At 71.2% G+C, this 54,485-nt stretch carries 50 protein-coding genes and 2 tRNA genes; 14 read left to right on the top strand and 38 right to left on the bottom strand.

Annotation, left to right across the window (positions count from 1 at the left end; all coding sequences use genetic code 11):
- Together VGJ24_RS07040 and VGJ24_RS07035 are read right to left on the bottom strand one after the other, a co-directional pair.
- Nucleotides 1-1,351, bottom strand: a 1,351-nt coding sequence (locus VGJ24_RS07040; protein WP_331499805.1) for a HAMP domain-containing sensor histidine kinase, incomplete at its 3' end; no start/stop codon positions are given.
- A complete protein-coding gene (locus tag VGJ24_RS07035) occupies nucleotides 1,348-2,007 on the bottom strand; it encodes a response regulator transcription factor (RefSeq protein WP_331499804.1) in 660 nt (219 codons plus the stop codon). The genes VGJ24_RS07035 and VGJ24_RS07040, both read right to left, overlap by 4 nt.
- Nucleotides 2,008-2,122: 115 nt before the next feature.
- On the opposite strand from VGJ24_RS07035, the gene VGJ24_RS07030 reads away from it, so the two are divergent.
- From VGJ24_RS07030 to VGJ24_RS07020, 3 genes are read left to right on the top strand one after another with little or no spacing between them, the layout of a single operon-like run.
- The gene (locus tag VGJ24_RS07030; protein WP_331499803.1) at nucleotides 2,123-3,235 is read left to right on the top strand and encodes a hypothetical protein; all 1,113 of its coding nucleotides are present in this window, start codon (nucleotides 2,123-2,125) and stop codon (nucleotides 3,233-3,235) included.
- Nucleotides 3,232-4,164, top strand: a complete 933-nt coding sequence (locus VGJ24_RS07025) for an ABC transporter ATP-binding protein (RefSeq protein WP_331499802.1) — start codon at nucleotides 3,232-3,234, stop codon at nucleotides 4,162-4,164. The genes VGJ24_RS07030 and VGJ24_RS07025 overlap by 4 nt, the downstream gene beginning before the upstream one ends.
- Nucleotides 4,151-5,017 carry an ABC transporter permease gene (locus VGJ24_RS07020; protein ID WP_331499801.1) on the top strand — a complete coding sequence of 289 codons (867 nt, stop codon included), beginning with the start codon at nucleotides 4,151-4,153 and terminating at the stop codon, nucleotides 5,015-5,017. Before VGJ24_RS07025 ends, VGJ24_RS07020 begins: the two co-directional genes overlap by 14 nt.
- A gap of 213 nt (nucleotides 5,018-5,230) precedes the next feature.
- On the opposite strand, the gene VGJ24_RS07015 is transcribed toward VGJ24_RS07020, so the two are convergent.
- The 6 genes from VGJ24_RS07015 to VGJ24_RS06990 all read right to left on the bottom strand — a co-directional run bounded on the left by VGJ24_RS07015 (nucleotide 5,231) and on the right by VGJ24_RS06990 (nucleotide 11,681).
- Nucleotides 5,231-5,599: a hypothetical protein gene (locus VGJ24_RS07015; protein WP_331499800.1), complete on the bottom strand. Its 369-nt coding sequence runs from the start codon at nucleotides 5,597-5,599 to the stop codon at nucleotides 5,231-5,233.
- A complete protein-coding gene (locus tag VGJ24_RS07010; protein WP_331499799.1) occupies nucleotides 5,586-6,815 on the bottom strand; it encodes an aromatic ring-hydroxylating dioxygenase subunit alpha in 1,230 nt (409 codons plus the stop codon). Before VGJ24_RS07010 ends, VGJ24_RS07015 begins: the two co-directional genes overlap by 14 nt.
- 44 nt (nucleotides 6,816-6,859) lie before the next feature.
- Nucleotides 6,860-7,639, bottom strand: a complete 780-nt coding sequence (locus VGJ24_RS07005; protein ID WP_331499798.1) for an SDR family oxidoreductase — start codon at nucleotides 7,637-7,639, stop codon at nucleotides 6,860-6,862.
- A gap of 218 nt (nucleotides 7,640-7,857) precedes the next feature.
- The gene (locus VGJ24_RS07000) at nucleotides 7,858-9,909 is read right to left on the bottom strand and encodes a VWA domain-containing protein (protein WP_331499797.1); all 2,052 of its coding nucleotides are present in this window, start codon (nucleotides 9,907-9,909) and stop codon (nucleotides 7,858-7,860) included.
- Nucleotides 9,902-10,300: an OsmC family protein gene (locus VGJ24_RS06995; protein WP_331499796.1), complete on the bottom strand. Its 399-nt coding sequence runs from the start codon at nucleotides 10,298-10,300 to the stop codon at nucleotides 9,902-9,904. The genes VGJ24_RS07000 and VGJ24_RS06995 overlap by 8 nt, the downstream gene beginning before the upstream one ends.
- A complete protein-coding gene (locus VGJ24_RS06990) occupies nucleotides 10,293-11,681 on the bottom strand; it encodes a magnesium chelatase (protein ID WP_331499795.1) in 1,389 nt (462 codons plus the stop codon). The genes VGJ24_RS06995 and VGJ24_RS06990 overlap by 8 nt, the downstream gene beginning before the upstream one ends.
- A 255-nt stretch (nucleotides 11,682-11,936) precedes the next feature.
- On the opposite strand from VGJ24_RS06990, the gene VGJ24_RS06985 reads away from it, so the two are divergent.
- Nucleotides 11,937-12,521, top strand: a complete 585-nt coding sequence (locus VGJ24_RS06985) for a nucleoside/nucleotide kinase family protein (RefSeq protein ID WP_331499794.1) — start codon at nucleotides 11,937-11,939, stop codon at nucleotides 12,519-12,521.
- A 201-nt stretch (nucleotides 12,522-12,722) separates the two neighbouring features.
- On the opposite strand, the gene VGJ24_RS06980 is transcribed toward VGJ24_RS06985, so the two are convergent.
- From VGJ24_RS06980 to VGJ24_RS06970, 3 genes are all read right to left on the bottom strand, one after another.
- Complete coding sequence (locus tag VGJ24_RS06980) at nucleotides 12,723-13,385, bottom strand: response regulator transcription factor (protein WP_331499793.1); 663 nt, start codon at nucleotides 13,383-13,385, stop codon at nucleotides 12,723-12,725.
- Nucleotides 13,386-13,448: 63 nt separating this feature from the next.
- Complete coding sequence (locus VGJ24_RS06975) at nucleotides 13,449-14,171, bottom strand: hypothetical protein (protein WP_331499792.1); 723 nt, start codon at nucleotides 14,169-14,171, stop codon at nucleotides 13,449-13,451.
- Between the two features lie 62 nt (nucleotides 14,172-14,233).
- A complete protein-coding gene (locus VGJ24_RS06970) occupies nucleotides 14,234-15,640 on the bottom strand; it encodes a cystathionine beta-synthase (protein ID WP_331499791.1) in 1,407 nt (468 codons plus the stop codon).
- A 283-nt stretch (nucleotides 15,641-15,923) separates the two neighbouring features.
- Here VGJ24_RS06970 and VGJ24_RS06965 point away from each other — a divergent pair, with 283 nt between their 5' ends.
- Nucleotides 15,924-16,937, top strand: coding sequence for an SGNH/GDSL hydrolase family protein (locus tag VGJ24_RS06965; protein ID WP_331499790.1), 1,014 nt, complete (start codon nucleotides 15,924-15,926; stop codon nucleotides 16,935-16,937).
- Here VGJ24_RS06965 and VGJ24_RS06960 read toward each other — a convergent pair.
- Nucleotides 16,924-17,790, bottom strand: coding sequence for a Bax inhibitor-1/YccA family protein (locus tag VGJ24_RS06960; protein ID WP_331499789.1), 867 nt, complete (start codon nucleotides 17,788-17,790; stop codon nucleotides 16,924-16,926). The two genes, VGJ24_RS06965 and VGJ24_RS06960, sit on opposite strands and share 14 nt — an antisense overlap.
- Nucleotides 17,791-17,949: 159 nt before the next feature.
- Here VGJ24_RS06960 and VGJ24_RS06955 point away from each other — a divergent pair, with 159 nt between their 5' ends.
- Nucleotides 17,950-18,729 (top strand): LLM class flavin-dependent oxidoreductase, encoded by a 780-nt coding sequence (locus tag VGJ24_RS06955; RefSeq protein ID WP_331499788.1) that lies wholly within the window; start codon nucleotides 17,950-17,952, stop codon nucleotides 18,727-18,729.
- A gap of 14 nt (nucleotides 18,730-18,743) precedes the next feature.
- Here the strand turns inward: VGJ24_RS06955 and VGJ24_RS06950 are convergent.
- From VGJ24_RS06950 to VGJ24_RS06890, 13 genes are all read right to left on the bottom strand, one after another.
- Nucleotides 18,744-18,817 (bottom strand) — tRNA-Leu (locus VGJ24_RS06950).
- 61 nt (nucleotides 18,818-18,878) lie between these two features.
- Nucleotides 18,879-19,751, bottom strand: a complete 873-nt coding sequence (locus VGJ24_RS06945) for a uracil-DNA glycosylase (RefSeq protein WP_331499787.1) — start codon at nucleotides 19,749-19,751, stop codon at nucleotides 18,879-18,881.
- Nucleotides 19,748-20,653, bottom strand: a complete 906-nt coding sequence (locus VGJ24_RS06940) for an exopolyphosphatase (RefSeq protein WP_331499786.1) — start codon at nucleotides 20,651-20,653, stop codon at nucleotides 19,748-19,750. The genes VGJ24_RS06945 and VGJ24_RS06940 overlap by 4 nt, the downstream gene beginning before the upstream one ends.
- Complete coding sequence (locus tag VGJ24_RS06935; RefSeq protein WP_331499785.1) at nucleotides 20,646-21,152, bottom strand: DUF501 domain-containing protein; 507 nt, start codon at nucleotides 21,150-21,152, stop codon at nucleotides 20,646-20,648. Before VGJ24_RS06935 ends, VGJ24_RS06940 begins: the two co-directional genes overlap by 8 nt.
- Nucleotides 21,149-21,721 carry a septum formation initiator family protein gene (locus VGJ24_RS06930; protein ID WP_331499784.1) on the bottom strand — a complete coding sequence of 191 codons (573 nt, stop codon included), beginning with the start codon at nucleotides 21,719-21,721 and terminating at the stop codon, nucleotides 21,149-21,151. The genes VGJ24_RS06935 and VGJ24_RS06930 overlap by 4 nt, the downstream gene beginning before the upstream one ends.
- Nucleotides 21,722-21,731: 10 nt before the next feature.
- Nucleotides 21,732-23,009, bottom strand: a complete 1,278-nt coding sequence (gene eno, locus VGJ24_RS06925) for a phosphopyruvate hydratase (protein WP_331499783.1) — start codon at nucleotides 23,007-23,009, stop codon at nucleotides 21,732-21,734.
- A gap of 151 nt (nucleotides 23,010-23,160) precedes the next feature.
- Nucleotides 23,161-23,757 carry a MazG family protein gene (locus VGJ24_RS06920; RefSeq protein WP_331499782.1) on the bottom strand — a complete coding sequence of 199 codons (597 nt, stop codon included), beginning with the start codon at nucleotides 23,755-23,757 and terminating at the stop codon, nucleotides 23,161-23,163.
- A gap of 2 nt (nucleotides 23,758-23,759) precedes the next feature.
- Nucleotides 23,760-24,479, bottom strand: coding sequence for a hypothetical protein (locus VGJ24_RS06915; protein ID WP_331499781.1), 720 nt, complete (start codon nucleotides 24,477-24,479; stop codon nucleotides 23,760-23,762).
- On the bottom strand, nucleotides 24,476-28,048 hold the full coding sequence (mfd, locus tag VGJ24_RS06910; RefSeq protein WP_331499780.1) for a transcription-repair coupling factor: 3,573 nt from the start codon (nucleotides 28,046-28,048) through the stop codon (nucleotides 24,476-24,478). Before mfd ends, VGJ24_RS06915 begins: the two co-directional genes overlap by 4 nt.
- Before the next feature lie 133 nt (nucleotides 28,049-28,181).
- A complete protein-coding gene (locus VGJ24_RS06905) occupies nucleotides 28,182-28,568 on the bottom strand; it encodes a YciI family protein (protein WP_331499779.1) in 387 nt (128 codons plus the stop codon).
- Nucleotides 28,569-28,706: 138 nt separating this feature from the next.
- Complete coding sequence (locus VGJ24_RS06900) at nucleotides 28,707-29,705, bottom strand: DUF1015 family protein (RefSeq protein WP_331499778.1); 999 nt, start codon at nucleotides 29,703-29,705, stop codon at nucleotides 28,707-28,709.
- Nucleotides 29,706-29,770: 65 nt separating this feature from the next.
- Nucleotides 29,771-31,000: a phosphoglycerate dehydrogenase gene (locus tag VGJ24_RS06895; RefSeq protein ID WP_331499777.1), complete on the bottom strand. Its 1,230-nt coding sequence runs from the start codon at nucleotides 30,998-31,000 to the stop codon at nucleotides 29,771-29,773.
- 100 nt (nucleotides 31,001-31,100) lie between these two features.
- Entirely contained in the window at nucleotides 31,101-31,748 is a 648-nt protein-coding gene (locus VGJ24_RS06890; RefSeq protein ID WP_331499776.1) for a TetR/AcrR family transcriptional regulator, read from the bottom strand.
- A gap of 126 nt (nucleotides 31,749-31,874) precedes the next feature.
- On the opposite strand from VGJ24_RS06890, the gene VGJ24_RS06885 reads away from it, so the two are divergent.
- Nucleotides 31,875-32,666, top strand: a complete 792-nt coding sequence (locus VGJ24_RS06885) for an alpha/beta hydrolase (protein ID WP_331499775.1) — start codon at nucleotides 31,875-31,877, stop codon at nucleotides 32,664-32,666.
- Nucleotides 32,667-32,686: 20 nt separating this feature from the next.
- Here VGJ24_RS06885 and VGJ24_RS06880 read toward each other — a convergent pair whose 3' ends face one another.
- From VGJ24_RS06880 to VGJ24_RS06845, 8 genes are all read right to left on the bottom strand, one after another.
- Entirely contained in the window at nucleotides 32,687-33,259 is a 573-nt protein-coding gene (locus VGJ24_RS06880) for a hypothetical protein (RefSeq protein WP_331499774.1), read from the bottom strand.
- Nucleotides 33,260-33,440: 181 nt separating this feature from the next.
- Complete coding sequence (locus tag VGJ24_RS06875; protein ID WP_331499773.1) at nucleotides 33,441-34,892, bottom strand: sugar transferase; 1,452 nt, start codon at nucleotides 34,890-34,892, stop codon at nucleotides 33,441-33,443.
- Between the two features lie 269 nt (nucleotides 34,893-35,161).
- Nucleotides 35,162-35,890, bottom strand: a complete 729-nt coding sequence (locus tag VGJ24_RS06870; RefSeq protein ID WP_331499772.1) for a response regulator transcription factor — start codon at nucleotides 35,888-35,890, stop codon at nucleotides 35,162-35,164.
- Nucleotides 35,887-36,621, bottom strand: coding sequence for a HAMP domain-containing sensor histidine kinase (locus VGJ24_RS06865; protein WP_331499771.1), 735 nt, complete (start codon nucleotides 36,619-36,621; stop codon nucleotides 35,887-35,889). The genes VGJ24_RS06870 and VGJ24_RS06865 overlap by 4 nt, the downstream gene beginning before the upstream one ends.
- Nucleotides 36,622-36,903: 282 nt before the next feature.
- Nucleotides 36,904-38,187, bottom strand: coding sequence for a serpin family protein (locus tag VGJ24_RS06860; protein ID WP_331499770.1), 1,284 nt, complete (start codon nucleotides 38,185-38,187; stop codon nucleotides 36,904-36,906).
- A gap of 263 nt (nucleotides 38,188-38,450) precedes the next feature.
- Nucleotides 38,451-39,218, bottom strand: coding sequence for a 3'(2'),5'-bisphosphate nucleotidase CysQ (locus tag VGJ24_RS06855; RefSeq protein WP_331499769.1), 768 nt, complete (start codon nucleotides 39,216-39,218; stop codon nucleotides 38,451-38,453).
- Between the two features lie 560 nt (nucleotides 39,219-39,778).
- Entirely contained in the window at nucleotides 39,779-40,378 is a 600-nt protein-coding gene (gene pth, locus VGJ24_RS06850; RefSeq protein ID WP_331499768.1) for an aminoacyl-tRNA hydrolase, read from the bottom strand.
- Between the two features lie 80 nt (nucleotides 40,379-40,458).
- Entirely contained in the window at nucleotides 40,459-41,154 is a 696-nt protein-coding gene (locus VGJ24_RS06845) for a 50S ribosomal protein L25/general stress protein Ctc (RefSeq protein WP_331499767.1), read from the bottom strand.
- Nucleotides 41,155-41,388: 234 nt separating this feature from the next.
- Here VGJ24_RS06845 and pepN point away from each other — a divergent pair, with 234 nt between their 5' ends.
- Complete coding sequence (gene pepN / locus VGJ24_RS06840) at nucleotides 41,389-43,824, top strand: aminopeptidase N (protein ID WP_331499766.1); 2,436 nt, start codon at nucleotides 41,389-41,391, stop codon at nucleotides 43,822-43,824.
- 56 nt (nucleotides 43,825-43,880) lie between these two features.
- On the opposite strand, the gene VGJ24_RS06835 is transcribed toward pepN, so the two are convergent.
- A complete protein-coding gene (locus tag VGJ24_RS06835; protein ID WP_331499765.1) occupies nucleotides 43,881-44,864 on the bottom strand; it encodes a ribose-phosphate diphosphokinase in 984 nt (327 codons plus the stop codon).
- Nucleotides 44,865-44,867: 3 nt separating this feature from the next.
- Entirely contained in the window at nucleotides 44,868-46,289 is a 1,422-nt protein-coding gene (glmU, locus tag VGJ24_RS06830) for a bifunctional UDP-N-acetylglucosamine diphosphorylase/glucosamine-1-phosphate N-acetyltransferase GlmU (RefSeq protein WP_331499764.1), read from the bottom strand.
- Between the two features lie 248 nt (nucleotides 46,290-46,537).
- Between glmU and VGJ24_RS06825 the strand changes: the two genes are divergently transcribed.
- Nucleotides 46,538-46,616: transfer RNA gene (locus VGJ24_RS06825), tRNA-Gln, on the top strand.
- A gap of 51 nt (nucleotides 46,617-46,667) precedes the next feature.
- On the opposite strand, the gene VGJ24_RS06820 is transcribed toward VGJ24_RS06825, so the two are convergent.
- Nucleotides 46,668-47,120, bottom strand: coding sequence for a hypothetical protein (locus tag VGJ24_RS06820; RefSeq protein ID WP_331499763.1), 453 nt, complete (start codon nucleotides 47,118-47,120; stop codon nucleotides 46,668-46,670).
- 169 nt (nucleotides 47,121-47,289) lie between these two features.
- On the opposite strand from VGJ24_RS06820, the gene VGJ24_RS06815 reads away from it, so the two are divergent.
- From VGJ24_RS06815 to VGJ24_RS06795, 5 genes are read left to right on the top strand one after another with little or no spacing between them, the layout of a single operon-like run.
- The gene (locus tag VGJ24_RS06815; protein ID WP_331499762.1) at nucleotides 47,290-49,332 is read left to right on the top strand and encodes a sensor histidine kinase; all 2,043 of its coding nucleotides are present in this window, start codon (nucleotides 47,290-47,292) and stop codon (nucleotides 49,330-49,332) included.
- Nucleotides 49,329-49,979 (top strand): response regulator transcription factor, encoded by a 651-nt coding sequence (locus VGJ24_RS06810; RefSeq protein ID WP_331499761.1) that lies wholly within the window; start codon nucleotides 49,329-49,331, stop codon nucleotides 49,977-49,979. Before VGJ24_RS06815 ends, VGJ24_RS06810 begins: the two co-directional genes overlap by 4 nt.
- A 23-nt stretch (nucleotides 49,980-50,002) precedes the next feature.
- The gene (locus tag VGJ24_RS06805) at nucleotides 50,003-51,127 is read left to right on the top strand and encodes an ATP-dependent DNA ligase (protein ID WP_331499760.1); all 1,125 of its coding nucleotides are present in this window, start codon (nucleotides 50,003-50,005) and stop codon (nucleotides 51,125-51,127) included.
- 46 nt (nucleotides 51,128-51,173) lie between these two features.
- Nucleotides 51,174-51,710 carry a hypothetical protein gene (locus VGJ24_RS06800; RefSeq protein WP_331499759.1) on the top strand — a complete coding sequence of 179 codons (537 nt, stop codon included), beginning with the start codon at nucleotides 51,174-51,176 and terminating at the stop codon, nucleotides 51,708-51,710.
- On the top strand, nucleotides 51,707-52,543 hold the full coding sequence (locus VGJ24_RS06795; protein WP_331499758.1) for a hypothetical protein: 837 nt from the start codon (nucleotides 51,707-51,709) through the stop codon (nucleotides 52,541-52,543). Before VGJ24_RS06800 ends, VGJ24_RS06795 begins: the two co-directional genes overlap by 4 nt.
- Here the strand turns inward: VGJ24_RS06795 and VGJ24_RS06790 are convergent.
- Both VGJ24_RS06790 and VGJ24_RS06785 read right to left on the bottom strand, forming a co-directional pair.
- Complete coding sequence (locus VGJ24_RS06790; RefSeq protein ID WP_331499757.1) at nucleotides 52,540-53,421, bottom strand: glycosyltransferase; 882 nt, start codon at nucleotides 53,419-53,421, stop codon at nucleotides 52,540-52,542. The two genes, VGJ24_RS06795 and VGJ24_RS06790, sit on opposite strands and share 4 nt — an antisense overlap.
- A gap of 57 nt (nucleotides 53,422-53,478) precedes the next feature.
- A partial coding sequence (locus VGJ24_RS06785) for a DNA polymerase domain-containing protein (protein ID WP_331499756.1) occupies nucleotides 53,479-54,485 on the bottom strand: 1,007 nt, incomplete at its 5' end.

The following is a 54,485-nucleotide window of genomic DNA, read 5'->3' as shown; positions in this document are numbered from 1 at the left end:
ACGACCCGGGTGAGGAAGGGAACCGAACCTCCGCAAGCATCCCACCTCGGGGCGAGTCGCCCAGGACGATGTCCCCGCCCCTTCGCCGCGCGAGCTGACGCGCGATCGCGAGGCCGAGCCCGGTGCCGCCGCTGTCGCGATCGCGGGCCTCGTCCAGCCGAGCGAAACGGTCGAAGACCCGTTCCCGGTCGCCCACGGGGATGCCGGAGCCGTCGTCGGACACCGAGACCACTCCCCCCTCCGACGTACGGCGGAAGGTCAGATCGACGCGGGACGAAGCGTGCCGGCGGGCGTTCTCGACCAGATTGCCGACGATCTGCTCGAGCTCGAGCGGGGCCAGCGGCAGGTCACCGGCGTCGACCGCCCCGACGTCCACCACCACCTCCCCCGACTGGTCGGCGAACCTCGGCAGCACCTCCGACGGCGTGACCGGCGGGTCCGGCGGGGACGGGTGCTCGTCCACGTCGAGCCTGGCCAGCACGAGCAGGTCCTCGACCAGCGAGGACAGCCGCTGGACGTCCCGACCGAGGTCGTCGAGCTCGGCCCGGCTCGCGCCGTGGCGTCGCGCGACGTCCACCTGCGTGCGCAGCGAGGCCAGGGGGCTGCGCAGCTCGTGGGCGACGTCCGCGCCGAAGCTGCGCTCCCGATCACGGGCCGCGCCGAGCCGGGCCAGCATGGAGTTGAGCGTGACGGCGAGCGCGTGGATCTCGTCGCTCGACGCGGGCTCGGGCAGTCGCTCGTCCTGACCCGCCCCCGAGACCCGCTCGGCGGCGGCACGCAGCGACTCCACCGGACGAAGCGCCAGCCCGATCACGCGGTAGGCGATCAGGCCGAGCACCAGCAGCAGCAACGGATAGGTGACGAGCAGGACGACCACGAGCAGGTGCTGGCTGCGGGCGAGGTCGGCGACCGGCTCCGCCACGATCACGAGCGGCGCGCCGTCCCCAGCGGACGCCCGGGTCGCATACACCCGCAGGCTCGAGCTCATGCCGAGTCGCGAGCCCGGGACGGTGACCGGGGACGAGAGGGCCCGGGCGCGTTCGCTCGGCGTGAGCAACGGGGTGAGGCGGTCGCCGTTCGCCGAGGCGCTGAGCACCCGGTTGTGTACGTCGACGACCTGCACCGACTCCGAGCCGGTGACCGGGATCGGGTTCGGCAGGCGTCCGGAGGTGACCAGGTCGGCGACCTGCTGCGCCGTCGCCTGGGCGCGGCCGTCGAGGTCGTGGCGGCCGGCCACCGAGAGCGCCGCGTAGAGCGCGACGCTGCCGACGGCCTGAGCGACGGCCAGGCCGAGCAGTCCGATGACCATCAGCCGGGCACGCAACGACCGGCGCGCCCACCAGCCGGTCATGGCGCCAGCCGGTACCCGGCGCCGCGCACCGTCTCGATCAGGCCGGGACCGAGCTTGCGGCGGAGATACCCGACGTACACCTCGACGACGTTGGGCTCGTAGCCCACGCCGCGGGCGTCCCAGACCCGGTCGAGCAGCTCGGTCTTGGTGATCACGCGACCGGGGTGGCGCAGCAGGAACTCCAGGAGCTCGTACTCGCGCCGACTCAGGGATACGTCGTTGCCGGCGATGGTGACCTCTCGGGTGGCGGGGTCGAGTCGTACGTCGCCGTGCGCGAGCACCGGAGGGCGCGGGTCGCTCTGCCGGCGGAGCAGGGCACGCAGCCGGGCGACGAGTACCACGTAGTCGAACGGCTTGACGAGGTAGTCGTCGGCGCCGTAGTCGAGACCGTCGGCCTGGTCGTAGGGACCGTCCTTGGCGGACACCATCATCACCGGCGTCCACACGTGAGCCGCGCGCAGCTGCTTGATCACCTCGTAGCCCGACAGCCCGGGCAGCATCACGTCCAGCAGGACCGCGTCGTACTGCCCGTCGCGTGCCCGCTCGAGCCCGGTGACGCCGTCGAGGGCCACGTCGACGGTGAACCCGTCTGCGGTCAGCCCACGCTGCAAGGCGCGCGCCAGCCTCGTCTCGTCCTCGACGACCAGCAGGCGCATGGGCTCACCCTGACATGGCGGGCGGGCCCACCGTCACGGCGCCGGCTGAGCGCCGGTTGAGTGCCGGCACAGGTTCTCAGCAGACTCACAGCGCCTGCGAGTCATGATGGCGGACATGACCTCCCTGCAGATCCTGCGTTCCCGCAAGGCCCGCTGGGCCGTCCCCGCCGTGGCCGCGGTCGCCGTGATCGGAGCCGGACCCCTGGTCGACGCCGTCACGGCCAGCGCCCACGGCTCTCTGCCGCCCCGGACGGCGGCGCAACTGCTTGCAGACGTCAGCAACGCCCGGGTCACGGCGCTGTCCGGCACCGTGGTCGAGACCACCGACCTGGGGCTGCCGGCCCTGCCCTCGATCGCCGGCCAGGGAGGCCCGGGCGGCGGCGCCGCGAGCTTCTCCTCCCTCGTCTCCGGCTCCCACACGATGCGGGTCTGGTACGACGGTCCCGACCGCGTTCGGCTGGCCCTCCTCGGCCAGCTCGGTGAGTCCGACCTCGTGCGCAACGGCACGGACCTCTGGTCCTGGTCCAGCCACGACAACACCGCTACCCACTGGACCGTCCCGGCCGGTGAGCACGGCACGCCGATGGAGCCCGGATCGGCCATCGGCACTGCGACCACCCCGCAACAGGCGGCACAGGCGGCGCTGAAGGCGATCGATCCGACCACCCAGGTGAGCACCGACCCGACCGCCACGGTCGCCGGGCGCCCGGCGTACGAGCTGTCGCTCGTCCCTCGTGACTCGCGCTCGCTGATCGGCTCGGTCCGGATCGCGATCGACGGCGTCACGCACATCCCGACCCGCGTCCAGGTCTTCGCGCGTGGCTCGTCGAGCCCGGCGTTCCAGGTGGGCTTCACGTCGTTCTCGACCGCGACGCCGGAGGCGTCCGTGTTCGGGTTCCAGCCGCCGCCCGGCGCGACCGTCAAGCAGGGTGAGGTCCCGCGCAGCAGCTCGCACGCGCATCCCCGGAGCGGCGCCACCAGGGCCGCACCCGACGTCGTCGGAAAGGGCTGGACCACGGTGCTCGTCGCGCAGCTGCCCGCGAGCTCCGAGGCGGGCCAGTCCGGCCTCGAGGGGATGCTCGGCAAGCTCCCCGCCGTGTCCGGGTCGTGGGGCTCGGGCCACCTGTTGCGCAGCGCACTGGTCTCGGCCGTGCTCACCGACGACGGGCGCGTGGCGATCGGCGCGGTGCCGCCGCAGATGCTGTACGCCGCGCTCTCCCACCGGTGACCGAGCTCGCGGTCCGCACCCGGGGCCTGAGCAAACGCTTCGGGTCGCAGACGGTCGTGGACCGGATCGACCTCGAGGTCCCGGTCGGCTCGGTCTACGGCTTCCTCGGCCCGAACGGCTCGGGCAAGACCACCACGATCCGGATGCTGCTCGCGCTCGTCGCGGCCACCCAGGGTGAGATCGAGGTGTTCGGCGAGCGGATGCCACACGCGGCCGCCCGCGTCCTGCCGGCGATCGGCGCCCTCATCGAGGGGCCGGCCTTCCACCCCTACCTCTCGGGCCGGCGCAACCTGCTCCGCCTCGACGCCGCCGACCTGACCGCCGACTCGTCGACCGCGGTACGCCGGGTCGACGCCGCGCTCGATCGCGTCGGCCTGCTGGCCGCCGCCGGCAAGCGCTACCGGGCCTACTCGCTCGGGATGCGGCAGCGGCTCGCGATCGCCGCCGCCATGCTGACGCCCAAGGACCTCCTCGTGCTCGACGAGCCGACCAACGGGCTCGACCCGCAGGGCACCCGCGAGGTGCGCCAGCTGGTGGGGTCGCTGGCCGGCGACGGGACCACGGTGCTGGTCTCGAGCCATCTGCTCTCCGAGGTCGAGCAGATGTGCACCCACCTCGGGGTGATGCACGTCGGGCGGCTGGTCGCCCAGGGCTCCAGTGCGCAGCTGCGGTCCGACGGCGACACCGAGGCGACCGTCGAGACCGATGCGCCGGGTGACGCGGCCCGGGTCATGCGCGAGCTCGGTCTCAGCGAGATCCGCACCGGCGGGACCAGTGTCACCGGCCACCTCGGGGACGTTGCCCCCGAGAAGGTCGTGGCCGCGTGCGTCCACGCGGGCGTCGCCGTGACCGGCTTCCGGGTCGGGCGGCCGACGCTGGAGGACGTGTTCGTCTCGTTGACCGGGGAGGGCTTCGATGTCAGTGGCTGACGTACCGAGCCGGACGCTCACGCGGACGCCGCGCGCGGCGTTGTCGACCCGGTTCTTCCGCTCCGAGGTCCGGCTGATGATGGGACGCCGGCGCAACCAGGCAGGCCTGCTGGTCCTGGCGCTGGTCCCGGTCCTGATCTCGATCTCGGTGAAGAGCACGCTCTCGCAACCCGGCCAGGACGCGCCGGACTTCTTCCGCTCGATCACCGGGAACGGGCTCTTCGTCGCGCTGGCCGCGCTCACCGTGGAGATCGGACTGTTCCTGCCGCTCGCGGTGTCGGTGGTCGCGGGTGACAGCGTCGCGGGCGAGGCCAACATCGGCACGCTGCGCTACCTGCTCGTCGTTCCGGTGACGCGGTGGCGCCTACTGGTGGTGAAGTACGCCGCCGTCGTCGTCGGCGCGTTCGTGGCCACCTTCGTGGTCGCGGTCGTCGGCATGGTGATGGGCGTCGCCCTGTTCGGCGGTGGGTCGATGACCCTGCTGTCGGGGACCCAGGTCTCCTTCGGCGCGGGACTCCTCCGCGTCGTGCTCGCTGCGGCGTACCTCGCGTGCGGGCTCGCCGCGCTGGGCGCCTTCGGGCTGTTCGCCTCGACCCTGACCGAGCAGCCGATCGCGGCGACCATCGCCACCGTGATGTTCAGCTCGGCGTCGTACCTGCTGGACTCGATCCCCCAAGTGGGATGGCTGCACCCCTACCTGCTGACCCACCACTGGCTGGACTTCGGCGACCTGTTCCGCGACCCGATCGCCTGGAACAACATCGTCGCCGGGCTCTGGCTCGCCGCGTCGTACGTCGTGGTGTTCCTCGCCGCAGCGTGGGCGCGGCTGTCCACCAAGGACGTCACCAGCTGACCGGCCCTGACGGTGGTCCGCCGCCGGTCCCGCCGATCGCTGTCGGGCCGCCTTCGAACTGAGTCGGATCGTCGAAACCGGATCTGGCGACCGGGCAGGAGATGCCCGTGCCGCGGTCCGGCTCTGCGGCAGCAGCGCCCGCGGCGTACTCGTACCCGTCGCGGTCCGGCACGCCATGCCGGAACGAGGACACGTGCCCGATCCTCGGGCGGACTACGTGCGGCTCGAGCGCGGGGGTGTCGCGCCGGCGCGAGCCAGCTGACGGCGCGCATCGAGGTCGGTGTCTTCCAGGTCGACCACGGCGCGAGCGAGCAAGAACTGATCGTCGAGAATCGAGGCGAGCAGCGTGCGCGCCTCGGCGTCGTTGCCGGCGTACTCGGCCACGATCGTGGTCGCCTCGCGCAGAAATGTCCGCCACTGCTCGGCGTCGCCCTCGAGGATCAACGTCTCGATGCGATTGCGTAGGTCGCGCTCGACGTCATCCGCCGAGCCGCCACCGGTGGCTGCGAGGCGAGCGAGGAGGGGCGGCACCAGCGCCTCGACCTCCGGAGGCAGGAAGAGCCAGGCGTCAGGATGAGGCAACGCTGCGCTCCCCCGTGGCCGTCGCCTCGAGCTCGGCGATCCGCGGAAGCAGCTCGCGCAGCCGCTGCTGGAAGCGGATCACCGAGAACTCCTGCTCGTCGTTGAGGATGCCCGAGTGGTACGACGGCGCCCGGACGCCGCGCTGCACCCGGGTGGTGATGTCGACGTCCTGGCCCATGATGTCGACGTTGAGCTCGCGCATCAGCTCACGCGCCCGCCGATCCTGCTGGCCCTCGTCCGGGTGCACCAGCGTCATCGTCGTCGCCCGCGTCCGCTGCACCCCTGCGGGCTCCAGCTGCCACATGTCGATGTGGTGCGGATAGATCTCGAAGAAGGTCGTCGGCCAGATGCAGACGTGGCCCATCGCGTTCTCGAACTCCTCGGGCATTCCCGGCATCCGGCGGATCAGGCTCTGGTACTCACGCTCGCGGGGATCGCGCGACGGCCGCGTGCGGTACGGCACCCGCGACCACTCGCACCAGTCGTTGTTGTCGCCGATGGTCTCCTTGACATCGATCAGCCGGACCAGGGTCGGGTGGGCCACCGGGACGTGGTAGTCCTCGTAGTAGTTGTCGGCGAGGATCTTCCAGTTCTCCTCGAAGTCCTCGGTCCACCGAGCTCCCCCGGGGCCGCGGTGCACCTGCAGGCCGGAGACGTTCAGCCATTCGAGATACGGCCCGACCGGGCCGAGCATCTCCTCCAGCGACATCTGCTCGGGATCGGTGCAGCAGAACACCAGGCCACCGACGACACCGAGCCGGAACTGCGGCAGCGCCACCTGATCGCGGTCGAGGCACGCGAACCCCTGGCCGGACGGCGCCGCCGCCAGCTGACCGTCGAGCTCGTAGGTCCACGCGTGATAGGGACAGCGCATCACCGACCGGGTCTGACCGGTGCCCTCGAGGATCGTCGACGCCCGATGCCGGCAGACGTTCGACATGGCGCGCAGCTCGCCGTCGTGGCCGCGGACGACGACGACCGGTTCGCGGCCGACGTTCGCGGTGACGTAGTGGCCGGGCTCGGACAGCTCGGAGATATGGCCGGCGAGGATCCAGGCTCGCTCGAAGACCTCGGTGACCTCGTGCTCGTACAGCACGGGATCGGTGTAGGCGATGCCGGGCAGGCTGCGCGTGGCGGTGGACGGCTTGTCGCTGGCTCTCGACTCCGGCGTGTTCGTCGGCGAAGCGATGTCGGTCGCCAGGTGGGTGGGATCCATCGCAGGGCTCCTGACTGATTGTTCGGTCAGCCTAGCCGACCCGATCAGCGGGACGCGATGTGGAACGTTTCGGTGTTGCCGTCCACCGCGATCACCTGGCCATTGACCATCGAGGCCCGCGATGAGGCCAGGAATGCACACATGTCGGCGATCTCCGAGGGCTTGACGAAGCGCGGGATCGACTGGCTCTGGACGTACTCCCGCTGCACGACGTCGGCCGCGACCCCGCGCTGGGCGGCCTCGGCTTCGATGACCCGGCCCATGCGTGGACCCTCGACGGCACCGGGAGCCACGACGTTCGCGCGGATCCCGAAAGGGCCGAGCTCGATCGCAAGCGACTTCGTGAAACCGATCACCGCCCACTTGGCTGCGGCGTACGGCGTGCGCATGCCGTAGCCGTAGAGCCCGGCCGTGGACGAGATGGTCACGATCGCGCCCGATCGCTGCGTCTTCATGTGTGGGACGACGAGTCGGGCCAGCAGGAAGTGACTGTCGATGTTGACCGCAAGGCAGTCGCGCCACGCTCGGGGGTCGATGTCCTCCACCAGAGCCGTTGGGCCGGCGATGCCCGCGTTGTTGACGAGGACGTCGACACCTCCCCACAGGTCGACCACCCCCTCGACCCAGCGCGCCGCGTCACCGGCGTCGGCGACATCGCCGACCACGCCGTGCAGGCCCGGGTCGATCTGGGTCGCGATCCGAACGGCGGCCTGATCACGGTCGCAGATGCTCACCTCGGCGCCGTCGGCCCGGAAACGCTCGGCGATCGAGGCTCCGATTCCGGAGGCTCCGGCGCTCACGAGCACCCGCAACGGCTGGTCCATGGACACTCCCGAAATGACGGTCGGGCGCGTCAACCTACCGGCCGGCGGATCCGCTGTCAGCAGGCGACGCCTGCAAGGACGCCAACCGTGGTGAGCGCCTCGACTCCCGCATAAAGCCGATCCGGGCCCGCCGGGCCGGTGTCAGGCCGCCTTGCGAGCAAGCTCGCTGCGGCCTCGCGCCGGCCGTTTCGCCGCGACTTCGTCGCGGCTGAACGTCCTCACTCGACCCAGTGCCCGCGGTCGCCGAACCAGTCGCCGTAGTGGTCACCCAGCCCGGCCGGGCCACGGGAGCCGAGGTACGAACCCAGCACGGCCGCGCCCAGGTCGTCGAGCTCGGGGGCGACGACGCGCCCATCGACCCGCCGCGCCATGGAGTCGACGAACCTGGCGAGCCCGGGGTCCGAGCCGAGCCGGAAGAACGTCGTCTGGGCGCCGAGTCGGCCGGAGTTGTCGAGCTCGCGGACCGAGTAGGCAACGGTCAACGGGTGGGGCGGGTACTCGAAGTAGACCTCGCCGTTCGGCTCGAGGTGTGAGGTCGGCTCGCCGTCGGTGACGATCAGCAGCACCGGCTGCGCACTCGGATGCTTGCGGAAGAACCGGTTGGCCAGCAGCAATGCGTGGTGGAGGTTGGTGCCCTTGTCCCACATCGCGTCGAGGCCGGTGAGCTCCTCGATGTCCATCACCTGCGCATGCCGGCCGAAGCCGATCAGCTGGAGGGCGTCGCCGCGGAACCGCGAGCGGATCAACGTGTGCAGCGCGAGAGCGGTGCGCTTCATCGGCACCCAGCGGCCGTCCATGGCCATCGAGAACGACGTGTCCACGAGCAGCGCGACCGCGGCCTGCGTGCGCGCCTCGGTCTCGGAGACCTCGACGTCGTCCACCCGCAGACGCAGGCCTTCACGGACCGAACCGCCCTCGCCCACCGTCCTTCGCACGGCGTTGGTGATCGTGCGTGTGACGTCCCACGGCTCGGTGTCGCCGAACTGCCACTCCCGCGTCGCGCCGGACAGCTCGCCCGCCGCGCCGGCCTGACGCAGGTCGCGCTGGCCCTGGCGGCCGCTCATCCGGGTGGCGACGTCCTTGAGCAGCGCCTTGCCGAGCTGGCGCATCGCCTTCGGGCTGAGCTTGAGCTGGCCGTCACTGCTGCGCTTGAGGTAGCCGGAGTCACGCAGCGCCTGCTCGAGCCGCTGGAGCGTCCGCGCGTCGACCGCCGCGTCGTTGCCCAGCTGCTGGGCGAGCTTGTCGAGATCGATGTCGTCGAGCCGGGCGCCGTCGTAGGACTGCGCGAGCTGCTCGCCGAGGTCGTCGAGATCGGCGATGTCCTGGAGCACACCGGTGCCGTCGCCGAGGCCGAGGCCCTGCTCGCCGTCGAAGCGCTCCGAGCCGTTCCAGTCCTCCCCCGGCCGGAGCGCCTGGAGACTCGCGTCGAGCTGGGCGAGCTGCTGCATGAGCGCGGGCGAGCCGAACGCCTGCGCGGCGAGCGCCATCAGCTCCGCCCGCTGCGCGGCGGTCATGGAGTTCATCATCCGCTGGGCGGCCGCAGCACGCTGGGCCATCGCGTCGATCAGCTCCTCGACGTTCTGCGGGTTCTCCGGGAAGAACTCGCCGTGCTTGTCCATGAAGTCGGCGAAGGCTCTGTCGACAGCGGCGGTGTCCTCACTGGTTCTTGCCTGCTGGTGCTTGGACAGCAGGTCGTTGAGGTCGGTGAGCATCTCGTTGATCGCCGCGCGGTCCTCGTCCGTGGCGTTCTCGAGGGCCTGCTTCATGCCGGCGAACCGCTGGTCGAGCATCTCCCGACCGAGGAGGTCCTTGATCTTCTCGTAGTCCTCGCGCGCCTCGCGGCTCTGCCAGTCGTACGTCGACAGCTCGCTCACCGCGGCCGCGGTCGAGGGCGGCAGGTTGTCCAGGGTGAGCTCGCGCAGCGCCCGGTCTCCGTCGTCCATCGAGATGTCGCGTGCCAGCTGTCCGCGCTCGCTGAGGACGGCATGGTCGAGCAGCTCGCGAACCTCCTGGAGCGTGCCGTCGAGGTTGTGCCGCTGGGTCAGCTCGCGCCGCTTCTCCGCGATCCGGCGGGCCAGGTCGTCCAGGCCGCGCTGGCTCTGGCCGCCACGTCGCAGGAACTCCCGCATCGCCCGCTCGGGCGAGTAGCCGGCCATCACGTCCTCGCCGATCGAGTCGAGCGCCTCGGCGATGTCGACCGGAGGAGCCAGCGGGTCGGGACCTCCGTCGTACGGCGTGTAGCGCGAGCGCGCCTCGTGTCGCCTAGGCACGGGCCCGCTCCACGGTCATCCCGGCCCGCAGCGCACGCGGGACCTCGGCCACCCGGTCGACGTGCTCCAGCAGTTCCGCGACGTCGTCGGCCGACGCCGGCGAGTCCACCTCCACCTCGTAGGCGATCCCGGTCGACTGCCAGGTCTCCTCGTCGAACTCGCCTCGGGCCGAGACCTTGACCCCCGCCACCGGCACCTCGCGCTCGATCGCCTCGCGGAAGGTGTCGTTGAGCACGCACAGGGCGACCGCCACGTGCAGCACGCCCGCGCCGTTCGGCACGGTCTGGATCACCACTCCGGTGTCCGTCCACGCGTGCGGCAGCAGGCATCCCGCCGACGGATCCGCGCGCAGCGAACCGGCCGTCAGAACCACTGGGAAGTCGTCAGCCATAGACGGTCTCCCCGCCGCCGGACTCCTTGCTGATCTTGCGGGCCAGGTAGAGACCCTCGAGGGCCAGCTCGATGGCGCCGGCGCGTTCGCCGTCGTTGCCGGCGTCGAGCCGCTCGCAGACCTGGTCGTAGAGGTCGGACTCACCCAGCACGGGAAGGCCGATCAGGAAGTCGCGGGCCGTCACCTGCTCACCGGTCGTCACCATCTGTCCGGCCTCGATCCGGTCGACCAGCAGAGCGAAGTCGATGCCGCGGAAGTGGCTGCGGACGGCCTCGGCGGTCGCCGTCCGAAGCAAGTGGATGAGGATCTCGCTCTCGCGACCCTCCTCGCCGGTCTCGAACTCGATCTTGCCGCCGAGCACATCGACCGCGGGCTCGAGGTCGACGATGCGCGCGACCGGGTGCTCCTCGCCCTGGCGGGTGGCGCGGTGCAGTGCGGACGCCGCCACCGTCTCCGCCCCGGCGATCGCGAAACGGGCACTGACGCCCGACCGTTGGTCGACGGAGTTCGACTCGCGCAGGTTGCGCGTGAAGCGGGCCAGGATCTCGATCAGGTGATCCGGCACCTCCGCGACCAGCTCCGCCTCCTGCCGGACGACCGCGATCTCGTCCTCGAGCTCCGTCGGGTAGTGGGTGCGGATCTCCGCCCCGAACCGGTCCTTGAGCGGCGTGATGATCCGCCCCCGGTTGGTGTAGTCCTCGGGGTTGGCGCTGGCGACGACGAGCGTGTCGAGGGGCAGCCGCAGCACGTACCCGCGGATCTGGATGTCGCGCTCCTCCATCACGTTGAGCATCGCGACCTGGATCCGCTCGGCGAGGTCGGGCAGCTCGTTGATCGCGACGATGCCGCGGTGGCTGCGCGGGATCAGCCCGAAGTGGATGGTCTCGGGGTCACCGAGGCGGCGGCCCTCGGCGACCTTCATCGGGTCGACGTCGCCGATCAGGTCGGCGACCGACGTGTCCGGGGTGGCCAGCTTCTCGGCGTACCGCTCGTCGCGGTGGCGCCACTCCACGGGCAGCTCGTCACCGAGCTCCTCGGCGCGGCGTCGGGACTCCGGCGTGATCGGGGCACAGGGGTGCTCGCCGAGCTCGGCTCCGGCGATCACCGGCGTCCACTCGTCGAGGAGGCCGACCAGCGAGCGCAGCAGCCGGGTCTTGCCCTGGCCGCGCTCACCGAGGAGTACGACGTCGTGTCCGGCGAGGAGGGCCCGCTCGAGCTGGGGGATCACCGTCTCGTCGAAGCCGTGCAGGCCCGGCCACGGGTCGTCGCCGGCGGCGAGCTTGGCCAACAGGTTGTCACGCAGCTCGGTACGCAGGGACTTCTGGACGTGACCGGACTCGCGGAGCTGTCCGAGGGTGCGAAGGGTGGGTGCGTCTGTCATGCGGTGTCCCCGCGGCGTCGTTCGGCGGAGAAGCGAAGCGGGGGAGGCGAAGAAGGTCGTGGGGTGCTCACGTCGCCCACGCTAGTCCGGCAGGCAATCCGCGATCCGGGAACGTCGGGGGGTCAGTCCCCTGCCGAGCCGGTTCGCGACCTCCAGGTGCCGGTCGTGCTCGCGGCGCAGATGATCCAGCACCGGGTGCCGGCATGAGCGTCACCAGGTCGGTGCGACGGCAAGCGGTGAGCCAGACTTGGCCCCATGCGTCGACGGATCATCGGCATCGCCGGAGCGCCCGGTGCCGGCAAGACGACGTACGCGGAACGGCTGGTCGCCGAGTCCGAGCGGGGCGGGGTGCGGACGGCGTACGTGCCGATGGACGGCTTCCACCTGGCCGACGTCGCGCTGATCTCGCTCGGCCTCCTCGATCGCAAGGGTGCACCGGAGACGTTCGACGCGTGGGGGTACGCCGCGTTCCTCCACCGAGTGCGCGAGAGCCGCCACGTCGTCTGGGCACCGGGCTTCGAGCGCGGCCTCGAGCAGCCGCTCGCCGCGACGATCGCCGTTGCGCCGGAGGCCGAGCTGGTCGTGACGGAGGGCAACTACCTCCTGCTGGACGGCCCGGAGTGGCGTGCGGTGCGCGCGGCGCTGGACGAGGTGTGGTTCCTGGACTGTGCCGACGAGGTACGCCGAGCGCGGCTGGTCGCACGCCACGTGGAGTTCGGCAAGTCACCAGCGCAGGCGGATGCATGGGTGGCTCGCGTGGACGATGCGAACGCCGCACTCGTGGCGCAGACCCGGGGCCGGGCCGACCGGGTCCTCGATGCCACCGCGCGCGAAAGGTAAAGACCCGGGGCCGGCCTTCCCCGTCTGGCCGGGACCCCGGGTCTCCGGGGGGATGGGCGGCCCATGGGGGGTGGTCACCGTCCGGATCAAGACTCCGTTAAGGTTATATCATGCATCAGGGTGCATGGTCATGCTTTCGCGGGTCGAACGTCCCATCCAGGGAGGACGTTCAGGAGGGGTCTCGGCCGGGTGCCGCGGGCGTCAGCCCCGGTCCACGGTGCCCAGGAGCTTGGAGGCGAGCACGGCCGCCTGGGTACGGCGCTCCAGTCCGAGCTTGGACAGGATGCTGGAGACGTAGTTCTTCACCGTCTTCTCGGCCAGGAACATCCGCTCGCCGATCTGGCGGTTGGTGAGGCCCTCGGCGATCAGGCCGAGCAGCTTCAGCTCCTGCTCGGTGAGCTCGGAGAGCTCGGGCACGGTGGCCGGACCGTTGCGCACCCGGTCGAGCACCCGGGCGGTCAGCGCGGGGTCGATCAGCGAGTTGCCGGCCGCCACCTGGCGCACGGCGCCGACCAGGTCATGACCGGCGATCTCCTTGAGCACGTAGCCGGAGGCACCGGCCATGATCGCGGCGAACAGCGCCTCGTCGTCGTCGTACGACGTGAGGATCAGCGCCCGGACGTTCGGGTCGACGGCGCGGACCGCCCGGCAGACCTCGACGCCGGAGCCGTCCGGAAGCCGCGCGTCGAGCACCGCGACGTCGGCGTGCAGCGCCGGGATGCGGGCGGTCGCTTCCGCGGCCAGGCCGGACTCGCCGACCACGACGATGTCGCCGGCCGACTCCAACAACGCGCGCAGTCCGTGCCGGACGACCTCATGGTCGTCGAGCAGGAAGACGCGGATCCCCGAGGAGCGCTCGCCCATGCACTAGTTCTAGCAAGGTGCACCGCCGCGCGTGGGGAGAACCGGGCTCGTGCGGGCGATCACTCACTCCGGCAGCAGGGACTTCGGAACCCCGTCAGCGTCCAGGATCTCCGCCAGCGGCTCACCGTCGGCCGGTACGACGAACCGCAGCCGGTCCCGTCCTCGGGCGTCCCGCAGAAGCAGCCGGACAGAGCCGTCGTCCTCGCGAGCCAGGCGCAGGCGGGACCGGCCGAGGCCGTCCACCCCTCCGAAGTAGCGCTCCTGCACCTCGCGGGCCGCGTCGTCGTCGAGTCCCTCCATCTCCTCGATCATGTCCGCGATCGACCAGTCCGGGATGTCGGAGAACTCCAGATATCGCTCGATGATCGAGCCCTCCTGGACCATTCCGAACCGGAAGCCCTCGTTCTGCTCGAAGTCGTCGAAGGTCAGCGATGCGAGCTGCTCCTTGCCCGCTTCGCGTCGGCGACCGCCGAACGTCAGGCCCCCACACTCGGTGCCTTCGTCGTTGACGAACAGCAGGCCCGCCATCGCGGTGCGAGTGGTGTGCGGCACGAGCCGCCCGCGGACCGGCATCGTCTCTCCGACCGTGGAGTTGCCGAGGATGACCCGCAGGGTGCCGTCGTCCTCGACGACGTTGATCCGCTTCACGGTCAGCTCGTCCACGATCGTCGGCGGCACCTCGACCCCGACGTCACGCGCGGCCGCCTCCGCCAGTCGAAGTGCCTCGGTCGCCTGCGCGTACGCCGCCCGAGCCGCGTCCAGTGCCTCGATCACCGTCTCGCTCATGAAGAGATCGTCGCAGGATGCGACCCGTTCTCCTCGTCAGGCCGGTGAGAGCGCCCGGAGACTCAGGAGTTGGCGAGGAAGGTCAGCAGGTCCTGGCGGGTCAGCACCCCGACCGGCTTGCCGTCCTCGTGGACCAGCACGGCGTCGGCGTCCTCGAGCATCGCGACGGCGGCACGGGCGGACTCCGAGGACCCGATCGTCGGCAGCGCGGGGGACATGTGGTCCTCGACCCGGTCGGTGAGGTGAGCGGCGCCGGTGAACAAGGCGTCGAGCAGGGTGCGGTCGGACACCGATCCGGCGACCTCGGCCGCGACGATCGGGGGCTCGGCCCGGACCACCGGCATCTGGGAGACGCTGTACTCCTGGAGGATCGCCACGGCCTCGGCGATGGTCTCGTTCGGGTGGGTGTGCACCAGGTCGGGTAGCCGCCCGTCCTTGCCGCGCAGCACCTCGCCGACGGTCTGATCGGTGGTCGCCGAGTCGGTGGCGAAGCCGTACTGCGCGAGCCACTCGTCGTTGAAGACCTTGGTCAGGTAGCCGCGCCCGGAGTCCGGAAGCAGGACGACGATCACGGCGCCGGGGCCCTCGGGCGTACCGGCCAACTCGCGCGCGACCTGCCGAGCGGCGTACGCCGCCATCCCGGACGATCCGCCCACCAGCATCGCCTCCTCGCGGGCGAGCCGGCGGGTGAAGGCGAACGAGTCGGCGTCCGACACCTCGATCACGCGGTCGGTGACCGACCGGTCGTAGGTCTCGGGCCAGAAGTCCTCACCGACGCCCTCGACCAGGTACGGCCGGCCGGTGCCGCCGGAGTAGACCGAGCCGGCCGGGTCCGCCCCGATGATCTGGACCTGGGGCCCTCCTCGTTCGGCACTGCGTTCCTTGAGGTAGCGACCGACGCCGGTGATCGTGCCGCCGGTGCCCATTCCGCACACGAAGTGTGTGATGCGCCCCTCGGTCTGCTCCCAGATCTCGGGACCGGTGGTCTCGTAGTGAGAGCGCGGGTTGTTCGGGTTGGAGTACTGGTCGGGCTTCCAGGCACCCGGTTCCTGCGAGAGCCGATCGCTGACGTTGTAGTAGGAGTCCGGGTGCTCCGGGGCGACCGCGGTCGGGCAGACCACAACCTCAGCGCCATACGCCTTGAGCACGTTGCGCTTGTCCTCGCTGACCTTGTCCGGGCAGACGAAGATGCACCGGTAGCCCTTGGCCTGGGCGACCATCGCCAGCCCGACTCCGGTGTTGCCGGAGGTCGGCTCGACGATGGTGCCGCCCGGCTGGAGCTCGCCCGAGACCTCGGCGGCCTCGACCATCCGCGCGGCGATCCGGTCCTTCACGGAGCCGCCGGGGTTGAGGTACTCGACCTTCGCCAGCACCAGCGGCTCGGCAGACCCGTCCAGGTCGAGGGTCCTGTTGAGCCGCACGAGCGGGGTGTTGCCGACCAGGTCGAGCAGCGACTCCACGTACTCCATGCGGGTCAACATAGCCGCGCACCATCGGCCCAGCCGGGCGGGTGAGGGTCAGGCGACCCGGTCGTAGCGGCTGGTGAGCTCGGGCTGGGGGTTGAAGGCCCACAGGGTGTAGGCGTTGACGCGCCGCAGGATGCTTCGGATGAACGTACGCATGTCGGGTCTCTCCCATTCTTGGCGTGCGGTCGTGCTCGGTCTCTGGTTCAATGCCGGCGAGTCTTGGATCGTTCCAAGAACGCCGGTGACCCGAGTCACGCGGCGGTGGCGGCCCCGATAGGTTGGCGATATGGGGAAGGCCGCTGCGGCGCGCAAGCTGGCCTCCGCCGCCGCATTCGGGGGCGGAGGTCTGTCCGTGCTGGGCGCCGGTCTGTACGGCGTACTGCGGGGCGAGGCGGCGCTCGCCCGGCGGATGATCGGCAACGCCGACGACCCGAGGTTCCCCGACTCGACCGGGTGGTACGGCCGCGGACGACCCGGCCCGGCGATCAAGGTCGCCCTGCTCGGCGACTCCAGCGCGGCCGGGTACGGCGTCGAGCGGATCGTGGAGACTCCCGGCGCGTTCCTCGCCAGCGGCCTGGCCGCCGAGGCGGACCGGCGGGTCCATCTGCGCACCTACGCCAAGGTCGGGGCCCAGTCCTCCGACCTCGCCGGCCAGATCGACCTCGCGCTCCCGAATGATCCCGACCTCGCGGTGATCCTGATCGGGACCAACGACGTCACGCACCGGGTACGCCCGTCGCAGTCGGTGCGCTACCTCGCCGAGTCGGTCCGCCGGCTCCTGGACGCCGGCGTGCTCGTGCTGGTGGGCACCTGTCCCGATCTCGGCACGGTCAAGCCGATCCCGCCTCCGCTCAAGCAGGTCGCCCGCTCCTGGTCGCGCCGCCTCGCCGCGGCCCAGGCGATCTCCGTCGTCGAGCAAGGTGGCGTCGCGGTCTCGCTCGGCTCGATCCTCGGGCCGGACTTCGCGGCGGCGCCCGCTGTGCTGTTCGGACCAGATCAGTTCCACCCCTCGGCCGAGGGCTACCGCGCGCTCGCGGAGGTGCTGGTGCCCAGCGCCTTGAACGCGCTCGGCTTCGGCGCCGACGAGCCGCGCCGGCGTACCCGCGGCGAGGGCACGATGCCGGTCGCCACGGCCGCCGTCCGCGCCGCCCGCACGCCCGGCACCGAGCTCGGAGACAAGAAGGGCCTCTGGGTGGAGCTCCGCCGGCGTGCCCGGCTTCGCTCCGTCCCGGAGGCCCCTGCCGACGTCGACGAGGATGCCGAAGCTGTCGAGGAGGAGGACGCGGTCAGCGACGGATGATCGCCAGGATGCGCAGCAGGTTGGTGTAGATCCAGACCAGGCTGACGGTCAGGCCGAACGCCGCGCGCCACGACTCGCGCTCCGGGAGACCGGCGCGGATGCCGTTCTCGACGAAGTCGAAGTCGAGGATCAGCATGAAGATGCCGAGCACCAGGCCGACCAGCGAGAAGACGAACCCCAGCGGGGTGAGCCCGTAGAAACCGAGGTCGCCGCCGAAGACACCGACGACGAGCTGCAGGAGCGACAGGCCGATCATCCCGAAGACGGCCGCCATCACGCCCATCCGGAACTTGTTGCTCACCTGGATCTCGAAGAACTTGTACGCCGCCAGGGTGCCGGCGAAGGCCGCGAACGTGCCGATCACGGCCTGGATGACGATGCCGCCGCCGTACTGGTAGTCGAAGAACTTGCTGAACGCGCCGAGCGCGACTCCCTCGAGGGCACAGAACGCGAGCACCAGCGCGGGGCTGATCACGCGCTTGAAGGAGTTCGCCATCGAGAGCGCGAAGGCGCCCAGCCCGCCGACGGCCATCGCGGCGGAGAGCTGCGAGACCGCGGCCGGCGACAGCGTGCTGCCCGAGGCGCCCAGCGCCGGGGTCAGCACCCAGGTGGCGAACGCGAAGACCAGCACCACGAGGAGGGACAGGCCGGTCTTCTGCACGACGCTGTCGATGGTCATCGGGCCGGTGCCGGCCCGGGTGTCGCCCGGGGTGCCGACGCTCCACGTCGAGGGATCCGAGCCGTATCCCTGGTGCGTCGCTCCGCTGCCGCCGTAGACCTGATTGCCGTAGGCGTTGGTCGCCCGTCCGTTGAACTCGTTGGAGTTCCGGAAGACCGGGTTGTTGCTCTGCATTGGTCTCTCCTCAGAGGCCGGGTCGGCGACCGTCGACATGACGGTCCCCTCGCGACGATGGTAGCCAGTGGAGGCGTCGTACCGGAGGGTGAGGAGCGGAAGCACAGCCTCCGTTCAGGGTCACAGAGCGGTGTCGGCGGCGGCTGTTAGCGTCGCCGGATGCGCTTCGCGTTGAGTGTGCCGCCGTTCACCGACCCGGCCACGATCGTCTCCCTTGCGCGCCAAGCCGAAGCCAACGGCTGGGACGGGTTCTTCCTCTGGGACCACCTCCGATTCGAGCTCGACCTCGACGTCCACGACGCCTGGGTGCTGCTGGGGGCCATCGCGTCGCAGACCTCGCGGATCCGGATCGGGACGATGATCACGCCACTCTCTCGCCGTCGGCCCTGGGTCATCGCCAAGCACCTGACGACCCTCGACCATCTCAGCGGCGGCCGGGTCACGCTCGGTGTCGGCCTGGGCGAGCCACCGCAGCGCGACTTCGCCGACCTCGGCGACGAGGCCTCGCCGACCGTGCGCGCGGCGATGCTCGACGAGGGGCTGGAGGTGCTGGCCGGCCTCCTCGCGGGCGACCGGGTGGACTTCCACGGTGCCCACCTCGACGTAGCGGCGGGCCTCCGTCCGCCGCCGATCCAGCGGCCGCGCATCCCGATCTGGGTGGGAGGTGTCGCCCCACATCGCCGCCCGTTGGAGCGCGCGCGGCGGTGGGACGGGTTCATCCCGATCGCCGACTCCCCCTTCCTGCGTCCCGACGACCTCGCGTCGTACGTCGGTCCGCACCCGCGGGACGGCTGGGACCTGGTGGCGCAGTGGCCCGACGGCATCTCCCCGGACGACTTCGCCGCCGCGGGTGCGACCTGGCTGGTGAAGTCGGTCTGGCCGGGAGACGAGGGCTGGCTCGGCGAGCTCCAGGCACTCGCATCCACGCCGCCCGCATGACCTGCCGATGACCGTGCCCCCGCTGGGGGTCGAACCCAGACTGAACCGCTTTTAAGGCGGCTTCCTCTACCGGTTGGGATACAGGGGCGCTGCCGGGACGTCATACGTTCTGGCTGCTAGAACGACCACACCGTATGACGTCCCGGGGCTCAGGTGATCCCCGCGAGGTCGCGGGCGGTGGCGAAGACATCGTCGAGCATGGCCGGGGTGAGCCGGCCGGTGAAGGTGTTGTGCTGGGACGGGTGGTAGCAGCCCAGCAGCCGGACCTCGTGGCCGTCGCGGGCCACGACCACCTCGGCGGCGTGGCCGAACCGCGGCTTGGGTCTGGGTACGTCGTAGCCGGCGCCGGCCAGTGCGCGCAGCGCGCCGTCCCAGCCGTAGGCGCCGAGTGCCACCACGACCCGGAGCGTCCGCGCGAGAAGCTCCAGCTCGCGGTTGATCCAGGGCGCGCAGGTGTCGCGCTCGACCACGGTCGGCTTGTTGGCGGGAGGGGCGCAGCGCACGGTCGCCACCATCCGTGCGCCGACGAGCCGCTGTCCGTCTCCGGCGTGCTCGCTGCGCTCGCGGACGGCCAGGCCGACGCGGTGCAGGCTCGCGAAGAGCCAGTCGCCCGACGAGTCGCCGGTGAAGACCCGGCCGGTCCGGTTGCCTCCGTTCGCGGCCGGCGCGAGCCCGACGATCACCAGCCGTGGCTCCTCGCCGAGCCCGCCGGCGCCGGTCGTCGGCGCGCCCCAGCCGGCGATCGGGCGCCCCCAGTACGGCTGGTCGGCGAACGACGACCGCTTGTCGCGCGCGACTTCCTCCCGCCAGCGCACCAGCCGCGGACAGGCCGAGCACACGCTGACGCGGGCATCGAGCTCGGCGAGGTCGTCGATCGCGGCCAGCCGTCGTACGGCTGCGGAGGTGCGCGCGACCGGGGTCTCCGCGGTCGCGGGATCGTCCGGCCAGCCCGTGCCCGCCGGCACCGGACTGGGGTACGGCGTGCCCGTCAGCGGGTGGGGCAGCAGGACGGGCTCGGTCACGGTGCGACCAGCGACGTCGCGATGCCGTAGAGGATGTCCGCCTCGGAGACCCGGTAGCGCTCCACCCCGGACCGCCCCAGCACCCGCGCCCAGATCAGCGCGCCGGCTCCGATCACGTCGGCACGGCCGGGGTGCATGGAGGGGATCGAGAGGCGCTCGGCAACCGTCATCGCCATCAGGCTCTCGACGTACGCAGCGGTCTCGGCCGACCCCAGGTCCGCCCCGTCGATGGCATCGCGGTCGTAGACCGGGAGGTCGAGCATCGCGGCCGCCAGGGTCTTGATGGTCCCCGAGGTGCCGATCACCGACCGCGCGTCGCCCAGCGGGACCGGGCTCTCCTCGAGGTGCCGGTCGACGTCGGCGAGGCAGGCGGCGACCTGCGCGGCGGTCGGCGGATCGTCGTGGAGGTGGCGTTCGTGGAGGCGCACCGAGCCGATGTCCATCGACACCGCCGTGTCAGGTCGGTCGCCGCCGAGCACGAGCTCGGTGGAGCCGCCACCGATGTCGACGACAAGGACCGGCTCCTCGACCGGCTCGCGCAGGTGCGACACCGCCCCGTCGAAGACCAGCGCGGCCTCCTCGTCACCGGACAGCACTTCCGGCGTGACGCCGAGCCGTTCGCGCACTCCGTCGGTGAACACCAGCGCGTTGTGGGCGTCGCGGGTCGCGGACGTCGCGCAGAAGCGCAGGCGGGTCACGTCGTACTCCCGCACCAACGCGGCGTACTCGTCGATGGCGGCGAACGTGCGCGCCAGCGCGTCGTCGCGGAGCAGCCGGGTGGTGTCCACGCCCTGCCCGAGCCTGACCATCCGGGACTCCCGCACCAGCACGTGCGGCAGCTCCCCGATCAGGATCTTGATGGAGTTCGTGCCGCAGTCGATCGCGGCGATCCGCTCAGCCATCGACGCCCGGCTCCACGCACGGTCCCCCGGCCCACCAGTCCCCCAGCCGGTCGAGCACCTCGTCGCCGAGCGGGTTGACGCCCGGGCCGGCGGCCAGCGCATGGGCGGCGAGCACGTGCAAGCACTTGACCCGGTCGGGCATGCCGCCGGCGGAGACACCGGCGATCTCCGGCACGTCGGCGAGCGCGGCGCGGTCCGCGAGATAGGAGTCGTGAGCGACCCGGTACGCCGCAGCGAGATCCGGCTCCTCGTCGAGCCGCTCCTCCATCTCCCTCATCAGCCCCGACCCCTCGAGCGTCCCGATCAGCGACGTCGCGCGCGGGCAGGTCAGGTAGTACGTCGTCGGGAACGGCGTGCCGTCGGGCAGCCGCGGCTCGGTGACGACGACGTCGGGAAGGGAGCACGTGCACCGGTGCGCGATCGCGGCGATGGCGCGTGGCGGGCGCCCGAGCTGGGCCTCGACGGCGGCCAGGTCGCCGGCCGAGACCGAGGCGGTCACTGGTGGTGGCCGCCGAGATACTTCAGCGGCTTCTTCTTCGGCTGGTCCGTGGGCGGGTCGCCGGCGAGCTGGACGGACCTCCACTCGGTGGTCCACCACGCGGTCGGGGTGGACGACGTGGAGGTGCGCGGGTCGGAGAGGGTCGACTGGGCGGCGAGCGGCTTGCCGTCGGCGCCGATCACGACGTACGACGTCTGGCCGGGCATCAGGTAGCCGAAGCGGGCGCGGGCCTGCTCGCGGACGTACGCCGGGTCGCTCCACTGCGCCTTCTCGTCCTGGAGCCGGTGGATGCTGCTCTGGTTCGTGGCGATCTCGGTGCGCAGCTGCTCGATCTGGCTGCGTTGCTGGAAGTAGGCCTTGAGCGACGAGGCGTAGGAGATCGTCAGCACCGAGAGGACGAGCACCAGCACCATGGCCCGCCCGGTGAAGCGCGACCGCCCCTGCGCGGCGGTCGGCGCGGCGGCCGCCGCGGGCGTCGTACGCGGCCGGGAACGCTGTCGCGGACCGCCGGGGCGAGAGCCCGGACGACCGGTGGGGGCGCGTCGCGGCTGCTTCATCGGTGGGGGCATCCGGGTCGCCTCAGGCGCCGAACCGTGGGAAGGCCCGGGCACCGGCGTACCTCGCGGCATCACCGAGCTCCTCCTCGATCCTAAGCAGCTGGTTGTACTTCGCGACCCGTTCCGACCGCGCCGGGGCGCCGGTCTTGATCTGGCCGCAGTTGGTGGCGACCGCGAGGTCGGCGATCGTGACGTCCTCGGTCTCGCCAGATCGGTGGCTGATCATGCAGCGGTAGGAGTTCCGGTGGGCGAGGTCGACCGAGTCGAGGGTCTCAGTGAGCGACCCGATCTGGTTGACCTTCACCAGCAGCGCGTTGGCCTGGCCCTCGTCGATCCCCCGCTGCAGGCGCTCGACGTTCGTCACGAACAGGTCGTCGCCGACCAGCTGTACGCGCTCACCCAGCTGGTCGGTGATCGCTTTCCAGCCGTCCCAGTCGTCCTCGTTGAGGGGATCCTCGATCGAGACGATCGGGTACGACGACGCGAGGTCGCCGTAGTAGTCGGTCATCTCCGCTGCGGACTTCTTGTTCCCCTCGAACTGGTAGGTCCCGCTGTCGAAGAACTCAGAGGCCGCCACGTCGAAGGCAAGCGCGATGTCCTTCCCGGCGCTGAAGCCCGCCGAGCCGATCGCCTCGACGATCAGCTCGAGCGCGTCCCGGTTGGACGGCAGGTCGGGGGCGAACCCACCCTCGTCGCCGACCCCGGTCGCGAGGCCGCGCTGCTTCAGCACGGCCTTGAGCGCGTGGTAGACCTCCGCACCGTGCTGGAGGGCCTCGCGGAAGGTGGCCGCGCCGATCGGCGCGATCATGAACTCCTGGATGTCGACGTTGGTGTCGGCATGGGCGCCACCGTTGAGGATGTTCATCATCGGCACCGGGAGCAGGTGCGCGTTCGGGCCGCCGACGTACCGGTAGAGCGGGAGCGCCGCGGAGTCGGCCGCGGCCTTGGCGATCGCGAGCGAGGCGCCGAGGATCGCGTTGGCTCCGAGGCTCGCCTTGTTGGGCGTCCCGTCGAGGTCGATCATCGTTTGGTCGACGAGTCGCTGGTCGTCGGCGTCGAGTCCCTCGAGGGCCGGTCCGATCTGCTGGATCACCGCGGACACGGCCTTCTGCACGCCCTTGCCGGCGTAGGCCTTCTCGCCGTCGCGCAGCTCGACCGCCTCGAAGGCTCCGGTCGAGGCGCCGCTCGGCACGGCGGCCCGGGCATAGGTGCCGTCGTCGAGCACCACCTCGACCTCCACCGTCGGGTTGCCCCGGGAGTCGAGGATCTCGCGCGCCCCCAGAGCATCGATGATCGCCATGCGGCTCAGACTATCCGCGGAGGTCGTCGTCCCCGCGCATCACCCGCGGGCCGAGAGCGTCGACGGAGCGAAGCTCCGGCGCAGATCGAGAGGAACGAGGTCACATCGGATTTCCGCGAGCAGCACCACGACTCGCTGTCACCGATCGGGCTCAGCGGGGCGGTACTGCGAGGCGTACGGCGTCGCGGAGGGCCTGCTCCGGGTCGACGCCTGCGGCCTTCGCCTCGGCGACGAGGGCGAGCAGGCGGTCACCGAGGTCGGTCGACCGTGTCGCATCGGGCACGGAGGCCTCGGGCACCCGCTCGAGCACCTTGGTGGCGAGCAGCAGCGCCGGCAGCCCCGGTGCGATGCCGTCGTACGGCGAGCGCCTGGCCTTCTCATCGGTCTTGATCCGCTGCCACTGCTGGTCGACCTCGGCGGCCGTCATCGTCGTCGGCTCGGTCGATCCGAAGACGTGCGGGTTGCGTCGGTGCATTTTCTCGCTGATCCCGCGGGCGACGTCGTCGATCGTGAAGGCGCCCGACTCCTCTGCGATGACCGCATGGAAGTACACCTGCAGGAGCAGGTCGCCGAGCTCCTCGCGCAGGTGATCGAGGTCACCGGTGTCGATCGCCTCCACCGTCTCGGCGCTCTCCTCCTGGAGGTAGCGCGCGAGCGAGCGGTGGGTCTGCTCCCGCTTCCAGGGGCAGTCGCGCCGCAGCCGGCGCATGTCATCGAGGAAGTCGAGCAGCGCCTGGCCCCCGGTCATCCTCAGCCGCAGACCTGGGCGACCGGCAACGAGCCGACGAAGCCGGCATCAGGCTGCGCCTGGGCACCCTGCGAGGCGAAGGAGCTCAGGGGGTACGACGTCTGGTCCTGCTGCGGGGTGAACGCACCGCCGTCGACAGAGATGCCGAACACCGGGTCGATGAACGCGTCGTGGTCGTTGAGCCAGTCCTGCGTGGCGACCTGGCCGCGCTCGAGGGCGGCCTTGAGGTCGGCGTTGGACTGGCCGGTGTTCCCGGTCAGCTGCTGCCCGATGGCGACCTCGACGTTCTGCAGGTAGGCGTCGGCGCCGGCCACTTCGATGGCGGCCTCCCGCTCGTCGGCCGGCGACGAGGCGAGCGCCTGTTCGTACTGGGTGACGGCCTGTTGGTAGCCCGGCGCCGGCTCGACGCCGTACTGATCGGCGAGCTGCTGACCGAGCAGCCGCTTGGAGAGGCTGGCCGCGGCGAAGCTGCGGAACGATCCCATCGGAAGGGGTCCGGACTGCTGCTGCTGGGAGGACTGGGACTGCGCGACGTACACCGTGCAGAAGAGGGTGCTCGTGTTGTCGATCGTGCTCATCGAGAGCGTCTCGTCGCCGATCACGGCCGCGGACCCGGGATGGATGCCGAGGGAGCTCCCGCACCCGCTGAGGACCAGGCCGACCGCGGCCAGGCCGACGATGGCCCCCGGCCGGCGGGACCGGGACTGACGGGTCAGGATCACGATGGCTCCCTGCTGATGGTGCTGCTCTCGCTGCTGCTGGGCGCACGCTCGGGGTCGAGGACCGTGTCGATGATCGTGCGAGCCCATTCAAGCAGGGCCACTCCGTCGATCGGACGCCCCCCGATCACCTCTGTCTGCGGGCGGGGCACGAGCAGGGTGCCGATCTGGGTCTTGACGATGCTGCGGGGGTACAGCCGGTTCAGCCGTACGACGCGCGACTCGGGCAGGTCGACCGGTGCGAACCGGACGTTGCGCCCGGCGATCGTCACCTCGGAGACGCCGGCCTGCCGCGCCCGGGCGCGGAACCGGGCGACCAGGAGCAGCGACGCGACCTCGACCGGAGGCTCGCCGTACCGGTCGTCCAGCTCGTCGCGGATCTGGTCGACATCGTCGTCGCTGCGCACCTCGGCCAGCCGGCGGTACATCTCCAGGCGCAGACGTTCGCTGGGGATGTAGGTGTGGGGCAGGTGGGCGTCGACAGGGAGCTCGATGCGGACCTCGCCCAGGTCGTCCGACGGCGCGCCGTCGGAGCGGAACTCCTGGACCGCCTCCCCGACGAGCCGGACGTAGAGGTCGAACCCGACGTCGGCGATGTGCCCGGACTGTTCGCCGCCGAGGAGGTTGCCGGCGCCGCGGATCTCGAGGTCCTTCATCGCGATCGCCATACCACCGCCGAGATCGGAGTGCTGGGCCAGGGTCGCGAGCCGCTCATGGGCGGTCTCGGTGAGCGGCTTCTCGACCGGGTAGAGGAAGTAGCCGTACGCACGCTCGCTGGACCGGCCCACCCGACCGCGGAGCTGATGGAGCTGCGAGAGCCCGAGCGCGTCGGCGCGCTCGATGATCATCGTGTTCGCGTTGGAGACGTCGAGGCCCGACTCGACGATGGTGGTGCAGACGAGGACGTCGAAGCGCTTCTCCCAGAAGTCGAGCATCACCTGCTCGAGCTGATGCTCCCCCATCTGGCCATGCGCCGTGGCGACGCGGGCCTCGGGGACCAGCTCGCGGATGCGGGCCGCGGCCTTCTCGATCGACTGCACGCGGTTGTGGATGAAGAAGACCTGGCCCTCGCGGAGCAGCTCGCGCCGGATCGCCGCGGTCACAGTGCGGTCCTCGTAGGCGCCGACGTAGGTCAGCACCGGATGGCGTTCCTCGGGCGGAGTCGTGATCGTCGACATCTCACGGATGCCGGTGATCGCCATCTCCAACGTGCGCGGGATCGGCGTCGCGCTCATCGACAGGACGTCGACGCTCGTGCGGAGCCGCTTCATCTGCTCCTTGTGCTCGACGCCGAAGCGCTGCTCCTCGTCGACGACGATCAGGCCGAGGTTCTTGAGCTTGATGTCGGGGTTGAGCAGCCGGTGGGTGCCGATCACGATGTCGACCGAGCCCTCACGCAGCCCGTCGGCGACCTCGCGTGCCTCCTTCTCGGTCTGGAACCGGCTCAGCGGCCGGATCGTCACCGGGAACGCCCCCATCCGCTCCGCGAACGTCGAGTAGTGCTGCTGCACGAGCAGCGTGGTGGGCACCAGGACGGCGACCTGCTTGCCGTCCTGCACGGCCTTGAACGCCGCCCGCACCGCGATCTCGGTCTTGCCGTAGCCGACGTCGCCGCAGACGAGCCGGTCCATCGGCACCGTCAGCCGCATGTCGGACTTGACCTCGTCGACGGTGGTGAGCTGGTCGGGCGTCTCGTGGAACGGGAACGCGTCCTCGAGCTCGCGCTGCCAGGGCGTGTCGGGGCCGAACGCGAAACCCTGCGTGGCCTGGCGCGCGGCGTACAGCTTGATCAGCTCGGCGGCGATCTCGCGGACGGCGCGGCGGGCGCGGTTCTTCCGCTTGCCCCAGTCGGAGCCGCCGAGCCGGTCGAGATGGGGTTGCTCGCCGCCGACGTAGCGGGTGACCTGGTCCAGAGCGTCGGCCGGGACGAAGAGCTTGTCGGGTGGACCGCCTCGCTTGGAGGCGCCGTACTCGAGGACGAGGTACTCGCGGGTGGCGCCCTGCACCTCGCGCTGGCGCATCTCGACGAAGCGGCCGACGCCGTGCTGCTCGTGGACGACGTGGTCGCCCTTCTCCAGCTCGAGGGGGTCGATCTGCCGCTTGCGACGCGTGGGCATCCGGCTCTGGTCGCGGGCCGCGCCGCGCTGGCCGGACAGGTCGTCGCCGGTGAGCAGCACCAGGCCGAGGTCGTCGGCGACGAACCCGTGCGCAAGGGTGCCGGTGGTGACGGTGACGACGCCGGTCTCCGGCATCGCGTCCTCGGGCGCGACCAGGCGGGCTGCGACGTCGTGCTCGCCGAGCACCTCGACCATCCGCTCGGCCGGGCCGTGCCCCGGGTGCAGCACGAGGACCCGGTGGCCGTCGGCCAGCCAGCCGCGTACGTCGGCGACGACACGCTCGACGTCGCCGCGGTAGCCGTCCAGCGGGGACGCCGCGACGCTGCCGCCCGGCCTGTCACCGGCCGCCAGGAGCTCCTCGTCGAGGCCGAACGGGCTGACCGTCCACCAGGGCCGGCCGAGCTCGCGGGTGTGGGCGAGCACGTCGTCCAGCTCGCGGTAGGACGCGGCGCCGAGGTCGATCGGGGCCTGGCCGCCTCCGGCGGCCGCGGCCCAGGACGCACCCAGGAACTCCTCGCTGGTGGCCACCAGGTCGTGAGCGCGGCTGCGCACCCGCTCCGGGTCGACGACGACCACATGGGTGTCGTCCGGCATCGCGTCGATCAGCAGCTCGAGCTCGTCGACGAGGACCGGCGCCAGCGACTCCATCCCCTCGACCGCGATGCCCGCCGCGACCTTGTCGGTCATCTCGGCCAGCTGGGGGTGAGCCTCGCCCAGCGCGGCCGCGCGGCGGCGCACGTCGTCGGTGAGCAGCAGCTCTCGGCACGGCGGTGCCCACAACCGGTCGACCTTCTCGATGGTGCGCTGGTCCGCGACGGCGAACGACCGGATCTCCTCGACCTCGTCGCCCCAGAACTCCACCCGGATCGGGTGCTGCTCGGTCGGCGGGAAGACGTCGACCAGCCCACCGCGGACCGCGAACTCGCCGCGCTTCTCCACCAGGTCGACCCGGGTGTACGCCGCGTCCGCGAGCCGGCGTACGACGTCGTCGAGCTCGGCGGTGTCGCCTAGCTCGAGCTCCACCGGCTCGAGGTCGCCGAGGCCGCTCACCTGCGGCTGCAGGATCGACCGGACCGGCGCGACCACGACCCGCAGGATCCCGGTGGCCGCGTCGGCGCCGGGGTGGCGCAGCCGGCGCAGCACGGCCAGGCGTCGGCCGACGGTGTCGCTGCGCGGGCTGAGCCGCTCGTGCGGCAGGGTCTCCCAGCTCGGGAAGTGGGCGACGGCGGAGGGGTCGACGAGCATCCCGAGCTCCTCGGTCAGCTCCTCGGCGTCGCGTCCGGTGGCCGTGACCAGCAGGACCGTGCGCCCCTCGCGCACCAGGCCGTCGACCAGGAACGGTCGCAGGCCGGCCGGAGCCGTCAGGTCGAGCCGGCCGAGCCGGGGCGCGTCGGCCAGCGCCGCGGCCAGGGCCGGCTCGGCCAGCACCGCGTCGGAGAGCACGGAGGGGAGCACATGGAGCCTTTCGCGAAGGTGCCGGACAGCACGGAAGCCCCCAACCGGTGGAGGGTGGGGGTGACGTGTCGAGGATAGTCCGCACCGTCGCGACGGTGACCAGCCCGCCGCCGCGTGGTCTCGACGCCCCCGTTCAGGACGAGGCCGCGGACCGCTCGTCGGCCTGGAGCTCGATGCGATGCGGGAAGCGGTGCACCTCCTGCGGCCAGCCGACCGCGACCGCGATCCGGCCGGCCCAGTACCGCGCCTGCGCGTCGTCGGCCACATCCACGACCGCGAAGCCGCCGAGGTGCTCCTTGGTCTCGACGAAGGGGCCGTCGGTGAAGATCGGCGAGCCGCTGCTCGGGTCGACGCTGCACACGACGGTCGACTCGTCGAGGCCACCGTCGCTGAAGACGAAGACCCCGGCGGCCGTCATCTCCTCGATCACGGCCCTGGCGGACTCGGCCTTCGCGCGCAGCTGCTCCAGCGTGTGCTCGGGCACCCACTCGTCGTTGAACGCGATCAGGTACTGCGCCATCTCCTGCTCCTCTGCTCACGAGCAGCCCGGGCGGCTGCCGCTCACCCTCTCCACGAACGCACTCGCGTCGATACGACACCCGGCCAGGATCGTTTTCAAACGACCCCTGATCGCCGGCGGCCCGCGGGGGATCCGAGCTCAGCCGCGCAGGAAGATCCCGGCAGCCGGCTTGGGCTCGAAGTACGTCGTCTTGGCCGGCATGACCTCGCCGGCATCGGCCACGTGGGTCAAAGCCTCCGGCGGTGGCGGAGCCAGCGTGAAGAGCGCGCCCCGGTCGACGTCGCAGCGCGCGACGAGCTCGTCGAGCGGTGCGGTGGCGGGCACGGTGACGACGGTCCGGACCCGGCCCGGTGGTGCCGGGTCGAGGCGGTCGAGCACGCGGGTCTGCAGGATCGTCAGGTCGAGGCCGGCGACACCGGAGGGTCGGGTGGGGAGTCCGACCCGGTACCAGTGGGACCCGACGTACAGGCCCAGCGAGCCGGTCGACGGCATGGGTGCGTCGGAGACCTCGCGGACGTCGAACTCCCGGTCGAGCAGCTCGAGCAGGCGCATGGGGTCGACCGGCCCGGAGACCCGCCGGTGGAACGCGGACAGGCTCAGGCCATCCATCGGGTGCAGCACGCACAGCAGGCCGGCCTCGGGCGGCTTGCCGGCGACCCGCCACTCCTCGAGTGCGGCGGCGGAGCGGTGGTGCCCGTCGGCGATGTAGAGCTGGGTGACGGCCAGCTCGTCGACCAGGCCCGCGGTCGCGGGACCGGCGTCGAGCCGCCACACGGTCTGCTGGAACCCCTGCGGTCCGGCGAAGTCCAGGACCGGCTCGGTCTGCTGCGCTTCCGCGACAACGCGGGTGAACTCCGGCCCGGCGCGGTGCAGCAGCATCACCAGTGCGGGCGCGGCGTGGGTCCGGGAGTGGTGCCAGACCAGCGCGTCGACGCGGACCTGGTGCACGGCCTCGTGCCCACGCACCCGGCCCTCGGCGATGGCCGGCACGGCCACGTCGCAGACCACGCCGGTGTACGACGCGTCGCCGCGGCTCTGGCGATAGACGTACAGCGCGACCGGCGAGTCGTCGTACGCCGCGGAGTCGACGGCGACCCGGTAGAGGTCGACGCCCGACTCGTCCTGCGAGTCCGACATGGCCGACACGGTGCGCCGGGCGGATTCCTGCCGGACGACGCGCGCGGAGAAGGGGCGGACGGTGGTCATGGCGTGGCCCCGGCGTCCTCGTCGAGCACCACCACCGAGACGCCGAGCACGTGCGGGATCGCACGCAGGGCATCCAGCAGCTCGGTGGAGGCGTCCCCCTCCACGTCGATGAACGCGACCGCGGCCTCGCCGCCGCGGAAGACCCGGTTGACCATGTGCTGGACGTTGAGGTGCGCCGTACTGAGCACGTCGAGCACCTGCGCCAGCACCCCCACGCGGTCGAGATGGCGTACGGCGAGGGCGCTCGCGCCGAGGCGATCGGGCATGAGGTTGACGCAGTGGCGCGCCTCGCCGGCCATGAATGCGTCGACGATCTCGGTCACGCCCTCGGCGATGGCCCGCTGCGCCTGTGCGGTGGACGCGCCGATGTGGTGGGTGGCCACGACCGCGGGGTGCCTGGCGAGGGGCGATTCCCACTCGGCCTGACCGGATCCGGGCTCGCCGTCGAACACGTCGAGCCCCGCCCGCACCCGGCCCTCGTCCAGCGCCGCCAGCAGCGCGGCCTCGTCGACCACGTCGCCGCGCGAGGTGTTGAGCAGGATCGCGCCCGGTCGCATCCGCGCCAGGAACGCCGCGTCGACCAGGTGCTTGGTCTCGGGGGACGAGGGCACGTGCAGCGACACGATGTCGCAGGAGCCCAGCAGCTCGTCGAGGGAGTCGCACAACGTGATCCCGAGCTCCTCGGCCCGCGCCGTCGCGGTCGGCGATCGTCCCTCTTTGGCGATCGACTGCACCCGGATGCCGAACGCGGCCGCCCGCTCCGCCACCAGGAACCCGATCGAGCCGAGCCCGAGGATCCCCATCGTGGAGCCCAGCAGTCCCTCGGCGTTGCCGTAGGTCTTCTTGTCCCACCTGCCCTCACGGACGTCCGCGACGTTGTCGGCGATCCGTCGGTCGACCGCCAGCAGCAGTCCCATCGTCAGCTCCGCGACCGCCGCTGCGTTGCGCCCCGGGACATTGCTGACGAACACCGCCCGTTCCGCAGCCGCGTCGGTGTCGATGGTGTTGGTGCCCGCGCCGGCGCGGATCACCAGCGCCAGCCGGTCCGCCGCCTCGATCACCGCGCGCCGGACCTGCGTGCCACGCACCACGAGCACGTCGTACCCGCTGATCCGTTCCGCCAGGTCGTCCGCGCCCAGTCCGGGCTCCATGACGCACTCGTGGCCGTGCGCCTCGAGATCGTGGATCGTCCGATCAGGCAGTCGGTCCGCGAGCAGAATGCGCATGTCACGTCCTCCGGATCGGATACGCCGCCTGGGCGGCGGCGAGTGGCGACACGCTAGCGCTCCGGTCGGGGGCGGAGCTTTCGAGGACCGGCTGCGGAGATCAGCGGGGCTCGGGCAGCCCGTCGTCGATGAGCTTGTTCCACACGGCGAGGAAGTTCGCGTTGAGCCCGTCGTTCCTGTCGAGTGCTCCGGAGACGACCGCACCGGTGCGCACCATCATCAGCTGCGCGGCGGTGGCGCGTGGGTCGCGGTGGCCGAGCCGGAAGAGAAGCTCCTCGATCCGGTCGGTCACCCAGCGCCGGATGTCGTGCGCGTGGAGTCTGGCGGGGTGGGACCCGGTGAACTCGGCCGAGGCGTTGATGAAGGGGCAGCCACGTCTCATGGCCGCGAAGTCGTCGCGGGTGAGTGCGGTCGCCAGCTCGGTGAGCGCCCGGCCGGGGTCGTCGGGGTGGGCCTCGATGATCCCACTGACCTGGTCGCGGTCGTACTGCGCTCGGCGTTCGAGGTAGGCCGAGATCAGGTCGTCCTTTGACGGGAAGTGCCGATACAGCGTGACGCGAGTGACGGCCGACTCCGCGATGACCCGCTGGATGCCGACGGCGTGGATGCCCTCGTTGTAGAAGAGCCGGTCCGCCGTGGCCAGGATCCGCTCCCTGGCCCGGGACGGACGACGCGGGCGATCGGTCGCCTCCGTCTCCGTCTCGGTCTGCGTCTCCGCCTCCGCTGCAGACGCTGCCGCGTCGCTCATCGCTGGCTTGCTCCTCCCGTTCGGCCCGGCACGGTGCCTCTTGCCAGGACCTGTTGGTGGGCCCTAGTTTAACGCTAGGTAGGTAGATCGGTCGGTCTACGTCAGCCGTGAGGGAGGAAGACGCCCATGCCCACACCCGTCCTGTTCATCCACGGTCTCTGGTTGCACGCCCGGTCGTGGGACGACTGGGTCGACCGGTTCACCGGCGCTGGGTACGACGCCTCGTCTCCCGGTTGGCCCGGGGACCCCGACACCGTCGCGGCGGCGCGGGAGCAGGCCGAGACCATCGCCGACCACGGCATCGACGACGTGGTCGCGCACTTCGCGGACATCATCGCCGGCCTTCCGGAGAAGCCGATCCTGGTGGGGCACTCGTTCGGCGGCATGATCGCGCAGCGCCTGCTGGGCGAGGATCGGGCGGCCGCCGCGGTCGCCATCGATGCGGCCCAGATCAAGGGCGTCCTGCCGCTGCCCCTGTCGGCCCTCAAGGCAACGCTGCCGGTGTTCAAGAACCCCGCCAACAGGCACCGTGCCGTCTCGCTGACCGCGCAGCAGTTCCGGTTCGCCTTCGGCAACGCCATCCCCGCCGAGGAGTCGGACGCGCTCTTCGAGCGCTGGGCCATCCCCGCTCCGGGCAAGCCGCTGTTCGAGGCCGCGGCGGCGAACTTCAACCCGCACTCCCCCGCGAAGGTCGACACCGAGAACTCGGGACGCGGTCCACTGCTGTTGATCATGGGCGGCAAGGACAACACCGTCCCCGAGGCCGTGACCAAGGCGACGCTCAAGCAGTACCGGCACAGCGACGCCGTCACCGACATCCTCGAGTTCCCGGACCGCGCCCACTCGCTGACCATCGACCACGGCTGGCGCGATGTCGCGGACGCCTCCCTGTCCTGGCTCAAGGATCACGATCTCTGAGGCCGGGCGGTGAGGAGCGTTCAGCCTCCGCCGATCCCGACCTCTTCGCGGAGCCTCTGCATCGTCGCGTTGGCGCGGAACGGCACGCGCCCCTGGGCGGCCACGGTCTGCACGAGAGTCACCAGCGCGGCGGAGTAGGCCGTCGACGCGCTCTGCCGCTCGACCAGCGAGAAGTGCCAGGGCTGGACGCTGACGCCCCGGCAGTAGCGGTCGGCCTGCTGGACGCGCGGCAGGACCTTGTTGGCGCGCGCCGACATCAGGTCGGCGAGGTGCAGCTGCTCGACCCGGCCGTTCGTGGCGATCGTGGGCTCGAGGTAGTTCGCGACCAGGCCGAGCCGTCCCTCGGCGTACCCGGTCGCGACCCGGAGCCGCTGCTCGCACCCGGCCACCGCGGCCCCTTCGTGGGCGCGCGAGCGGCCGTCCACGACGACCACCGCTGAACCGGCGACGAGCAGGACCGCGAGCCCCGTCCACCAGCGCCCGTGACGAAGCGTGGCGCGACGCGGCGCATCGGGCCGGGAGTGCCGCTCCCGGGGCAGTCGTACCGGCTCGTCACCGAGGATCTCGGATGGGAGCTCGGACTCGGGGTCCACCGCACCAGTGTGCGCTCAGGAGGCCCGTTCTGCGTAGGCCATCGCCGCGTCGTACCGACCGAGACGTCCGACGCCCCTGGTCGGTAACGCCGCCGATCAGGGCGAGGCCCGCTGCCCGGCGGGGCCGGCGCAGCGAGCGGTCGTCGCGGACGTGACGAGCAGCAGGTGGTGGCGGGCGCGCCTACCCTCCGGTGCCCTTGAGCAGGGCGCTGGCCGTGCGCACCATGATCTTGACGTCGAGCCACAGCGACCAGTGCTCGATGTACCAGTTGTCGAAGTACGCCCGATCCGCGATCGAGGTGTCGCCGCGCAGGCCCTCGACCGCGGCCAGTCCGGTCAGGCCGACCATGGCCCGGTGCCGGTGGGTGTACGACGGGAACTCGGTGCCGAACTGGTCGACGAACTCCGGCCGCTCCGGCCTCGGTCCGACCAGGCTCATGTCGCCTCGGATCACGTTCACCAGCTGGGGCAGCTCGTCGATGGAGTAACGACGGATCAACGTGCCCACACGACCGGTCCGGTCGGCGTTGGGCGCCCACTCCGTCGAGCTGCCGTCGGGCAGCGGTCGCATCGACCGCAGCTTGAGGAGCTGGAACCGCCGGCCGTTGAGGCCGACCCGCTCCTGCCGATAGATCACACCCGGCCCCATCTCCAGGCGCACGGCCAGGGCGGCCAGGACCACGAGCGGGCTCAGGACCAGCATGGCCGCCGACGCCAAGGTCACGTCGACGGCGCGCTTGATCGCCATCCGGACCCGCGCGCGGCGCTGCCTGAGCTTCAGGAGCGGCACGCCCCACACCTCGTCGTCGGCCCTCGTGGAGAGCTCGGCGAGGCGTGGGAGCACGAAGATCTCCGTCGAACCGCGGCCGCAGCTGCGCAGCGCGTCGATGACCCGGCGCTCGTCGTCGGAGGACGCATCGCCCACGATCACGGTGTCGACGAAGCCGGAGGCGATCAGGTCCGGCAGGTCGGTGACCTCGCCGTACAGGGACGCGCCGGGAAGCCGGGGCCCCTGGGCGCCGAGAACCCCGCGGACGCGCAGCCCGGTCTCCGGGTGCTGGGCGATCCTGGCGACGAGCTCGACGGCCCGCGAGCCCCCACCGACCAGGACGACGTTGCGGCGGAGGAGTCCGCGGGACCGCCAGTTGCGCAGGATGGTGTAGGAGGCGACGCGACCCAGGACCACCAGCGAGGTGCCGGCCATGGCGGCCATCAGCATGTGTCGGATGTGCAGGTGGGGGGAACCGACCACAGCCATGGCGGCCGCACCGACGGCAGACCCGACGACGAGCGACGGGATGTCGTTCAGCGCCGACAGCCGGAGCCGGTGCCCGTACAGCCCCAGGACGGCGAAGCTCGCCAGGGCCGCGACGACCCAGGCCACCGAGGGCTTCAGGGCCGGGTGGAGGACGGCGACGCTCAGCGCCAGAGCGAGCGCGTCCGTCAGCAGCGGAAGGGCACCCTCGACGGTCGCCGGCCGCAGACCGACGGTCCATACCGGTCGAGTGCGCGTCTCCAGGTCCGTCGCCGGATGGCTCTTGCCCAGGTCGAGCGTCGATGCTCCGCTGATCAGGGCGAGATCCTGGACGTCGATCTCGACCCTGGGTAGGCGAAGCTCTACATGTGTGCTCATACCGACGTCCCCCCCAGAACGCTTGTGTGGCGCTGCGTTCGTGACGCCTGCGCCGGGACCCCGTCACGCCCCCCACCGAGCGGTGACTATCCCTGCGTGAATCCTTGTGCATGGGCGGGGGTGTCGGCGTACCCAATTCTCGCGAAATCCAGCGGCCGGGAGCTCGGTGTGCTAGGTCGCGTGGCAGCTCGGGGAGGGGTCCGCCACCCGCCCTGGGGGAGGAAACGGGCGACGAACCACTTCTCCCTCGGGAGAACCAAGTGCCGCGGCTACGCGGTGGCGCGTGGCCGAGGGAGCTCTGGGGCCTGGAGCATCCAGTCTTCGGAGCCGTCCGAACCCGGCGCGCGCCAGTGGGCTCTGTAGGCGAGTCCCACCGCCGTGAGCTGGGAGTTGACTTGGAGCTTGCTGAGGACGGACTTGACCTGCGTGCGGACGGTCGACTCCGAGACGAAGCTGCGGCGAGCGATCTCGCTGACCTGCCGGCCGGCCATCAGCTCGGCAAGCACCTCGGCCTCTCGCGTCGTCAGCAGGGCGAACCGCGATTTGACCTCGCGGTCGAACTGCCGGTGATGGCGCCAGCGCGCGAGCAGGCGCTCCCGCTCCTCCTTGGCCATCGCCGGAAGCCCGTCGCGCAGTCGGGTCAGGGTGTCGAGGATCTGCTCCAGCGGGAAGGATTTCGAGAGGACGGTCACGGCCCCCGCCGCGAGAGCGGCGCCGATCCGCACCGGATCGGAGTTGCCGGTCACGACGACGACGAGCGAGCGGGTCGACAGGCGGACGATCAGGTCGAGCCCATCGCCGGCCTGACCGAGGTCGAGGTCGAGCAGGACGACGTCCGGGTTGCCGGCCAACACCTGCGAGATGAGCGAGGCACCGGTCGTGGCGTCCGCGTCGGGAACCACGCAACGGGCGTCGTAGCCCCGGTGGACCAGGGCGACGACCATCGCCTCGGCGAACAGGACGTGGTCGTCGACGACCGCTACGCGCTTGACGCTCATGCGAGGCCACCTGCGAAACGGCCCCACGGAAGCTTCATCTCGAACACGGCGCCGCGATCCGGCTCGTCGTCCCCGAGGTCGAGGCTTCCCCCGAGCTCACCGGCGAGCACCTTCGCCACCGACAGCCCGATGCCGTCGCCGCCCGTGGGCCCCTTGGTCCCGCGTTCGAAGATCGCCGGGCGCAGCTCTGCGGGCACACCGGGACCTTCGTCGCTCACGATCACGCGCACCTGGTCTCGTTCTTGGCGTACGTCGATGTACGTCGGGGACCCGGACGCATGGCGGGCCGCGTTCGTCAGCAGGATGTTGAGGATCTCCACGATCTCGTCGCGACGGGCCAGCACTCGCTGACCCGTACGTGTCCAAGAGACCTCGTGCCCGGCCATCCGCCGGGCGAGGACCACCGACTCGACCACCTCGTCCAGGTCGAGCTCCTCGGAAGGCTCCGCCACCTGACAGTCCACGGGTGCGACCAGCCGTTGCAGCCGGGAGACCTCGGCGTGGAGCATCCGCTCGATCCGAAGACGCCGCTCGCTGCCGAAGGGCAACGCGTCGCCTTCCAGCGCATGGACCGCCCCGGCCACGCCGGCCAGGCTGGCGCGAAGCTCGTGGAGCTTGTTCTCGTAGTCCGACACGGGCTCGACTGCGGAGAGGGTGGCCACCGTGGGGTCGTCACCCAACAGGACCTCGTCCCCCTCGCGGAAACCCGCGCGTGTGCTCAGCACGCTCATGCTCTACCCCGACACATTCCCCCAGCCGACGGCCACGAAGACCGAATGTGTCACCCCCCTGATGACACACCTCGCGCGAAGGTTCCCCAACCTTGCGGACCCGGCTTGTACATCATAGGCGCCGACCCCTCAGAAGATCGACACACACCCCTCCACCGGATGACGGAAATCACCCGTCCGGACTAGGGCACCTAGGGTTCGCCCGGGACTTCCCGGGGTTGTCTGCTCCGGGTGGGGCTGCCGGGACGGGAGTTCGCCATTCGGTGGCCCCCGACCCGGTGCTCACGACGGGTCCGCGACCCGGCCGACGAACAGCGGGGTCCCGTGCGCGGTGTCGTGCACGACGTACAGGAACGGGCGGTCGAGCACGAGCTCGTGCCGGCTCACCGGCATGCTGGTCTCCCCCACCACGACCGCGGTCGCGGCGGCGGCCTCGGTCCCGGCCTCGTCGACCGCGACGTACGTCTGGTGCAGGACGTCGGTGATCGCGAGGTGGGTGTCGGTCGTCATGCCCCTGAAGTCCGCGTCGTCACCGAACGCGACGGCCATCCCGAGGTTCTTCAGGGGGTCCTTCAGGTCCGTGGCCACCCGGTAGGTCCAGCGCGGCATCGTCAGGCGGAGCCCCGGTTCGCCGTCGCGGGTGAGGCCTCCGCCCAGGAGCTCGCGGAGGGCGGCCGTCTCGGAGCCGGTAGGCAGGGCGACGGTCATCGCCATCGTGCCGCCCGCGTAGGGCAGTCGGGCCCCGTGGAAGTGCCGACCGGAGACGTACGTCGGCCCCTCGTCGGTGGACATCAGCTCGGCCTGGACCGTCGACCCGTCCGCTCGGTGGAACCGACCCGGCGACGTGGCGGCCTTCTCGAACGGCGAGTCCCAGGGCGCCTTGAAGTACAGCGCGTTGACCAGCACCAGCCGGGTCGCCGCGTCGACGTTGCCCCGGGGCAGGATCTCGGGGATCCGGTCATTCGTCTGCTGGGCGGTCCAGTCGTTCACCAGGGCCCGAGCCGCCTCCGCGGCGCCGAAGTCCACGGTCCGCATCCCGGCGCCGTAGAGCTTGGCCAGCACGGTCAGGAACACTCGCTGCCAGTGGATCGACACGTCTCCGAACAGCTGGTTGGCCGGTGACAGGTCGATCTCCGACTTCGTGCCGTTCACCTCGACCGGGCCGGCCAGACCGGCCAGCTCCTGGGTCAGAGCAGCCATGCCCGCGTTGTACGTCGCGAGCGACCCGACGTGCAGCACGCTGTTCATCGCCTGCGCGGTCCGGCCACGGGCGCCGTTGTCGGTCATCGCCAAAGCCACCGCGATCGAGTACGGCGACATCGCAAGGTTGTCGCTGGACGACCCGAGCTCCGGCCACAGGTCGACGGCGAGCGCGGTCATCGCACCGACGACCCCCGCCACCGCGGCCGGGTCGCCGGCGCTCTGCGCGACGTCCGCCTTGACCAGGCGCAGGTCGGACGCGGCCGGATGGTCCTGGACCGAGTCCGTGCCGGTGCACGCGCTCAGCACCGGGGCGGCGACCCCCAAGGCGCCCAGCGTCTGCAGGGTCTGGCGACGGGTCAGCATGACCCATCTGACGCTAACGGGCCTGCGCAGGTTCCGGCCGGGCTTCGTACGACGTGCCTCCGGCGCCCGCGCAGGCGCACTGGTCGCACGGCAGGAAGCGATGGCCCCCGTGACCGCATCGAGGACAGGGCAGGTCGTGGGTGAGATGTGTCGAGATCTCGACGACGGTGTCCCACATGGCCCGGCCCTCCTGCACTGGTGCCTCGGGATGAGGAGGCATCTGCGCCGGCACTGATACCGGCGGACCGAGTCCGTGGGTGAGCTCAGGCGGTGCCGTGACGGCGTACGAAGTCGAGGATCTGTGCGGACAGCTCCGGACGGCACACGATCAGGTCGGGGAGAGAGACGTCGTCCTGGTTGTAGCGGAGCTCCGATCCGTCCACGCGCGAGCAGAACAGCCCCGCCGATCGAGCCACCGCCACGGGTGCGGCGTTGTCCCATTCGTACTGCCCGCCCGCATGCACGTAGGCGTCGCTGACGTCGCGCACCACCGAGATCACCTTGACCCCCGCCGACCCCATCGGGACCAGCTCGGCGTCGATCTCCTCGGCCAAGGCCTCCACGAAGGCCGGTGGCCGGGTGCGCGACACGGCGATGCGCGGGCGCGCACTGCTTCGCGGCGGTACGACGGGTGGTCGCCCCGTGTCGAACGTCTCGTGCAGGGCGGGCTGGGCCACCGCGCCCGCCGTGAGGTCGCCGTCCTGCCACAGCGCGACATGGACCGCCCAGTCGTCGCGTGGAGGCTCGGAGAACTCCCGCGTGCCGTCGAGCGGGTCCACGATCCAGACCCGGGACGCATGCAGGCGACGCTTGTCGTCCTTGCCCTCCTCGGAGAGCACGGAGTCACCCGGCCGGTGCTCGGCCAGGAGCTCCATCAGCAGTTCGTGGGCCGCTCGGTCGCCCGCGTCCTTGAGCTCGCGCCCCGTCGGCCCCGACTCACGCACGGCCAGGAGCCGCTCACCGGCGGTGGTGGCCAGCCAGGCCGCCAGCGCGTGGTCGTCGAGATGGGCCGGGGCGTCCGAGGCTGTCACGGCCGCCACCCTACGGCCTGTCGGGTGCCCCGACGGCCCCTGCTCAGGCGTCGTCCCGGCCCGCTTGCACTGCGGCTCGCGAGGCGAGGAACGCGTGGATCGCTGCGTCCGCGACCGACGGCGCCTTCGAAGCGCCCCGATGATCGTCACCTGCCGTGGGCCCCGCCTTCGGCGTTGCCCATACCCCCGTGCGCACCACGGCGCGCCTGCTCGGTCTGGTCAAGAGATCCCCCCCGATCTCGGATGCACCGGGTCCCCCGACCCGGGTGCGCGTGCTGGAGGGACGCTGCGACGTACGTGCTGGTCTCGGTCCTGCCCCCGCAGCTACCCATGCAGCCGTCGCGCCCGGCTGGCATGCCGGATGAGCCCACGACGAACAGCAGGAGCCGAGCCCCACGACACATTCCCCCCTTGGGCCCGAAGGCCCTGGCCGCACCTGTGACCGACTCCCCCGAGTCGAACGCGACCGGTGCCCATTGTGAAGGCCGATCGTGGGCCCAGGGAAGAGCGAGCGCGGCGTTCGACGGCAAAATTCCTGGCGGTCGCGAGACGACCGACCGTCACGAGTTGTAGCGCGCCTGCGTGCGCTCCAGACCGTCCGTCAGCAGCGATTCGACGGCGTCCGCCGCGGCGCTCACCTGGAGCGGCACCAGCTTCCGCTCGGCGGCGGAGTAGTTCGACAGCACGAAGTCCGAGACGTCCTGTCGACCCGGGGGGCGGCCGATGCCGATCCGTACCCGGTAGAAGTCGCCGGTGCCGAGCGACCCCCGCAGCGAGCGGAGCCCGTTGTGGCCGTTGTCGCCGCCGCCGAGCTTGACCCGCATCGTGTCGAACGGCAGGTCCAGCTCGTCGTGGACCGCCACGATCCGCTCGGGCGGCACCTTGTAGAACGTCGCGAGCTGCTTGACCGGCCCGCCGCTCTCGTTCATGTACGAGCGTGTGCGCACCAGCACGACGCGCGGGCCGTCGGTGCCCGGCGGCGCAAGCCGACCCTCGACCACATCGGCGCGGCCGGACTTGTGGGCGCGGAACGACGAGCCCATCCGCTCGGCCAGCTCGGCGCCGACGAGGTAGCCGACGTTGTGCCGGTGACCGGCGTACGACGGCCCGGGGTTGCCCAGGCCGACCACGAGCCAGACCTCACCGGGCTCGCTCGCCATGTCACCCACCTCTTCAGGGTCGGAGGAGGCACGCGCCCGGGCCGGACTGCGGCGCAGCCAACCCGGGCGGTGCAGACGCCTCACTCGGCGGTGTCGCCCTCGGCCGGAGCCTCGCCCTCGCCGGCGTCGCCCTCGGCGGCCCCGAACTCGGCGGTCTCGGCGGGCTCTTCGCCCTCCTCGTGGACGATGCCGGCGTCGGCCTCGGCCTCGGCCAGGTCGGACTCGAGCTGCTCGGCCGTCTGCTGCTGCGTGACGTTCACGATCAGGGACTGCGGGTCGGTCAGCAGGGTGGTGCCCTCGGGCAGCACCAGGTCGGACGCATGGATCTGCGTTCCGATCTCGGCGCCGGCGACCGACACCTCGATGCGCTCGGGGATGTTGGTCGCCTCCGCCTCGACCTGGACGGTCGACTGCTCGGTCACGACCAGGGTCTCGGGGGCTGCTTCACCGGAGACGTGGATCGGGACGTCGACGGTGACCTTCTCACCGCGGCGTACGGCGACGAAGTCGATGTGCTCGAGCACCCGGCGGATCGGGTCGACCTGCACCTGCTTGGTCAGGGCGAGCTGGCTGTCGCCGTCGATGTCGAGCTCGAGCAACGCGTTCGCGCCACCGTGCTTGAGCGCCATCATCGTGTCGTGGCCGGGCAGGGTCAGGTGGATCGGGTCGTTCCCGTGGCCGTACACCACGGCCGGGATCTTGTCCGCGCGCCGGATCCGGCGCGCCGCACCCTTGCCGAACTCGGTGCGCATCTCTGCGGTGATCTTCTCGGGCATGCCGTCCACTCCTCGTGGTCTCGTCTGCGTCTGCGGGCCACGAACGAGGAACGCCGCGCGATCGGGTCGGCGCGGCGTGAAGGCGGCCGCCCTGTCGATCACGGACACCGTGCCGGCACCGTCACGGTGCAGGTCCGGCTCCCTCGCCGAGGCAACTCTCGGAGTCTAGACAGCGGCGGTCGTGGAGGCGAATCCCCGTGGTAGCGCCCGCCTGGGCTCCCCTAGGTTGGGGGCGTGTCCCTCACCTACGACGAGGCCCGCACCCGCGCCGAGCAGGTCTCCGAGATCACCTACCGCATCGACCTGGACCTCACCTCCCGCGAGACCTTCGGGTGCCGGACGACGGTCACGTTCGCCCTCGCCGACCCGCGGGCCACGACGTTCCTCGAGCTCAAGGACGCCCAGGAGCTCCGGCTGACGGTCAACGACACGCCCGTGGAGTCCCCGGCGTACGACAGCGGCCGGATCACGCTGCACGACCTGAAGCCGCGCAACGAGGTGGTCGTCGAGGCACGCGTGCCCTACGTGAACGACGGCGACGGCATGCACACGTTCACCGACCCGGCCGACGACGAGACCTACGTGTCGGCGCTGCTGGGCATGGACATCGCGCAGAAGGTGTTCGCGTGCTTCGACCAGCCCGACCTCAAGGCACCGATCTCGCTGACGATCGACGCGCCGTCGGCGTGGACCGTGGTCGCCAACGGTCGTGAGCTCGGGCGCGAGGGTGGGGTGAGGTCGTTCACGACCACGCCGCCGATCTCGACGTACCTCTTCGTCGTGTGTGCCGGCCCCTGGCACTCGCGCACCTGGGAGCACGCCGGGCTGCCGTTCGGCTGGCACATCCGGGCGTCGTTGGGCGGCGAGCTCGACCGCGACTTCGAGGACATGAAGCGGGTCACCGAGGCGTGCTTCGACTTCTACACCGACGCCTTCGACGAGCCTTATCCCTTCGACTCCTACGACCAGGTGATGCAGCCCGGCCACAACTGGGGTGCGCTGGAGACCGCCGGGTGCGTGACGTTCCGGGACGAGTACGTGCCGCGCCACGATCCCGACGCGGGCGAGGTCGTCGACCGGTCGACCGTGATCGCGCACGAGATGGCGCACATGTGGTTCGGCGACCTGGTGACGATGAAGTGGTGGCAGGACACTTGGCTCAACGAGTCGTTCGCCGACTTCATGGGCTACCACGTCGCGCACGAGGCCGGTGTCGCCGGGTCGTGGCCCGACTTCTCGCTGAACCGGAAGCCGACCGGGTACGCCGCGGACGCTCGGCGGTCGACCCACCGCATCGCCGAGGACGCCGAGCGCCTCGTCGACGTCGACACGGCGTTCACCAACTTCGACATGATCACCTACGCCAAGGGGGCGTCGGTGCTCCGCCAGCTGGTCACGTGGCTGGGCTGGGACACGTTCGTCGCGGGCACCAACGTCTACCTGACCCGGCACCGCTTCGCGAACGCCGAGCTCTCCGACTATCTCGAGGCGCTCGACTCGGTGACCGACCGCGACGTACGGGGCTGGGCCGAGGCCTACCTTCGGACGACCGGGTTCGACACGATCCGCGTGACGCGAGACGGCGACGTACCTGTGCTGGAGCGCGACGGGTCGCGGCCGCACCGGTTCACGGTCGCGGCGCTCGAGGGGGCCACCGTCCGGGGCAGCCGGCTCGTCGACCTCGCCGACGTGCCGGTCCCGCTCCCCGAGTACGCCGGCGCTCCGGTGATCCCGAACGCGCACGACGAGGCATACGCCGCGGTGCTGCTGGACGACTTCTCCTGGCGCGCCGTCGTCGACGACCTCGGCACCGTGCCCGATCCGCTGCTGCGCGCCGTGACCTGGACCAACGCGACCACCCGGCTCCGCAACGGCCTGGTGACGGTCCGTGAGTACCTCGACGTGGTCGAGCGGCATCTCGGGAAGGAGACCGACGCTGTCGTCTTCGACTCCGTGTCGCGACGCCTGGTCCGGCAGGTGCTGGCCCAGTGGACCGCGCCCGAGGCGTTGGCGGCCGCCGAACGCTCGGTGTGCGCCGTGGCCCAGGAGGTGCTGGCGGCCGGCGACGCCGACCGCGCGTTGGCCGCGATGCGCCGGATCGCCGCGACCAGCCACGACGTCGACCTGCTGCGACGCTGGCTCGCGTCTGGAGAGGCGCGGCCGGGGCTGGCCGTGGACCGCGACACGCGATGGATGGTGGTACGTCGCCTCGTGATCCTCGGCGAGGCGGGTGACGACCTGGTCGACCGCGAGGAGACCGACGACCGCTCGGCGAGCGGGCGCGAGTCTGCCCTGGCCGCGCGGGCGAGCCGGCCGGACGCGGCCGCGAAGGCAGACGCCTGGACCAAGCTGCACGACCCGCGGATCTCCAACCGCGACTTCGGCGCCGTGGTCTTCGGGCTCTGGACACCCGGCCAGGAGGACCTGACCGTGCCTTACCTCGATCGCTACCTCCACGAGGCGCCGGGGATCGCGGCCCGCGGCCAGTCGTTCTCGCTCGACGTCGGCGACGCGACCCCGCGTTTCCCGATGGCCCTGCCCCGCTTGGAGTCCTACCGGCAGGCACTCGCCACCGCGGCCGAGAACCTCGACAACACGGTGCTGCGGCGGTCGTGGGACGACACGTTCGACGACCTGGGAGTCACGATGCGCGTGCGGATGGCCGGGTGAGGGCTGGCGGCTCGCGCACCAGCGCGCCTCGCCGTTCGCCGCGGTTGAGCGCTCGCTCAGGCCTGCCCGTCGAACATCTTGGTGACCGACCCGTCCTCGAAGACCTCCTTGATGGCCTGTGAGAGCAGCGGGGCGATCGACAGGCAAGTGAGCTTGTCGAACCGCTTCTCCTCCGGGATCGGCAGCGTGTTGGAGACCACGATCTCGGTCACCGCGCTGTTCTTGAGCCGGTCGACGGCAGGTCCGGACAGGATCGGGTGGGTGGCGGCGATCACGACCCCGGCGGCGCCGTCGCGGGCGAGGGCCTCGGCCGCATGGACGATCGTGCCGCCGGTGTCGATCATGTCGTCGACCAGGACGCAGATGCGGCCGCGCACGTCACCGACGACGCGGTTGGCGACGGTCTCGTTGGGCTGGCCGGTGCGGTGGGTCTTGTGGATGAACGCCAGTGGCGCGCCGTTCAGGCGCGACGACCAGCGCTCGGCGACCTTGATCCGGCCCGCGTCGGGGCTGACCACGGCGAGGTCCTGGTCGCCGTACTTCTCCTTGACGTACGTCGCCAGGATCGGCTGGGCGAACAGGTGGTCGACGGGTCCGTCGAAGAAGCCCTGGATCTGGTCGGCGTGCAGGTCGACGGTGATCAGCCGGTCGGCGCCGGCGGTCTTGAACATGTCGGCGACCAGGCGGGCCGAGATCGGCTCGCGGCCGCGGTGCTTCTTGTCCTGGCGGGCGTAGCCGTAGAACGGCATCACGACCGTGATCCGCTTGGCGCTGGCCCGCTTCAGCGCGTCGACCATGATCAGGTGCTCCATCAGCCACTCGTTGATGGGCGCGGTGTGGCTCTGGATCACGAAGGCGTCGGAGCCGCGCACCGACTCCTCGTAGCGGACGTAGGTCTCCGAGTTGGCGAACTCGTAGGCCTGGGTCGGCACCAGCTCGATGCCGAGGCCGGCCACGACCTCTTCGGCGAGCGCGGGGTGAGCCCGGCCGGAGAAGACCATCAGGTGCTTCTTGGTGGTCCTCTTCGTCTTCAAGGTCACAGGTCAGGATTCTCCCTCATCGGGCCCGGGCTCCCCCATCGTGGTCGCCTCCTGATCGCGTGGGGCGCGGCGGTCGAGGTTGCGCTGCGGTCCCCCGGAGACGGCCAGATGACCGGGCGGCACGTCACGGCGTACGACGGTGCCGCCACCGGTCATCGCGCCGTCGCCGATGGTCACCGGCGCCACGAACGTGTTGTTGGCCCCGGTCTTCGCGCCCTTGCCGACAGTCGTGTGGTGCTTGTTGACCCCGTCGTAGTTGGCGACGATCGTGCCGGCTCCGATGTTGGTGCCCTCGCCGATGTCGGCGTCGCCGACGTACGACAGGTGGGGCACCTTGGCCCCGGCGCCGATGTGGGCGTTCTTGGTCTCGACGAACGTGCCGATCTTGCCGCCGCCTCCGAGCTCGGTGCCGGGCCGGAGGTAGGCGTACGGACCGACGCTCGCTCCGTTCCCGACCACCGCCAGCTCGCCGTGCGTGCGCACCACCCGGGCGCCCGCACCGATCTCGCAGTCCTTGAGCGAGGTGTCCGGACCGATCACGGCGTCCTCACCGACGACAGTCGCGCCGAGGAGCTGGGTGTTCGGCAGCAGGATCACGTCCGGGGCGAGCGAGACGTCGGCCTCGATCCACGTGGTGTCGGGGTCCATGACGGTGACGCCGTCGCGCATCCACTGCTCGACGATGCGGCGGTTGAGCTCGCGGCCGAGGTTGGCGAGCTGCACGCGGTCGTTGGCACCTTCGGTCTGCATCCAGTCGTCGATCGGGAACGCGCCCACGGTGAGGCCGGCGTCGCGGGCGAGGCCGACGGTGTCGGTGAGGTAGTACTCGCCCTTTGCGTTGTCGTTGTCGAGCTTCGGCAGCGCCTCGGTGAGGAACTCCGCGTCGAAGGCGAGGATCCCCGAGCTGATCTCGTGGATGCTGCGCTGGTCGGTGGTGGCGTCGTTCTCCTCGATGATCGCTTCGACGTCGCCCTCGTCGTTGCGGACGATCCGGCCGTAGCCGAACGGGTCGTCGACGACGCCGCTGAGCACGCTGACCGCGCACTGCGCCGCCTCGTGCTCGAGCGCGAAGTCGCGCAGGCTCTCGCCGCGCAGCAGCGGGGTGTCTCCAGCCGCGACCAGCACCGTGCCGGACGTCGTACCGGCGGCCTCGACCGCGATGCGTACGGCGTCCCCGGTGCCTTTCTGGTCCTCCTGGACGGCGAGCACCACGGCGGGCATCAGGGACTGGATGTGCGGGCCGACCTGGTCGCGCTGGTGGCCGACCACGGCGACGACGCGGCCGGGTTCGAGTGCCTGGACGGCGGCGAGGACGTGGCCGACCATGCTGCGGCCGCCGATCTCGTGCAGCACCTTGGCGGTCTTCGACCTCATGCGAGTGCCTCCACCTGCTGCCAGCACGATCACGGTGAGGTCGCTCGCCATGAACCCAACGTATCCCCCGGCCCGGGGGACGGGGCCATCGTCCGAGCGAACGATCCTGTCCACGAGCGCGGCCAGGTCCTACGCGCTCGCGCGCGAGCCGGGCTCTACGCTTGGCCACCGATCCCCGGTTGGTCTGTCGGGCGATGTGCTGCGCCGCCAGGCGGGCCCTAACCTTTCTAGTCATTCCCCGGTTGGTCTGCCGGGCCATCGTGCTGCACCGCCAGGCGGGCCCTAACCTTTCTAGTCATTCCCCGGTTGGTCTGCCGGCAGGGCCCGCCTGACTTTGAATCAGGATTAGCGACGTAGGTTCGACTCCTACCCGGGGAGCTCAGGTGTCACCGGCTCAACGGCCCCATGGGCCCAACCGTTCCCATGGGTTCAGCCGTTCCACCGGATCGTGAACGTGGAAGCGTCGGGGTTCGAGCCGGGGTGGCCGGAGACGGTGCCGGTGATGCCGTCGTAGATGCCCGTCCCGCCGGTGACCTTGCCGAGGATGGTCCCGGTGTCGACGTCGACGGTGGCCCAGACCCGCATCTGGCCCCTCGGCCGGGCCAGGGTGACCAGGCAGTGCGCTCGGTGGGCGGCGAAGTCGAAGGAGCACGTGTTGGCGGTGTAGCCGATCGTGCGGCCCGACCGGGTGGCCCGGTCGGTCTCGATCAGCAGGTGGTGGTCCTTGGCCGCACCGGTGCTTGCGATCTGGTGAGTGGTGAAGGTCAGGGTGTGGCTCCGGCCGCCGCTCGAGGCGGACGCGATGCCGCCCGTCGTACTCGCGACGAGGGCTCCCGCGGCCAGGACGCCGGCCACGGTGCAGATGACGGACGTGCGGTTCATGATCGAGCTCCTTTGTGTTCGGCGGCCCTGGTGGCCGGCGGGTCCATCGTCGGCGAGCCCGCTCCCACCGACGAGAGCAGCAGCACAGGTGACGGCAGGGAAGAACTCCCGGGCCCTCGTGGGAATCGACCCCTTGCCGCGCGGTCGCGCCGGACCCACCCTTGTCCCCATGTACGGCGCCCGAGCCCGGCCGATCCTCCTGTGGGGAGCGATCGCGCTGGCCGTCGCGCTGTCCGCGGCCGGCCTGGCGGTCTCGATCGCGGTCGACGTCGATCGCACCCTCCTGGACGCGTTGCTGGGCGTCGCGGTGGTGGGCCTGTTCACCGTGACCGGCGCGGTGGTCGTGGCCGCCCGGCCGCGTCATCCGATCGGCTGGCTGCTGCTGTGGGGAGGTGCGGCCTGGGCGGTCGGCAACGCCGCGATCGACGCCGGGGTGCACGGCCTGGCCCACCCGGGCACGGTTCCCGCGATCTCGGCCGTCCTCCTGATCGGTGGCGTGATCCGCGACCTCGGCTGGTTCACCGTGATCCTGGGCGTGCCGATCTACTTCCCCACCGGGCGGATCGCGTCTCCGAGATGGCGGCTGCTCCCCTGGCTCCTGGTGGTGGTCGACGTCGCCGCGGCCGCCAGCACCCTGCTCGCGCCCGACGCCGACCTCCAGCTCGACGGCTGGACGAACCCCCTGGCTCCGTCGGGCTTCCTCCGGGTCTTCGAAGGACTCACCTTCTTCCTCAGCATCCCGCTCGCCCTGGTCGTGATGGCCCTCGCGCTGTGGCAGCTGCGGGAGCGGTGGCGCGCCGGGAGCGAGCTGGAGCGTCAGCAGATCCGCATCGTCGCGTTCGCCGCCGCACTACCGATTCTGGCCGCGCCACTCGCGTTCGTGCCTGGCCTGCCCGGTGACCCGTTCTCGATCCTGGTGCTCCCGCTGCCGGTGAGCATCGGGTTCGCCGTGCTCGCCCGGCGCCTCTACGACCTGCGTACGGCGGCCAACCGCACCGCCGTCTGGGTCCTCCTGTCGGCGCTGGTCGCCGGCATCTACGCCCTGGTCGTAGCCGGGGTCGGGGGTGCCCTGGACCTCGGCACCGCGGCCCGGCTCCCGGCGGTCGCGGTCGGGGTGGTCGCGGTCTCGTTCGCGCCGCTGCGCGACGTCCTGCAGCGCGGCGTCGACCGGGTGCTCTTCGGTCGGTGGCAGGAGCCGTACGAGGTGCTCGCCCGGCTCGGGCAGCGGCTCGAGGCGACCGCCGACGTCGACCGCCTGCTGCAGGAGTCGACCACCGAGCTCGCCGCGCTGGGACTGCGCGCGGTGCGGATCGAGGACGCCTACGGCCAGGTGCTGGCCTCGGCGACCGACGCGACCGACGCGAACGGGTCCGACGGCGACGTCGTGACCGACGACCAGGAGCAGGAGCCGGACGAGATCCCGCTGCTGGTGTACGGCGAACGGGTCGGCATCCTGCGCTTCCAGCGTCCGGTCACACCCCTGCGGCCCGTCGACCGCCGGTTGCTCGAGGATCTCGCGGTGCACCTCGGCGGGGTGCTCCACGACCACCGCCTGACCCAGGACCTGCAGCGCGCCCTCGAGCGCGTCGTCCTGGCCCGCGAGGAGGAACGGCGCCGGCTCCGGCGTGACCTCCACGACGGCCTCGGGCCCGCCCTCGCCGGGCATCTGCTCCGGCTGGACGTGATCGGCCGCGAGCTCGACCGCGACAGCCACGCCGCTGACCTGGTGCGAGCGCTGCGGGAGGAGCTCCGCGCGACCGTGCTCGACGTACGACGGGTGGTCGAGGGCCTGCGCCCCCCCGCCCTCGACGAGCTCGGCCTGTCGGGCGCCGTCGAGCAGGCCGTCCAGCGACTCACGGGCGGAAGCGGACTCCAGGTCGACGTCTTCGTCGCCCCGCTGCCGGCGCTACCCGCGGCCGCCGAGGTGGCGGCCTTCCGGATCGTGACCGAGGCCGTCACCAACGTGGTGCGGCATGCCCAGGCGACCTGGTGCCGGGTGACGCTCGAGACCTGTCCGGGCCTGCTCCGCCTCGTTGTCCAGGACGACGGCCTCGGGATCGACTCGCCCCGGCAGGCCGGGAACGGCCTGCACACCATGCGCGAGCGGGCCGAGGAGATGCGGGGCGACCTGATCGTGGCGTCGGGCGCGGACGGCACCCGCGTGACGGCCGAGCTGCCGGTGCCCACGATCGCCTCGGTGGCGGCGTCGTGAGCGTCCGGGTCCTCGTCGTCGACGACCATCCCGTGTTCCGCGATGGCCTCGCCGCCTCGCTCGCCGCGCTCCCCGAGATCGACGTGGTCGGCGTCGCCTCCGACGGTCCGGCGGCGGTGGAGGCTGCGGCCGCAGGTGGTGTGGACGTCGTGCTGATGGACCTCAACCTGCCGTCGATGTCGGGAGTCGAGGCCACCGCGCTGACCTGCGCGCTGCCCGACCCGCCGGCCGTGCTGGTCGTCACGATGGTCGACGACGACGACACCGTGCTCGCGGCCATGCGGGCCGGGGCGCGGGGCTACGTGCTCAAGGGCTCCACCGGCGAGGAGATCGCGGCCGCCGTCACCACGGTGGCATCCGGGGGTGCGGTCTTCGGTCCGGGCGTGGCCACCCAGCTCCTCGCGGCCACCGCCGGCGGCGGCCGCGCCCACTCCGGCGCCCGGTCGGCCTTCGCGGGGCTCACCGAGCGGGAGTCCGACGTCCTTCGGCTGCTCGGCGAAGGGCGCAGCAACCAGCAGATCGCCTCGGCGCTCGGCCTGACCGTGAAGACCGTGCAGAACTACGTGTCCCGGATCCTCGACAAGCTCCAGGTCCGCGATCGCACCCAGGCGGCACTCCGCGTGCGCGACGAGCGCGGAGCTCGCTGAACGCGAGGTCCTAGTCTCGTCCCATGGACCTGCCCGTGATGCCGCCGGTGCGGCCGATGCTGGCCAAGAGCGTCAAGGGGATCCCCGACCCGGCGAAGCACACGGTCAACGACATCGTGGGGCTGAGCTTCGAGCCGAAGTGGGACGGGTTCCGCTGCCTGGTCTTCAAGGACGGCGACGAGGTCGAGCTGGCCAGCCGCAACACCAAGCCGCTGACCCGTTACTTCCCCGAGGTCGTCGCGGCCATGCAGGAGCAGCTGCCGGACCGGATCGTGCTGGACGGTGAGATCTTCGTGGCGTTGCGTGGGGACGACGGCGTCGACCGTCTGGAGTTCGAGACGCTCCAGGAGCGCATCCATCCCGCCAAGAGCCGCATCGACATGCTCGCCGAGAAGACCCCCGCCGGCTTCGTGGCGTTCGACCTGCTGGCGCTGGGCGACACGGCGTACGTCGAGCGCCCCTTCGCCGAGCGCCGCGCCGCGCTCGAGACGGCGATCGGCAGCCTCGACGGGCCGTGCTTCCTCACACAGACCACGACCGACCCGCTGGAGGCAGAGGAGTGGTTCCACCAGTTCGAGGGGGCCGGGCTCGACGGGGTCGTCGCCAAGCCGCTGGGCGCGCCGTACGTCGAGAACGCCCGTTCGATGTTGAAGATCAAGCACGAGCGGACCGCCGACGTCGTCGTCGCGGGTTACCGGGAGCACAAGACGAGCACCCCCGAACGACCTCTGCTGGGCAGTCTTCTCCTCGGCCTGTACGACGGTGGGGAGCTGCAACACATCGGCGTCAGCGCCAGCTTCACCGAGACCCGGCGGGCCGAGCTCATCGAGCAGCTCCAGCCGCTGGTCGTCCCGATCGAGGAGCACCCGTGGGGCCGCTGGGCCGAGTTCCTGACCGCGAACCCCGACCGGGTCCCGGGCACCCAGAGCCGCTGGAGCCAGGGCAAGGACCTCAGCTTCACGCCGTTGCGGCCCGACCTCGTGATCGAGGTCGCCTACGACCACATGGAGGGCCGACGGTTCCGGCACACCGCCCAGTTCCGGCGATGGCGAACCGACCGTGACCCCGAGAGCTGCGGCTACGACCAGCTCGACGAACCAGTTTCCTACGACCTCACCTCCGTGCTGGGGGCGCGGCCCGGTTCGTGACGTCGGTAGGCTTCCCGGCACCTGACCACCGAGCGCGGGAGCCGAGATGAGCGAGACCTACACCGTCGTCCTCCTGGTCGAGCAGGCGCTGTCCAACGCCGACGCCGCCCAGGTGCGCTCGCTGCACGAGGGGCTCGACAGCGAGGTCCGCTACCACGTGCTGCTGCCGGCCGTGGACGCCGCGGCCCGCATCGAGGCCGCGATGGGAGCGGTCAGCGCCGACAACCTGACCGGGCCCCGGATCCCGCTCGACCCGGACGCGGTCGAGACCGTGCGTGAGGAGAGCGAGCGCGAGTCGACCCGTGACCTCGAGGCCACCCTCGCCGCGCTCCGTGCGGCCGGTGCCACCGCCGACGGCGCCGTCGTCGACGACGACCCGATCGCCGCGCTGTCTGCGGCGGTCGCCGAGCTCGACGGTCGCGAGGCCATCATCCTGACCGGCTCGCACGTAGTCTCCGAGTTCTTCCACGTCGACTGGACGTCGCGTGCCCGCCGCAAGATCGGCGTCCCCGTCCTCCACCTCCTCGAGCACGAGAACTTCGACGAGCAGTCCGGGTCGGGAGAGGGCGTCACCGGCCTGTGACGGCGGCCGGCATCTTCCTGACCCACCAGGACTCGCCGCGGATCCGCCGTCACTTCGCGCGCCTGGCCGCCGAGACCGGCGACCTGTTCGACTGGCACTTCGTCCGGAGCCACGACGCGCTCCCGCGCCCGGAGGCACCCTTCCCGTACGACGACCCCGCCGACGTGCTGCCGACCCGCTACCGCGCCATGACCGAGCACGGCGGGGTCCAGGGCGGCTATCTCGACACCCTGCTGGTGCCGGTGTTGCGCGGGCTCTGCTCCCATGACAGGCCCGATGACAGGCCCGACCATCTCTGGCTCTGCGAGTACGACGTGGACTTCGCCGGGCGGTGGGGCGGCCTCTTCCGCCGGTTCGCCGACAACCCGGCCGACCTGCTGACCACGACGCTGATGTACCAGAACGAGCAACCGAGATGGCCGTGGTGGGACAGCGCGCAGGCACCCGACGCCGTACCGGAGGAGCGGTGGGTGCGATCCCTGAACCCGTTGATGCGAGTGACACCCCGGCTGCTCGATGCCTACGTCGCCGCGATGACGGAGCAGTGGCAGGGGCACTACGAGTTCACGCTGGCGACGGCCGCGCTGGACGCCGGGCTGATCGTGGAGGACCTCGGCGGCGAGGGGTCGTTCGTGCCGCCGGGTCGCGAGCGGACGGTGTACGTCGGCAAGTCACCCGCCGGGCGCCCGAAGGACCTGACCTTCGGCTTCCGGCCGGTCCGCACGCGCTACTTCCACGAGGAGCCGGAGTCGTTCGAGCAACCGGGGCTGCTCTACCACCCGGTCAAGCCCGGCGTCGCCGCCTGGAACCGGACGACGATGAACGTCCCCTAGCTGGATGACTCGTCGTGGCGGTTGCGGTTCGCCCTGAGCAGTCGCCGCAGCCGGTGGGCGATGCCCGGGTCGACCGCGTCGCCGCGCGCGTCGAGGACGTCGAGGAAGACGCGGGTGCGCGCGTTGAGCCGCGGGGGCTTGAGCACGAGGTCGATCAGCAGCCGCACCGGCCCGGCGCCGTCCCCGGGCTCTGTGAACTGCCGCGACGCGACCTCGGGGATCCAGCCCGACGCGTTGGCCCCGTGGATCCGGTGGTCGATCAGCGGCTCGGCCAGGTTGCGTCGCTGGCCGAACGCGGTTGCCAGCAGGGCGACCCAGAAGTCGTGCGAGACCGGAGCGTCGGGCGGCGGCCAGCCCCACGTGTCGACGAAGGCCCGGGTGACGGCCATGCTGCAGCCCTTCAGGGCCGCGACCGGTGGGAAGCCGCGCTCGGCGAGCAGGTCGTAGTAGGACGGCGCGACCTGGGTGCCGTCGGCGGTCACCAGCGCGAAGTCGTGGAAGAACGCGCGCGGCGCACTGCGGCGTACGTGCTGAGCCACCGTGGCCAGCTTGGGCGGGCGCCACGCGTCGTCCTGGTCGGCGAAGAAGATCACGTTGCCGGAGCAGGCGCTGCTGGCCGCGACGAAGTTCTGCGCGTAGTCCAGGTGCGGGCCGCCGGCGATGACCTCGACCCGGAACGGCACCCGTCGTGCGAAGGCGTGCAGGATCCCGACCGTGCCGTCCTCCGACCCGTCGTCGCGGACCACGAGCTCGTCGGGCAGTCTTGTCTGCGCGGCGAGACTCTCCAGCATCTCCGGCAGGTAGCGCTCGCCGTTGTACGTCGCCATGGCGACCGACACCGAGGGGCGGCCGGTGAACGCCGGGCTCCACGAGCGCATGGCGGAACCCTAGGGGCGCCGCCTGAGCGATCGCTCTGCGCCCCGCCGACCGTTGCTCTAGTCGACGATCCGGTTGCCGTGCTCGTCCCAGTGGGACTCCACCTTCTTGCTCGGCTGGACCCGTGGCGGTTCGCCCGGCATCTTCGGGTAGTCCGGCGGGTAGTTGAGCTCGACGGACCCCTGCTCCTCGAACAACCGGAGCAGGGGCTCGAGTGAGTAGTGATGGTCGTCGATGGTGGCCCATGGGTCGCCGTCGGTGAGGCGGTCGGGGACGGTGAACAGGTTGTACTCCCCCGGGTCGGTCACGCCGGCCAGCTCGTCCCAGGTCATCGGGGTCGAGACCGGGGCGCCAGGGATCGGTCGGAGGGAGTACGCCGAGGCGATCGTGCGGTCGCGGTTGTTCTGGTTGAAGTCGACGAAGATGCGCTCGCCGCGCTCCTCCTTCCACCACGCGGTCGTGACACCGTCGTCGCGTCGCTCCAGCTCACGGCCGAAGCCGATGGCGGCGTGGCGGACGTCGACGAACTCCCAGCGCGGCTCGATCCGCACGTAGACGTGGATGCCGCGGTTGCCGCTGGTCTTCGGGTAGCCCTTCAGTCCGAGCTCCGCCAGCAGCTCCTGGGCGACCAGGGCCACCCGCACGGCGTCCGCGAACGTCGTACCGGGCTGGGGGTCGAGGTCGATGCGGAGCTCGTCGGGGCGGTCGACGTCGTCACGACGGACCGGCCACGGGTGGAACGTCAGCGCCCCCATGTGCGCGCACCAGACCGGCACCGCGATCTCGGTGGGGCAGACCTCGTCCGCGGTACGCCCGGACGGGAACGTGACGGTCGCGGTCTCGAGAAAGTCGGGCGCACCCTTCGGCGCTCGCTTCTGGTAGAACGCGTCGGCCTTCTCGCCAGCACGTCCGGTGGCCAGCTTGATGCCCGGGTGCACGCCGGCCGGCCAGCGTTCCAGCGCGGTCGGCCGGTCGCGCAGCGCGCGCATCAGCCCGTCCTCGACCGACGCGAAGTACTGGGCGACCATCAGTTTGGTCACCTCAGGCGTGTGCTCGGTGGCCGGAT

It is taken from the genome of Nocardioides sp. (assembly GCF_036493135.1).
GTDB lineage: Bacteria > Actinomycetota > Actinomycetes > Propionibacteriales > Nocardioidaceae > Nocardioides.
Note: the sequence above shows the minus strand (reverse complement) of the source record. Positions and strands in the feature narration are given on the sequence as shown.

Coding starts and splice junctions, on each gene's coding strand:
- VGJ24_RS06820 (WP_331499763.1), bottom strand. CDS start 47,120: ATGAACCGCACGTCCGTCATCTGCACCGTGGCCGGCGTCCTGGCCGCG.
- VGJ24_RS06870 (WP_331499772.1), bottom strand. CDS start 35,890: ATGAGCGTCAAGCGCGTAGCGGTCGTCGACGACCACGTCCTGTTCGCC.
- glmU (WP_331499764.1), bottom strand. CDS start 46,289: ATGGCGAGCGACCTCACCGTGATCGTGCTGGCAGCAGGTGGAGGCACT.
- VGJ24_RS06930 (WP_331499784.1), bottom strand. CDS start 21,721: ATGCCCCCACCGATGAAGCAGCCGCGACGCGCCCCCACCGGTCGTCCG.
- eno (WP_331499783.1), bottom strand. CDS start 23,009: ATGGCGATCATCGATGCTCTGGGGGCGCGCGAGATCCTCGACTCCCGG.
- VGJ24_RS07005 (WP_331499798.1), bottom strand. CDS start 7,639: ATGGACCAGCCGTTGCGGGTGCTCGTGAGCGCCGGAGCCTCCGGAATC.
- VGJ24_RS06955 (WP_331499788.1), top strand. CDS start 17,950: ATGCGCTTCGCGTTGAGTGTGCCGCCGTTCACCGACCCGGCCACGATC.
- VGJ24_RS06905 (WP_331499779.1), bottom strand. CDS start 28,568: ATGGCGCAGTACCTGATCGCGTTCAACGACGAGTGGGTGCCCGAGCAC.
- VGJ24_RS06885 (WP_331499775.1), top strand. CDS start 31,875: ATGCCCACACCCGTCCTGTTCATCCACGGTCTCTGGTTGCACGCCCGG.
- VGJ24_RS06790 (WP_331499757.1), bottom strand. CDS start 53,421: ATGCGCTCGTGGAGCCCGGCGTTCACCGGCCGCCCCTCGGTGTCGGTC.
- VGJ24_RS06805 (WP_331499760.1), top strand. CDS start 50,003: ATGGACCTGCCCGTGATGCCGCCGGTGCGGCCGATGCTGGCCAAGAGC.
- VGJ24_RS06995 (WP_331499796.1), bottom strand. CDS start 10,300: ATGGCTGACGACTTCCCAGTGGTTCTGACGGCCGGTTCGCTGCGCGCG.
- VGJ24_RS07035 (WP_331499804.1), bottom strand. CDS start 2,007: ATGCGCCTGCTGGTCGTCGAGGACGAGACGAGGCTGGCGCGCGCCTTG.
- VGJ24_RS06990 (WP_331499795.1), bottom strand. CDS start 11,681: ATGACAGACGCACCCACCCTTCGCACCCTCGGACAGCTCCGCGAGTCC.
- VGJ24_RS06965 (WP_331499790.1), top strand. CDS start 15,924: ATGGGGAAGGCCGCTGCGGCGCGCAAGCTGGCCTCCGCCGCCGCATTC.
- VGJ24_RS06865 (WP_331499771.1), bottom strand. CDS start 36,621: ATGAGCGTGCTGAGCACACGCGCGGGTTTCCGCGAGGGGGACGAGGTC.
- VGJ24_RS06975 (WP_331499792.1), bottom strand. CDS start 14,171: ATGAGCGAGACGGTGATCGAGGCACTGGACGCGGCTCGGGCGGCGTAC.
- VGJ24_RS06815 (WP_331499762.1), top strand. CDS start 47,290: ATGTACGGCGCCCGAGCCCGGCCGATCCTCCTGTGGGGAGCGATCGCG.
- VGJ24_RS06900 (WP_331499778.1), bottom strand. CDS start 29,705: ATGTCGGACTCGCAGGACGAGTCGGGCGTCGACCTCTACCGGGTCGCC.
- VGJ24_RS07020 (WP_331499801.1), top strand. CDS start 4,151: ATGTCAGTGGCTGACGTACCGAGCCGGACGCTCACGCGGACGCCGCGC.
- VGJ24_RS06875 (WP_331499773.1), bottom strand. CDS start 34,892: ATGAGCACACATGTAGAGCTTCGCCTACCCAGGGTCGAGATCGACGTC.
- VGJ24_RS06800 (WP_331499759.1), top strand. CDS start 51,174: ATGAGCGAGACCTACACCGTCGTCCTCCTGGTCGAGCAGGCGCTGTCC.
- VGJ24_RS06890 (WP_331499776.1), bottom strand. CDS start 31,748: ATGAGCGACGCGGCAGCGTCTGCAGCGGAGGCGGAGACGCAGACCGAG.
- pth (WP_331499768.1), bottom strand. CDS start 40,378: ATGGCGAGCGAGCCCGGTGAGGTCTGGCTCGTGGTCGGCCTGGGCAAC.
- VGJ24_RS06920 (WP_331499782.1), bottom strand. CDS start 23,757: ATGACCGGGGGCCAGGCGCTGCTCGACTTCCTCGATGACATGCGCCGG.
- VGJ24_RS06895 (WP_331499777.1), bottom strand. CDS start 31,000: ATGCGCATTCTGCTCGCGGACCGACTGCCTGATCGGACGATCCACGAT.
- VGJ24_RS06860 (WP_331499770.1), bottom strand. CDS start 38,187: ATGCTGACCCGTCGCCAGACCCTGCAGACGCTGGGCGCCTTGGGGGTC.
- VGJ24_RS06970 (WP_331499791.1), bottom strand. CDS start 15,640: ATGGAGTACGTGGAGTCGCTGCTCGACCTGGTCGGCAACACCCCGCTC.
- VGJ24_RS06960 (WP_331499789.1), bottom strand. CDS start 17,790: ATGCAGAGCAACAACCCGGTCTTCCGGAACTCCAACGAGTTCAACGGA.
- VGJ24_RS07030 (WP_331499803.1), top strand. CDS start 2,123: ATGACCTCCCTGCAGATCCTGCGTTCCCGCAAGGCCCGCTGGGCCGTC.
- VGJ24_RS07010 (WP_331499799.1), bottom strand. CDS start 6,815: ATGGATCCCACCCACCTGGCGACCGACATCGCTTCGCCGACGAACACG.
- VGJ24_RS06845 (WP_331499767.1), bottom strand. CDS start 41,154: ATGCCCGAGAAGATCACCGCAGAGATGCGCACCGAGTTCGGCAAGGGT.
- VGJ24_RS06940 (WP_331499786.1), bottom strand. CDS start 20,653: ATGGCTGAGCGGATCGCCGCGATCGACTGCGGCACGAACTCCATCAAG.
- VGJ24_RS06985 (WP_331499794.1), top strand. CDS start 11,937: ATGCGTCGACGGATCATCGGCATCGCCGGAGCGCCCGGTGCCGGCAAG.
- VGJ24_RS06980 (WP_331499793.1), bottom strand. CDS start 13,385: ATGGGCGAGCGCTCCTCGGGGATCCGCGTCTTCCTGCTCGACGACCAT.